Source organism: Helicobacter cetorum MIT 99-5656, assembly GCF_000259275.1.
Lineage (GTDB): Bacteria > Campylobacterota > Campylobacteria > Campylobacterales > Helicobacteraceae > Helicobacter > Helicobacter cetorum.
On record NC_017735.1, the window covers coordinates 230,685 to 288,355 of the forward strand.

Consider the following 57,671-nt stretch of genomic DNA (forward strand, 5'->3'; position numbering starts at 1 on the left):
TTGCTTACAAAGAAAGATGAGCTTGTGGGCTTTAACCCACTTTAAAACAACAATTCAAAGCGATAAGTTATTTTGAAGAAACTTTTTTATCAAAAAAAAGAAACGCAAATTCATGGCTGATAAATTTTATATCTCTAAGGTGGTAACCACGCTGTTGCTCTTGTCTTACTATACTATTGATGCGACTTTCAATCATTTGATACGCCATCGCACTGCGTATTTCCACAACACGAACAAAACTCTCCATCTACAACTATCCACTCTACTTTACATATCGAGTTAAGACTAATTATAGTATAAATTTATTTTTATTTTAAATTAATACCTAATTTTAACCCACTCAATAAGCCATTCCAAAGAATTATTTTTAGGGCTAATTATCACTAGGTCTAAGCATTTTTCTAAAATTTCGCCTATTTCTCTGTGGCAATAACCTAAGCTTTTAAGCGTATCGCCCTTAAGGGCTAGGTGTTCTTTTTTAAAAGGCTCGTTATATGTTAGCACTTCATTGAATAAACTTTTGATTTTTAAAGCATGTTTTGGGGTTTCTAGCGTATAAAATTCTAAGGCTAGATTGAAAGGCTCTAAATCATAATCCTTTAATAAGAGTTTTAACTCTGTTTTATTGCTAATACTCAAAAAGGCTTTATGGCATTCTTTAGCTTTAGCAAATAAAATGCAGGTTTTCTTAGGGTAGCGTAAATTTTCCAAACTTTGTTGGTGTTTAAAAAACCCTAATAATCTTAGTTCTAAACTCCATAATTTTAAATTTTTGGGGGCTATTTTTAAAAACTCTAAATTTTTTATTTTCTCTTCAATCACTAATTCAAAAATCTCTTTAAATTCTTTTGTAACTCCATAAGCATTTTTCCCTATAAGAAGTTTGTTTAATTCGCTTTGCAAGCGTTCTTTTGAAAGGTATTTTAACAAATCTTTGCATTTAAAAATCGCTATTTGAGTGTTTTTCTCTATTTTAAATCCTAAGCTCGCACTAAATCTCAACGCCCTTAAAATCCTTAAAGCATCTTCAAAAAACCTTAACTCAGGCTTACCCACACATTCAATCACTTGATTTTTAATCGCAACTTGTCCTTTAAAAGGGTCAATAAACCCTTTTGTAGGGCTATATGCTATGGCATTCATACTAAAATCACGCCGTTTTAAATCTTCTATTAAACTCGTGCTAAAAATTAATTCCTTAGGCTTTCTGTGTTTGATATGCCCCTTTTCAATCCTAAAAGTCGTAATCTCATAGCTTTTATTGTTTTTAAGGGCTGTAAGTGTGCCGTGCTTGATACCGGTTTCTAGCACTTTAAAATGGTGTTTTAATAAGATTTCTTTACTCTCACCAGGCTTGGCATTTGTCGTTAAATCATAATCTTTAGGTATAAAGCCCATTAAATTATCACGCACACACCCCCCTACCAAATAAAGCTCATAAGGGGATTTTTCATAAAGATTAAACAGCTCTTTTAATTCTTTGTCTAACTCAAACACGCTTAACTCTTCAATTTTCTTTGTGTTATTATATCTTTTTAGTTTTTTTAAGGAATTTTTATGAAACAAGAAATTTGCGTTTTAAGTTTTAGTGGTGGACAAGATAGCACTACCCTAGCTGTATGGGCAACAAAACACTTTAAAAAAGTCTATTTAGTAGGATTTGATTACGCTCAAAAACACTCTATAGAATTAGAATGCGCTACAAAAATCGCTTCTCTTTTACAACTTCCCTATGAAATCATCAAATTAGATTTTTTAGAAAGCATTACAAACTCCGCCCTTTTTAAAAACTCTAAGGATTTAATAAAAAATTCACACACACAGCATAAAAATTTACCCAGCTCTTTTGTGCCTAATCGTAATGCAATTTTTATCACGCTTTTACATTCTTATGCCCAAAAACTAGGAGCTAGTAACCTTGCCTTAGGGGTTTCACAAGCGGATTTTAGTGGCTACCCTGATTGTAAAGAAGATTTTATTAAAAGTATAGAAAATTCACTTAATCTAGGCTCAAATACCCATATCACTATTCATACCCCCCTAATGTTTTTGACTAAAGCACAAGAATTTCAAATGGCTAAAGATTTAGGAATCTTAGATTTAATCATTAAAGAAACGCACACTTGCTATCATGGCGAGCGAAAGACTTTGCATGCTTATGGTTATGGCTGTAATGAATGCCCTGCATGCCAATTAAGAAAAAAAGGTTATGAAGAGTTTCAGTCGCAAATGATTCTTTGATTATTTCTTAAAACAAAGGAATTTCAATGGGTAATCTTGAAGAAATGCTGCGAGCATCTTGACTATTTAAGATGATTTCTTGGTTATCTTTGTCTAATAACTTCCCTAATATGTAAAGGGCTTCCTTTTTAGTGATGGGGCTAAATTCTTGCTTTTTAGTTGTGTTTTTCATGGGGCGTTCGCTAATGTAACTGATATGATTGTCAAATAAGGGCGTTATCTCTGTATCCCAGTGCGTTTTTATGGTGCTAATGTAATTTGGAGCCAGTTTGGTATTGTCTCTAATACACACAAAATGATTAGCATACACATAAGAACCTATGCGTAAAATCCCATAATTTTCTTTAAAATTTTGCACTCTTGAATTAAAGTTACTCCCCTTATTAAGAAACTCATCTATATCATCTAAATATTTATAAACAAAAGGAGCTAGAACTTTAAGTTTTTCTTTTTCTAATGGTTTTTTAGCCCCATTAAGATAAGGAAAAATGGCATAAGAATTAGCCCATTCTAATCCTGCACTTCTAAGCATAGGAGCTGTGATAAAGGGCTTGATAAAATCTAATTCTAAAGTAATTTGTTTGGTTTTATCTACCTTTAAACGATTATTGACTTTAGCATAAGGGTAAAACACCCCACAATTTGGGTTATCTTTAGAAATTTCTATAAATTCTAAACGCATAAGATAATTGACATTCACGCCTTTTCTAAAGGCATATTCACACACGCCTAACTTGGCTTTTAAGTCTTTAGCCCTATCTAAATTCTTAGTTACTAAGAAATTGTTGTTGAGTTCTGTTTTTAAAGCTACAGCATAATTTTCATTACATTTAAAACTTTCTTTGACTTTATCCCACTCTAAATTAGCATTAAGACTTTGATTAGGCAAGCGAATATATTCTAATAGCGGCACTATATTTTTATCTTTTAAAGGCTTTTTAGTGATTTTAAACGCACAAAAATCTAACCCTACGCCCTCAAATATCTCGCCCCCTTTAGAAAAATCTATAATCTCATTAAAGTAAATTTGTTCATTAGTGTTGATTTTTAAATTCCTAAAGCCCTCAAAAGATTTGTTAAATAAAATAGATTTAGGCATTAGAAAACAAAATGCCCCATCATCTTTAAGCCATCTTTCTATGCTTTTATTAGCAATTAAAGCACAGATATTAAGATTATTTCCCCCTACATTTTTATCATTAGAAAAAAGTCCACAAGTGCTTATATTTTCTTTAACATTTTCTCTATAGGTCTCAGGTAGAACACTCCATTGCACCCATGCAGGATTGCCCACTATAAAATCAAATTTGTCATAGATGGCGACTTTAAAATAATTAGAAAAAATCTTAAGCCATATAGAGTTGAGTTGCTTTTTTTCAAATTCTATTAAATTATCAATGCTTTGTAAAATTCTCTCTTTTAAGGCAATGCTATTTTTAATATCAGCATTCTGTTTTTCTAAAATCTCTAAAGCCTTTTGTTTGTCTAATTTAATAATCGCTTTTTCTACTTCATTAATTATTTCTAAAAAATTAGGTTTTAAGACAAGCTCTTTAGGTAGGCTAATTTGTATAAAATTTGTATCAAAAGCTTGTTGAAGCCCCACTGTGTAAAGCTTATAGTCTAAGCATTCTATATTATCAATTATTATCATCTTAGGGACATACAAGCTATCAGCTAGATAAATAGGAATTTCATACTTGGTGTTTAAGTCAAATATACAATGTTTTAAGCCATAAATCAGCATGTTAGCTCTAGCCATTAAAACAGCTATAGGGTTAATATCAACCCCTACAATGCCTTGTGTCATAGCCTTAAAATCTATTTTTTGTTCTAAAATCTTGTGTTTATAATTGATAAAAGCACATAAAAAAGTCCCGCTCCCACAATTAGGGTCAATAAAGCTTTTGTCTTTTAAATTATCTTTATCCTTAATGGCACACATTAGAGTGCGTTCAGCCAAATAATAAGGCGTATAATACTCCCCAAAACTATGCCTAACTACTTTAGGAATAAAATTAAGGTAGAGTTCTTTAAACAAATCTAGCATAGCTTGATTTTCTAATAATTCTATATTCTCATAAGCGCAAACTTTAAAGAGTAGTTTTTGTAGGGCATTTTTTAAAGGAGTGTTAAACTCTTCTTTGATATACCATGCAAAAAAATCATTATCGGTTAGATTGATAATGCCAATTTTTTTAAAAAATTCCCCTAATTCTAACTTTTCAAAAAAGTTTTTTACTTCTAATAATTTATCTGTTTTATAGAGATTATCTAAATCAATATAATGATGCATTAGAGTAACTTTGTCATTGATAAAACGCGCTAAAAGAAGTTTAATGATAATGCTTAGTGCAGAATGCAAAGCAAAAAACGCTTTGTATTCATTGTCTTTGGTAATTAGGGTATCAAAGATTAAAGAAAAAACTTCTCGCCTATCTTTTATATCTTGATGCTTTCCATTATCATTTTCAGCTAATCTGAATAACTTTTCCCACTCCTTAAATAAAAGCAAAGTTCTAGCATTTAACTTCCTCTCATTTTGCAAAGTGTTAAAAAAAATCTTAGCTAAATTTCTCACTTCATCGTTGTCTAAAAGCTTGTTATTAAAAGCATCAACTATCCCAAAATCTTTTTTAAAATTTGTAGGGCTAATACTAATTAAACCGCTATTAAAAAGACTTTTAATGAGAAAATCTAAGTTTTTAGCATTGATAACCCCACTATATTCTTCTTTATAGACAATTTCATTATTTATTTCTTTGGTATAGGCATAAACACTGGCCCCATCAAATAAAAACCCAAACATTTTAAAACCATTAAATCGTTCGTCTTTTAGGTAGTTTTGAATTTGTTCTAATGCTTTATCTGTTTCTCTATCATTTTTTAAGCGGTTATATTTCTTGTATTCAATAATGGTATTTCCATATTGAAAATCCGTGCGACCATAGGCATTTTTATTTTCATGCCTAAAGTTTTCATAGCTTGAATCAATAAAACCTAACTCTCTTAAAAGGGTGTTTAATTCATTTTCAAAGATATGAGCTAAGTCATTTTCACTCCCTTGCTGATTTAAAGGCGTTGAATTAGAGCTTAATTTCAATAAAAAATCATTGTAGATTTTTGATTGCTCTTTAGTTAATTGTGAAAAATTATAGAGTGCATAAACCATCTTTTTATGTTCCTACTTACAAAAAGATTTGAATATTTCTAGCCCACTATTATATTTTGTTTATCTTAAGTTTTAAGAAAAATCATTTTAAAAACAATCCGCTTTAATTAAAATTAAATTAAAAATATGTTAGTCTTTAGGCTTAACTTTTGATTAGGAAATACAATGTATAAAAACCTTTCTTATAAGCATTTTTTATCAAGCAAACTCACTAATCTCTCTAAAACCATTCTATTTTTAAACACTTGCTTTTTAGCCTACCTATTAAGTGCTTGTGGGGCGAATGTGCCTGTAGAAGAAGTGGTTGTCAAAGACCCTAAAGAAACTAAAGCTCAAGAAGTCGCTAGAGAAGAAAAGGCAATAGAACAAGAAAATGCTACTATTGATGCACACACCACCCCTACCATTAATCATTTCAATAACTATGGCTCTTTAAATGGCTTTTACAATTCGCAAGACAATCTTAATTCCCCTATGCAAAATGGAATGTATGGGGGCTATTACATGCCCTATGGTCTCATGCCTTATGGTTATGGCATGATGCCTGGATATTTTCCTTATGCTTTCTATTGATGTTTTAGAATAGCGTGAAATAGTTATTAAAAGATTTTTGTTTGCTGAATATTGTATTTAATATGCTAGACTGTAGGCTATCAAAATAGGGGACAAGGTAATGGGATTTATTAAAATTCTACTTTTTATATCGCTTGTTTGTAGCAATCTCTTTGCAGTAAGCTTAGAGATAGGTTCTAATCTTAAAAGCAATAAAAAACTTTATAAACTCACTAAAAATCGTGGTTTAGAAAGGGTGAGTATACCCATCATCAAGTTTAACAACGCCTTGTCTTTTGGGTCTTATATTGAAATGCCTAAAACCACAAGAAGCCATTTTTTAGGGCGTGTGGATGGCGGACTGATGATGCGTATTCGTTTCTAAGCTCAAATTCGTTCGCCTTCAAAATCTAAGTAGACGGAGTTTTTGAGCGTAAGGGTTTTAGGAAAGTATTGCATAAACAAATCTAAAAACACTTTTTCACCAAAGAAATCTCCTACAATAGTTACTTCTTCTATACTAAAATTCTGCGAACTATCCCAAATGAAATTCCCTAAAAACTCCGCCAAAGAATCTAAAATACCAAAGCTCAAGGTTTCATTATCCACGCCAGCTAATCTAAAACTCATTGCACTATGAATAATCTTTGAAAAGTTTAAAGCCATTTTGAAAGAGTTATCGTTAATGATTTTATAATCAATCCTAGGACCTTTGGGGCGTAAAAACTCTTTAGCCAAAGACACAATACTATGCGAGTCTAAACTATCGCTATAGCCTAAAACAAACCCCAAGATTTGGAAAAAATCTAATAAGTTTGCGCCCACTAGCTGATGATTAGAAAGCTCTAGCAATCGTTTGTAAAGATTAGGGAATTTCATGGCGTAGTTTTGTAGCATTTTAGACGCTTTTTCATCTTCTTTGAGAGTATTAAAAATTTCATTTAAATCAAATCTAACATTTAAAAGTGTTTTTAAAGAATCATTAGCGTGTAATAATAATCTTGTAGGGTGCTTGAAACTAAGATAGATAACAATAGAATTTGAAGTCGTGCCTAAAAACTCCAGCTCATCTTTAAAATGAAGGGTTGCGGTTTTATTTTCTAGCACAAAATTTTTAGCGGGAGTGATTAAGCGATTAGGGGTGTTAAAAAGCACTTTGTAATCTAAAAGCACTTCTTTATAATGACATTTATGCACAAAGACAAATTCTATACCCTCATCTTGTAAAATTTGACACAACAAATTTAATATAGGGTCATAGGGTAGTTGAATCATCACCTCATTATTTTTAAAAGTATCTTTAAACACGCTTTTTAGAGAGGCTTTGATACAAGGCTTTTCTAAGCTTGCTAAATATTTAGCATTTTCTAAAATTAATTTGGTGTAGGTTAAAACGCTAGAGAGAGAATTAAAAACTACCTTTTGAGATGGCTTTTTTAAAGAAAGGCATAACTCTCCCCTAGAAGTGTGAATGGGGATAAAATCTTGTGTTTTAAGCTCTTCTTTTAATTGTGTCAAACCTTCTACAAGCTCTTTAGGATTATGAATGGCATTTTGATTAAAAGTGATGCTTTCAACTAAGCCTAAAGTATCGGCATAAAAAGATGAGTTCTTATCTAAAAAATCTTTATGCTCTTTAGCGTTCATAAATAAGGGCTTTGAAGGGCTAGTATTTTTAAAAAGATTCTCATCTAAGGTTTCTGTAACTTCATTTAAAGATAAAAAGCTAAAATCTAAAGAAAAGGGCAAGACTTCACTTAGTTTTTGAGCAAATTCTAAGGTAGTCTCAGCACTTGCTTGAATATAAAAAGAAGTTATTTTATCCCTGTAAGCGCTATAAAAACTCGCTTGTAAACTCAATGCCATTTGCTCTAAAAGGGGCGTAAAAATTAAGTTCGTTGTTTCATCAACACATTTAAAAAGAAAGACAAAACCCATTCAAAAACCCTTGTAAGAAAGTTCAGCAATATCCTCTAGGGCAATATTATCAATGCGTTGCATTGTTACCCCCCATGTTTTTAATTGTGTTTCTATGGCTTTTAAGACTGTGTTTAAAGCGTTTAAAATTTCTTTTGAAAGCTTGAAAGTCGTTTCACTTCCTATTACAAAAGGCACAAGCCCCACAATAAAAGTCTTAGGCAAATCCCCTAAAAACTCTGTAAGTCTTAGAGTGTGTAGCATTTCTACTTCATGTGCACTCCCAGCCCATGTGATTTCTCTAGGAGCGTGATTAAAATCAAAGGCATAGACTGAGCCAACTTCAACATCTTTTGCACTCACACAATCTAAAATCAAAACCTTTTCATACGAAGTGATTAAAGGAATGAGTTGTTGGGCCATAGTTCCCCCATCTACAATATCTATAGAAGGCGAAAAAGAAAAATTTCTTTTGAGATAGTGGGCTAAATGCACCCCAATACCCTCATCACCAAAAAGGATATTGCCAATGCCTAAAATTAAGATTTTTTGGTTCATTCTTTGGTATAAGTGTAGCCATTAATCATTGCGTCTGCTCCTGTGCTTTTATACCTAATGGAATGGAAAAATACCATATAAATATGCACTGGAACAAATAAGATAAATCCCCAAGTCGCTAAGTGGTGGATAAAACGCACATTAGCTAATCCCCCACAAAACACTTCAAACCACTTGAACGCACTTTCTAAAAACGCTCCAAGCCCAGCGTGATAGACATTATAATACAGCACCACTCCGCTCAAACTCATCAATACCATTAAGGCAATCAATGTAAAATAAGCTACAAATTGAATAGGGTTATAAGCCCCCTTAGCGGTAGGTCTATCACTAATAAGAAAATACGCCTTCATTTGATTTATCCAAGCTTTTAAGCTCAAAACTTGGCTAAAACTTTTGCGTTCTATGGAGCTTTCTTTGCTGAAAAAAAGATAGATTCTAAAAAACAACGCACTAATGAGTAAAAATCCAAACATAACATGAAAAGAGCGGATATAGGCTTGTAAAAAATACATCTCTTTATAAAAGCTAGATTTAGGTTGTAAAAAAGGGTAAGCGATGTAAAACCCCGTAGCAATCAAAATAAAAATACTTATTGCCCTAACCCAATGAAAAAACCGCACAAAACCCGAAAACTCTTTGTGTAAAACGACCTTATCCATGCGTATTCCTTTTTAGAATTTAGCAAAATTAGGCTCTACTTTAAATTCATTTAAAGACTGCCCCTTGAAATCCATAACATGCACTGAGCATGCAATACATGGGTCAAAAGAATGGATGGTTCTAATGATTTCTAAAGGCTGAGTTAAATCAGCAATTTTAGTGCCAATCAAGCTCATTTCATAAGCTCCCCTTTGACCTTTAGAATCTCTAGGCCCCGCATTCCAAGTAGAAGGCACAACCGCTTGATAATTTTCTACTACACCATTTTTAATACGCACCCAATGACTCAGCATGCCCCGTGGCACTTGACCGATATAACGCCCTTTATACTCTTTATTTTTATCCCAACAAAGCGAAAAACTCCGTCCTTTAGGGCGGAGATGTAAGCGTCAATAGCCGTTAGGCTATTTTTTAGTGTCATTTAACCTAAAAACAAAAGGTTAGCAAATCTAATGTGGTGTTTCTTGCTCTTGGATATATTGCTTAATGATTTCTAAAGGAGCACCCCCACAGCTTCCAGCAAAATAACTAGGCGACCATAAATGATTGCCCCACAAAGTAGCTTTAACATTTTTAAAATTTTGTTGTCTAACCAAACGACTACTAACACCCTTTAAAGAATTAACTAACCTACTAACACTAACTTTTGGTGGATAATTGATAAGTAAATGCACATGGTCGCTTTCCCCATCAAATTCTACTAACTCGCTTTCAAAGTCTTTGCATACCTTAGCAAATACAGAACCTAAAAAGTCTATAACTTCTTTGTTGAATGCTTTACGCCTATATTTAGTTACAAATACTAAATGCACATGCATTAAAAAAACACAATGTCTGCCATGTCTAATATTATCAATTTGTTTCATAGACCAAGTTTAACTAAATTATGCTAAAATCTTTCTATGAAAGTAAATAAGGGCTTTAAATTTCGTTTGTATCCTACCAAAGAGCAACAGACCAAATTACAACACTCTTTTTTTGTCTATAACCAAGCCTATAACATTTGCTTAAATCTACAACAAGAGCAATACGAAAAAAACAAAGATTTACCCACTAAACAAAGAAAATGGCAAAAATCAAGCGAATTAGATAGTGCGATTAAGCACCATTTAAAAGCTAGGAATTTAAGTTTTAGTAGTGTAGTCGCTCAACAATCACGCATGAATGCAGAAAGAGCCTTAAGAGATGCCTTTAAAGTCAAAAATAGGGGCTTTCCTAAATTTAAAAACTCTAAATTTGCTAAACAAAGTTTTACTTGGAATAATCAAGGCTTTTCTATCAAAGACTTTAACGAACGCTTTAAGATGTTTAACTTAATGAAAATGCCCTTAAAAATGCGTATGCATAGAGACTTACCCCTTAATGCTAAGATTAAACAAATCGTAGTCTCTTGCTCTCATCAAAAATATTTTGTTAGTTTTAGCATAGAATACGAAAAAGAGCTTAACACTATTAAAGAGCCTAGAAATTGTGTCGGTGTGGACTTAAATATCTATGATATAGCTTTAAGCGTTGATTTAAAAGAATATGAAAAACTAACCGACCTAGAACAATACCAAAAAGACATGAAAGAACTAGGTTTAAAAGTAGATGAAAATATCAATCTAAAACGACTTATTCCTACTTATTCTAAACTACATTCTTTTAAAAAATACTCTAAAGAATTTAAAAGACTACAAAGAAAACAAAGCCGTAGGGTTTTAAAATCTAAACAAAATAAAATCAAACTAGGAGGTAATTTTTACAAAACTCAAAAAAAATTAAACAAAGCCTTTGATAAATCAAGCTATCAAAAACTAGACAGATACCATAAAATCACAAGCGAACTTTCAAAGCAATTTGAATTGATAGTAGTTGAAGACTTACAAATTAAGAACATGACCAAAAGAGCCAAACTCAAAAATGTTAAACAAAAGAGTGGGCTTAATAAGTCTATACTAAATACTTCATTCTATCAAATCATCTCTTTTTTAGACTACAAACAACAGCATAATGGCAAATTGTTAGTGAAAGCTCCCCCACAATATACGAGTAAAACTTGTCATAGTTGTGGGCAAATCAACCACGAGCTTAAATTAAATCATAGAGAATATCTGTGTCAAAATTGCGGATATATAGAGCATAGAGATATAAACGCCGCAAGTAATATTTTAAGCAAAGGGTTAAGTCTTCTTGGGTTAGGAAATAGCCTTGCAGACTTTAAAGAGCAAAGCCTTTCGTATTAGCATTCAGTAGGGTGCTTTAGTTAGGAAGCTCCTCGCTTTAGCGAGGGGTGTTTCACCAATTTTATAAGGAGCACAAGTGCTTTTATCACTCTTTAGATTTTCTACTAAAGCCTTAAAGGCCAAGAGGCCATTATCAGCAATTGTTTTAGCCTCAATACATCTTGCCGCAGTTCTGCCAAGTGTAGAAAACAACGCCTCCAAAGGTAATTTGGTGTCTTTTAAAAATTTGGTTGCTACTTCACTAATATAAGGATTTTTTGCCGCTAAACCTACCACCACCGCACTCAAAGGACCCACTTCCATAGGCTTACTATCATATCTAGGCGATTTTATCCAAGAATATTTGTCCTTAGTGTCAAGCACTTTAGTAGGGATTAATTTATTTTCAATACCAATACTCTCTCCGTCTTTGAAGCCGGTATAATGCGGATTAGTTTGACCATCATAGGGGTGGAGCTGTGCCTCTTTAGTGTTTTCATATTGATACCAAGAATGCGTAACTTCTTCTTTAATCAAATTTTCATCAATAGGGTGCAATTTAGAAATATCGCCATCACGCACAATCCCACTACTCAAAAGATATTTATCTCTTCCAAGTAGCACTTCTTCATAAGCGATGAAATCTTTCAAGCCACAACCCTTTAAAACAGATGGCTCTTTTGCAAACATTTCACCGGCCATAACTAAATCAGGATAATAGGCATGATTGACAAAATGCGCTACTATCTCAAACTTACTCTTCCATTCAGCAAGTCTTGTAGGGTCTAGTATATCCATAACACTTGTTACGCCCCCAACCGTTAGGCTTTGTGGGTGGGGTTGTTTAGCTCCAAAAATAGCGGTCATTTTAGCCGCCTCTCGTTGGATTTCTAAAAGTTTGAGATAGTGGCTTAATACAATTAAGTTTTGCTCTGGGCTTAAATGATAAGTTTTATGCCCATAATAGCCATTATTAAAAGGCCCTAAAGAGCCACTTTTGGCAAAATCACTCAAGCGTTTTTGAACCGCCTTTAATTCGCCTTCGCCGGTATTGATAGGATAAGGGGTGTATTTAAAAGCAAGTTTTGAAGCTTTAGCTGGGTCAGCTTTCAAAGCGCTTAAAATATCGCACCAATCAAGCCCATGCAATGTGTAGAAATGCACTACATGGTCGTGTAAAAGAAGCGCCATATTCATTAAAGAACGCACTAGTTGTGCATTTAAAGGAGGTGTAATGCCTAAAGCGTTTTCTACTGCAGTAATACCAGCTTTATAGTGCGAATAGGTGCATACCCCACAAATCCTTTGAGCGATAAAGCCTGCATCTCGTGGGTCTCTACCCTTAATGATAGTTTCTAGCCCCCTAAAAAGTGTAGAAGAAGAAAATGCATCAGTAATTACATTATTATCATCTACGATAACTTCAATTCTTAAATGCCCCTCAATCCTAGTGATAGGGTCTACTACAATTCTTTTTGACATACCAATCCTTTATTGCTCTTTATTTTTGATAGCTTTAGATAGAAGTGCATGTGCAGCAATGCCAATAGCGGTTGCACTAAGTAAGGTCGTGCCAACTTTATCAGCAACCTTATCAGCCCCAGAACCATTAAAAGCGGTTTTTATAGAGCGATTAGCTAAAGGCTCTTCAAAAGGACTCATCGTATCCCAAAAATTTGGTTCAGAACACCCTATACAACCATGCCCTGCCCCTATAGGCCAAGAAGTGTGCGAGTTAAAGCGCAGTTTGGAGCAATTATTGAAAGTATAAGGCCCTTTACACCCCACTTTATACAAACAAAAGCCCTTCTCAGCATTCGCATCGCCAAAATGCTCTACAAACTCGCCTGCATCAAAATGCCCTCTTCTTTCGCATAAATCATGGATTCTATTTCCATAAGCCCAAGCAGGGCGATTATACGCATCAAGTTTAGGAAGAGTGCCAAACATCAAGTAGTAAAGCACATTACCCACGATATTTTTTTCACTAGGTGGGCAACCTGGCACATTAATAACGGGCTTATCAATGATTTTATGCAAAGGTTGTGCGTTAGAGGGGTTAGGATAGGCCGCTTGCACGCCCCCAAAGCTTGAGCATGTGCCTATGGCAAAAATGGCGGCGGCATATTTAGCTGCCTTTCTGCACTCCTCAGCCCCCGTGCTAGCGTTTGAGCCTTGAGTAAGAAAGTATTCCGTGCCTTGTGGGATACCACCTTCTACCATCAAAATATAATTATTTTTGTGCTTTTCTATGGCTTCATGCAAGCTTTTTTCAGCTTGAAAGCCACTTGCTACCATAATGGTCTCGTGGTATTCTAAGCTGATATAATCAAAGATAATGCTATCAATGGTTGGGTCAGCACTTCTTAATAAGCTTTCAGAACAGCCAGTGCATTCTGCCATGTGTAGCCAAATAACAGGCAATCTATTAGCTACTTCTACAGCCTTTAAAGTCAAGGGGGTAAAACTAGCTGGTAAAGCTAAAGTGGCACTCATCATGCCAGCCCATTTGAGCAAATCACGCCTAGAAATACCAGCCTGTTTAAACTCATCTTGTAAGTTTTTATGCTCGTTGTGAGCGTTAAACGAACTGATGATACCAAGGCGTTCTTCAATCTTTTGATAGGTTTTCTTTTCATCGTGCTTATTAGAGAACATAGTCGCTCCTTAACAAAAAGTTTCACTATCGTAACATAATAAGGTAAGCAAAAAGGGGTATAAAATAAGAAAAACATCTTAGGAAAGAGAATATTATTAAGCCTTTTTTAATAACACTCAACAATACCTCAAAAACAAGCTAACACAGCACTCTATTTGAAAATCTAGTTTGAAATGACTACTAATGGTTTGAAGCAAATATGACTAGTGAAGAAAACAAACCCAATCCGAATTATTTCTCCAACTTTGCAATTATCTCAATTTACCCCCCGCTAACTTATTTAAGTCTTTTTAACCAGCTCTGCCTGTGCCAAATCAAGCTGCTCTATCTTACAAAGCAATTGCTTTCATTTTTTTAGAAGCAGCAAATTTACATGCTTTATTTCTAATTTTAATTATCCATATTAACAAATTTTAGCTACTATGTAGGCATAGTGCTGGGTTTTAGCCCAACACTATGCACATTTCAAAAGGTGGCATAAACAACAGAATGACGCTGGGCTTGTAACCCAGAGCGAAGGTTATTTGCGTTTATGCTTTATTGTTCTTTTATAGCTATTTCCATTCTTATAATCACCTTTTTCTTTAAACATCGTTACAAGACTTAAGCCATTGTGCTTCTTGCTCACTTGCTCTACAACTACAAAATAGCCGTCAACTTGTTTATAGCTTGTTATCTTTTTTAAACCATTATCCTATGCAATTATTATAGTTTCATCAGCAGCTTTAACGATGTTTCTATAATTTGCTAAGTCATTGTAGGTTATAGGGAGTTGTGAATTGCTTTTAACAAGCTTTGAATCTTCCCCATGCCTGTTTAGTGAGTGCCTTATCGCACTAAAATCTATCATAGCTTTAGCATCGTTTGGATACTTCAATCCTAGCTCTTCAGATAGTTTTGGTTCTAGTATTTCAACAGCGACTTTCTTATTACTCTTTTCAATGTATTCAACCACTTCAGGCGTGAAATTCTGTTCGCCTAAAATAAGCATGTCTCTTCCTTTGCTTGGGCTTGTGTTAATACATTTTTTAATTTCATCAAGAGAGAGTTTTTCCATCATGTAGTCTTTAGGGTTTTTATCAAAACCTTGATTATACGATTTTTTCACTCGTTAATTTTTTGACCTTATTAAAAGATTTGGTTATAGCTCATTCTCATAGTCCACTTCTTGATTAAGTAAGGTTCAATCAGCTATTTCATATAGCAAAAGATTGAGCCTAACCACTTTCTCAAGCGAGCTGATAATGCCCCCCTCTTGGTGTTTTTATCTCTAATTTTAGTAATGCCTAACTAATTCAAAAGATTTTTTCATGCCCACAATCAATTATGGCGGTATTTATAGACCAATTAATTTTTTAATTCATTCTCAAAGCAAAATTAGAATGATTTTAAACTCTTTAATCAAAACAAATAGCTATAACTTGCCTGAACAAAAATACCATTCAAAAAACTAGAATGCTCAAAAGAATTTCTTATTTTTGAAAAGGGTATTTTTGCTCCAAACTCTATGCGATGATGGTTTGCAATCGTGCTACCAACCCCTACATTAAACAATCCATTATAACCCATAAACAAGCTATTTTCTATGCCTAAGCGGATATTTTGATAGAAATTTCCTATTCCAAGCCCCCCATACACTCCCAAACTGAATTTTTTATAGGTGTAAAAATTACTCAATACATCAACATTCACGCTCAATAAAGAAGTTACAATGGTGTTTAGTGCTGTGGGTTTTAGCACCATTAAATAAGAAAAATCAGTTCTTAAGGCTAAAAATTTCAAAAAAGCGAACTGATACCCCCCTTTGACCCCCCATAAAAACGCCGTATAATCGGTGTTAAAAGTTTTTTGTTGTGTTTGAATAGGGGCTAAACCCACCATAGCCCCCAAGAACAAATGGCTTCTTTTAGACTCAAACGCCCCTAACAAACTAAAGAGCAAACAAAGAATTAAGCAAATCTTTTTCATTTTAAGGTTTTTTGACTTTGATAGAACCGCTTAATCTTGTCATCTATAGGAGCCAGCAAACGATAAAAAACCGGCACAATGAGTAAGCTCAACACCATAGAAATCATCAAGCCCCCACTCATTGCAATTCCTATAGGAGATTTCATTGCCGCTCCATCCCCACTCGCTAGTGCCAAAGGCAACATGCCACAAACCATAGCAATGGTAGTCATTAAAATCGGTCTCAAACGAGTTTCCCCAGCAAATAAAATAGCTTCTTGAATACTACAACCTTTTTTACGCTCTTCATTAGCCACATCAATCAAAAGCGTGGCATTTTTACCCACCATACCTATGAGCAAAATCAACCCCATCATAGAAAACATGCTCAAAGGCTGGTGTGCTAAGGCTAAAGCAAAAAACGCTCCAGAGAAGCTTAAAGGCATGGTAACCATAATGATTAAGGGCTCTAAAATGGATTCATACAATGCCGCTAAAATCATATAAATCAACACAAACGCTGTAGCTAGAGCAATCATAAACTCCGCACCGGTTTCTTTAGTGTTATTAGCTTCACCTGTGAAGCTGTAATTCGCCCCTTCAACAAGCCATTCTTTGGAGTGTTTGCTCACTTGCTTTAAAATCTCACCTAAGGAAACGCCCGCACTCTTATTAGGCTCAGCAAACACCGTAACGCTGCGCTCACGATTATAACGAGTGATATTAGACGCACTCTTAGTTTCTTTGATTTCTACCAAAGCATCTAAAAACATCAATTTGTCGTATTTATTACGCACTTGTAAGCGTTTGATGTCTTCTATAGACACCCGCTTATTACTAGGCACTCTAATGACCATATCATATTCTTTTCCATCTTGTTTGAATACGCTTGCTTGAGAAGTCCCAGAAAATGCGGAACTTACCACCATACCGATTGCTTGAGCGCTAACGCCGTATTTATTAGCATTTTGTCTTAAAATTTTTAGTTGCAATTGCGGTTGCGATTCGCTAGTGCTGGTGTGATAGCTCTCAACCTTGCCTTTGAGTTCGTTGCTCTCTAATAAGAATTTCTTCAAATTTGCCACGCTCTTATCCACCACTTCTTGAGAATGTGCAAAAACAAAAGCTTGAAAAGGCGAACTATCCCCACCACCTAAAAGAGCGACTTCAGAAAAATTGATACTCTCTAAATCTTTAGCTTCAGGCATGCCATCTAGTTCCTTCTTCAAAGCCCGCATAAGAGCAAATTGCCCTAATTTCCGTTCTTTTAAAGGTTTGAGTTGCACAAAAATCCTAGCCTTAAAAGGGCTTTTGATGCTTCCATAGCCTACTTGTAAGGTTGTAAACTCCACTTCACTATGTTTTTCAATGGCTTTTTGAAAATTCTTAGTCTTTTGTGTCATGTAGTCTATACTCACACCAGGGCTTGCCTTAAGCCATACTTGAAACTTCCCCCTATCTTCTTTAAGCATAAAATCCATACCAAGCCTAGAAGCTACAAAAAGCGAACTAAAAAACACCAAAACCACTGCTAAAAACACAATGAGTTTATGCTCTAAAACCCATTTGAGTAAGCTTACATAACGAGACTCTAAGGCTCTAAAAAAAGGCTCGCTCCACACATAGAAGCGTGAATGTTTGGGGCTTACCACAATGGAACTTACCATAGGAATAATGGTAACGACCACCACATACGATAATGCAATCGCTAAAGCCACTGTAATCCCAAAACTCTCAAAAAAGCGTCCGATAATGCCCTTCATATTCCCTATAGGCACAAAAACTGAGAGCAACATCGCAGAAATTGCCACCAAAGCAAAGCCGATTTCTCTCACCCCTTCATAACTTGCTGTGCGTTTATCCATACCCATTTCCAGCTTTTTATGGATATTTTCAATCACCACAATTGCATCATCAATAATAATGCCTATCGCTAGAGTTAAGGCCACCATAGTGAGCATATTTAGAGAAAATCCCATCCATTGAATGAGAGCAAAAGTTCCCATAATAGAAATAGGAATAGAAATCGCTGAAACTAAAGTAATCGTGCCACTACGCAAGAATACAAACACGACTAAAACCGCTAAAATTCCCCCCAAGATTAAGTCAAATTTCACATCTTCAATAGAAGCACGAATATAAGTGGTAGAGTCCATAAAAGGTCTGATTTCATAATTAGAGCTGATTTCTTGAATGTGTTTTAATTCACGATACACCCTATCTACAATTTCAATTTCATTCGCCCCAGCAATCTTTTGAATCTCCAAAATCACACCGGGTTTCTCTTTGAAACTCGCAAAAGTATTGTTTTCTTCTAAGCCTATTTTAACTTTAGCAATATCACTCAGACGCACATGATTAGCCACCTGAATATTTTCCACATCTAAAACGCTATAACTATTAGCATTCACTAAAATATCTAGCTCTTTTTGGCTATTAACAATACGCCCCCCATCAATTTCTACATTCTCTGTTTTAAGGGCGTTAAAAAGGTCTGCATAAGTGATATTGTATTTATTCATCAAAGTAGGGTCAGCATAAATCCTGATTTGCTTTTCCCTAAAACCATTGAGTTGCACACCCCCTACCCCACTGATTTTTTGGAGCATGGGCTTAATGGTATTTTTAGCGTAGTCATTAATGGTCGCAATAGGCACGCTTGAACTACTTACAAATAACGAAATAATGGCTTGACCGCTGGTATCAAATTTATCAATAGATGGTTTTTGAATGTTAGGGTCATCAAAACGCACGGAAGAAATTTTATTCACCACATCATTTAGGGCTTCATCATTAGGTTTTTCTAGCTCAAACTCAATCGCAACAGAACTCACATTCCTAGCACTATTAGAAGTAACCTTCTTAATCCCATCAATTCCCATAACCGCTTCTTCAATTTTATCGGTTACTTTGCTTTCTATAATCTCAGCACTAGCCCCCGGATAGATAGTATTAACCACCACAATAGGAATATCAATATTAGGAAAAAGTGCCACACTAAGCTTCTTAAATCCCATTGTCCCAAAAAATACAATCGCAAGAGCAAACATCAAGGTTGTAATAGGACGACTAATCGCTACTTTATACATACTAATTCCCTACTACTCAAGCGTTTGGATAAATCCATCGCCAAAAAGTCCCACAGCCATGTGATTAGACACCAAGGCTTCAGCACTCACCTTTCTGGTATTTTCATCAATAGCTGGATAAATCTTAGTGATTTTAGCTTCGTGTTTATGAGAATCTCCATCTACAGAATAAGTGTAAATGTCCCCCACTTTCACTGAATCAATGTATTTGGAATCAAATTCTAACACTAATTTTTTTGAATGACTAATCAGTCTTAAAAGCACGGTGTTATTCGCATTCACCCCTTCGCCCACTTGAATATTCTTGCTTGCCACTATGCCATCAAAAGGGGCTCTTAGAATCGTTTTATTCAATACAGAAATAGAGTAGGCATAATCAGATTCTAAGCGTTTGTAATCAGTTTTATAACGCTCTAAGGTGTTTTTATCCACAGCACTACCTATTTTATTGTAGCGTTCGTATTGTTTTTTAGCAAAAATGAGTTGTTGCTCAATAGAATTGCTTTGAGCTTGTTTATCTTGATTATATAAGAGCAACAAAACATCGCCCTTTTTTACCACACTCCCTTCAGTAACTTTAATGCTATCTACAATACCATAGCTATCTAAAGTGAGCTTAGAATCTTGTGTGGCTTTCACATTAAAAATAGCATATACTCTTTCACTCGCTTCTATGCTCAAAAAACTAAAACATAATCCCATTAAAATTTTTTGTATCATTTTGATTCCCCTTAATGCACATAATCTTGTATTTTATGCCCGCTATAAAAAATATAATTAGCTTTTTGCATTTCATAATTATTTAACGCTAGGTTATAAGCCACTTCCGCATCAAAACGAGTGCTTAACCCCCTTAAATAAGTGGTAAAATCCACTAAATTTGCATCGTATTTCTTCTTAATACTCATAAAAGAAAGATTAGCTGATTCTAAACTTGCCTTAGAAGATTGAATCTTAGCCTTAGCAATTTCTAGCGATTTTCTATAAAGTTGTTCATCTTTAGCTTGTTCTAACTTCTTGTAAGCTAAATTCTTTTCGCTCGCTAATTTACCTAATACAATAGATTGTTTTTGTAAGCTCAAACCTATACCATCAAAAACTTTCATGCTCACGGTAACTCCAGCAGTATTTTGCTGACCTGGATAGAAATTTCCTGCAAAACCTTGTGCATAAGCAGGCTTTTGAATCCAATATTGCCATGAGTCAAACACATCTACACTAGGGTAATAGTTAAGTTGCTTGTTTTGGTATTTGAGTGCGACAATTTTCTCCCTTAAAGAAACTAAATCTTGGCGTTCTCTTAGCTGTAAATTAGGCACATCAATGGCTGTCTTTTTTAGATTTTCCACATTTAAATTCGTTAAATATTCCAAAGTCAAGCGGTTTTGTTCTAGTGCAAACTGAATATCTAAAATATCGTATTCGCTCAAGCTCCCTTGCGCTTTCAAGCTTTGCAAATCATCAATGGTCGTTAACCCTTCGTCATAAAGTTTAGAAACTCTTTTAATATCTATTTTGATTTGCTCTAATTTTTTTTGATAAGCAATCAAGCGAGCAAGATTATTAAAATACTGGTAATATTGTTGCACCACTTGTAGATATACACTTTGCTTAGCATATTCTAAGTTTGCTACGCTAGAGCGATAGGTTGCAGATTTTTCTTTAACATTATTCACACTGCTAAACCCATTAAACACATTTAATTTGACTTGCGCTGTCAATTGTTGTGTGTTATAGCGTTTAAACGCTGGCGTGTCTCTGTTTTCATTTTTAAAATTATAATGCATATCAAAAGTAGGTAAAAACATCGCTTTTGAAATGGTATGGTTTTTCATCGCTTGCTTGACATTCAGTTCTTGAGCTTGTAGGCTAAGATTAGTCGTTGCACCTTTTAGCAATTCATAAAGTCCTAGAGCAGCTTTATCGCTTTTTTCATGGTATTTAGAAATTTCCTTAGTAATGCTAAAGTCCGTTTGAGCAGACTCTGAAGCGATAAAACTAGGGGTAACTTCTAACGAATTTGTTAAAGGTTTGAGAAGTTTTAGGTCTTTATGGTTGTATTGATTGAGAATTTGCTTAATTTCTGTCGGAGTTTTAGAAAAATTTTCTGCTAAAGCTAATACCCCACACAGCCCCCACAAACTAACATACCGCATAATAGTATTCATAAAGCCCCCCTATCGCTTAGACCTGCTACGCACCAATTGCACTAAATACTTAGCGTTCTCTCTAGGTAAATCAGGTAGCATTCCATGCCCTAGGTTAAAAATATGCCCTTTATTACCCATAACTTTTAAAATCCTTTCAACACCTTCTTCTAAGGCCTTTTTACTATAAAGGCGAGCAGGCTCTAAATTTCCTTGTAAAACATATTTATCTTGAAAAACCTTCTTTGCATTTTCTAAAGGAACACTCCAATCAATCCCTAGCACATCAAACTCCCCATCTATGCTATCTAAAAAGCCACCAATTCCTTTAGGAAATAAAATTATAGGAACATGTGAATAACGCTTTTTAATCTCTTTAGAAATCATTTTCATATAATGCCAGCTAAAATCTAAATAAGCTTCTTTTTCTAACGCATTCGCCCATGAGTCAAAAACCATAACCGCATTAACCCCTGCTTGAATTTGGAGACTCAAATACTCTATAAGCTCTATAGTAAGCTTTTCTAATAAGGCATGCAAAATCTTAGGCTCGCTATAGAGCATTTTCTTGCTTTTAGCATAAGTCTTGCTCCCTTCACCTTCTATCATATAAGTGGCTAAAGTCCAAGGCGAACCACAAAAGCCTATTAACGCCTTATCCTTTGCTAGTTTCTTACGAGTTTGAGAAATCGTAGCATAGACATATTCTAAATTTTTAGCCGCCCCACTCTTCAAGCTTTCTACACTTTTTAAATCCGTAATGGTTTGTAAAAAATGCGGCCCCTTTGTGGGAATAAATTCCAAATCCAAGCCCATTTCTAAAGGCACGACCAAAATATCACTGAATAAAATAGCCGCATCCACATCTAAAATCTCTACAGGCTGTAAAGTAACTTCTGTAGCTAAATCGCTGTTTTTACACAATTCTAGGAAACTTCCAGCCTTTTTGCGCGTCTCTTGATATTCACTGAGATAACGCCCAGCTTGACGCATCATCCAAATAGGTGTGTAGGGTGTTTCTTTTTTAAAACATGCATCAATAAAAATCATTGTAAATCCTTAAATATTTATCTATTATTTATTTTTGGTTAATTCTAAATTCTACAATAAGTATTTTATCCTAAAAATTTAGTAAAATCATAAAATGTAAAAGTGATACCAATAGAATAAATGTTTAATCGTGGCGTGCCAAAAGCTTTGGAAAACTTGCTTTCAATAAAATAAAAAGGAATGCCACCCCTTGCTTCTACGCTCAAACCAAAATTTTTAGCCACATTAAAGAATATTCCTATACTACCCACAGCAGATTGAATATTGAATTGATATTTATCTATCTTAGCCCCTAAGATTTGGAGTTGATACCCTAATGAGATTTTAGGAACTACCCACCCCCTAAAAAGTCTCACACCCGCCATAAACCCCGCACTCATAAAATAAGACCTACCCATTGCACCATCCAAGTAGCCCCCTAATAAAAACTTATCTTTCACTATTTTACCCGCTTCAAGAGCTAAAATGGCGTCATGGTATTTTTTATTGATTAAAATAGGGGGACGATTCTTGGGGCGAATGGGAGATTTTTTGGTCGTTTGCATGTGCTGGTAAAGATAGCCGATTTTAAAGGAGCCGAAATATTTTTTTGTCGGCTCTAAAGGCTTAAAGAAATGATTCTTAGCACACAAACCCCTTCCAAAAAGACCTAGTGCCAAGCCAAAAAGAGATACAAGAAGCATAAGAGATGCAAGGAATCTAAAAAATCTAAGAAGCAAACACAAGCTTTAACTCCAATTTTTGCTTAGAAAATTCTACAATTTTTCCATGAAATCTCGCATAAAGTTGTGCCAAAGAAATAGGATTTTCATAAAGCGCTAAAGCATGGCTTAAATTCTCTTTAATGCCTTTTTCAAAAAAGCTTTGCAATGTGTCATAATCTTCTATTTCTATGCCTAATTTTTTTAAAAAAAGATAGCTGTATTTATCCACTACCATCACTTCTTTAGCACACACATAGCATAAAATTGCATCCGCACTTTCTTTACCAATACCCTTTTGTTTTAAAAGCCACTCTCTAGTTGCTTCATTTTTAAAATTTTCAAAACTTCCAAAGTCGTTTAAAATATTTCCACTCAAACTAATGAGTCGTTTTGCTTTTTGGTTATAAAACCCGCTAGGACGAATGCATTCTATAAGCACTATAGGCTCAATATTAGCGAATTTCTTAAGATTAATTTCATCATCACTCTCTAAGAAAAGAGCGTTTTTTAAATTTTCTAAAGACTTCAAAACGGCTTCAAATTTTGTATTCTGCGTCAAAATCGCTCCTAATAAAGCTTCAAAACGAAACGCTTCAGGCCACCACCAAGCGGGGGCATTTTTTAATAAGTCCAAGCTCCTTAAAGCCTTTAGAATCTCTAAACTATCTAACATCAAAAACCTTGCAAATTAAAGAAATTAAAAGAATATTTTAGAAAAAGAAGTTAAATCTAGCTACCATGATGTTAAATCAAAGCTCCCTGACTAGCATAAAAGCTAATGCCTTAAAAAGCACTAGCTCCATACAAATATCCTCTAAACTATGTCAAAAGCCTTAAGATATTTTGCTGAACGGTATTAGCCTGACTCATTGCATAGCTACCTGATTGTGCCAAAATGTTATTCTTGTTGAAGTTAGCACTCTCTTCAGCAAAATCTACATCTCTAATTTGAGATTCAGCGGCTTTCACATTCACCTGAGTGATACTGATATTATTCACGGTGCTAACCATTTGATTTTGCACAGAGCCTAAATCAGAACGCACCTTATCTAGCATTTTCATAGCAGATTCAGCAATATCCATAACGACCATTGCACCCCTTAAGGTTGTAACCCCAGCTCCCAAGCTATGATTACCACTAGCAATAACAGCGTTATAGTTTGCACCGCTTGCTGATTTGACATCGGCGTTAAAATTTCCTGTAACATCACGCAAATTCACGGTGGTTTCTGCTACTTGAGAGTCTCCAAAACCAATCGCACTAAAGCCCATATTTTGTGAATCAGAAGCTGATACCACATTAATGCTCTTAGCGTCTAATCGTGAGAGAGAGAGTCTTCCATAGTTAGTAGAACCTTGCGTTAAATCCTGTCCGCCATTAACGGTGGTTAAAGCACTAGGCACACCATCAGCTTTATCGGCTTTTAAATCAATCCCACGCCCATCAATGCTACGCAAATTCAAGCGACCGTCTTGGTCAGTGTAAGCTTCTACGCCCGTTTCACTGGTAACTGCATTAATCGCTGCAACCAACCTTCCATCAGTGTCGTTTTTCTTAACGGCTACAATGTTGCCTAAATGGATTCCATTTAAAGTCAAATTACTCACATTACCTGATTGCACAGAAGTATCACTGGTAGTAATAACATTAGCAGTCGCCCTAATACCGGTTCGGTTAGAGTTTTTGTTAATCACTTCCGCTAATACGCCAATTCCAGTGCCTGCTGAACTAGAAATTTTCACACTCTCTAAGGTTACATCATTCACGCCATCCACTTGTCTGAAAGTCAAACTAATGTCTCCAGAAGCTGTAATCAACGAACCTGTAGCGATTCTTACTTGACCGATTTTATCTGAAGTGGTAGAACCAATAGAAGCCTTGATGCTTTGGTTAGAATAAGCGCCCACTTGGAACTCTTTGTTAGTAAATTGACCAGACAACAACGCTTGCCCATTATAAGTAGTCGTATTACCAATATTATCCAAACCTTGAATCAAACGAACAATATCAGACTGAATCGCTTTACGAGATTCTGTAGTTTGCCCATCTTGAGCCGCTTGAGTGGCTTTAACCTTAACGGTATCTAGAATTTTTAACTGCTCATCCATAGCCTTATCTGCAATTTGGATAATCCCCATGCCATCATTAGTGTTAGCAATCGCTTGACCTAAGCTACTCGCTTGCGAACGCAAAGAATCTGCAATAGTCATGCCTGATGCGTCATCAGCCGCCTTGTTGATTCTCAAACCTGAACTCAATCGCTCTAATGAAGTCTTAAGCGCGTTTTGAGTAAGAGTAGATTGCACATGCGCATTTAACGCATTAATATTTGTATTGACCTGAAAAGCCATTGTTGAACTCCTTGTTGTTAAACCCAAAGGCATCCTTGCTTTTGGTTAAAGCTACAATCGGTTAGAATTTAAAATTTTAAAGAGCAAAGTGAATATTTTATTTTTGGATTTAGCATCCAAACCAAGTAACGCTCATCTCTGTTATTAGATACGCTTTTAAACATCTCATAACAAACGATACTTCCAAAGAACTTCAAAGGAATGTTTTATTATTTTTAGGTATAATCACAAAGGATAGGCTTACCCCTAGAGACCTTTAATTATTGTATATCATAAGAATTGAAGGAAATTTTTGCATATTTAACTTAATTTTAAGGAATACTATAATGTTTGGAAATAAACAGCTACAGCTTCAAATCAATCAGAAAAATTCTGAGATTATGGCACTAAAAAAAGAAGTCAATCTCTACCATAACCTTTTGGATTTGTGCTTGCATGAAGGTTTTATAGGTATCAAAAACAATAAAATAGTCTTTAAAAGTGGGAATCTTGCAGACTTAAATAATCTAGAAGAGCAAAGCATTCATTTTAAAGAAAATGCAGAGAGCATTGATTTGCAAGGTGTTTCTTATTCTTCAAAAAGCCAAAATATTGATGGCGTGCAGTATTTTTCACTCGCTAAAAAAACAAGTTGTGTGGGGGAATACCATAAAAATGATTTGTTTAGAACTTTTTATGCGAGCCTTAAGGAAGGTTTGGAAGGGGCTCAAGAAAGCATGCAACATCTCCATCAAGAGACTGGCGAACTTCTAAGTGCGAGTAAGAACGGCGAAGAGCATTCTATTGAAGGGCTAAAAACCGTTAATAAAGCAAGCCAAAACATTGAATCTCTTTATGAAAAAATGCAAAATGCCACTTCATTAGCTGACTCACTCAATCAACGCAGCAATGAAATCACTCAGGTAATTTCTCTTATTGATGATATTGCAGAACAAACCAATCTCTTAGCCCTAAATGCCGCCATTGAAGCCGCACGAGCAGGTGAGCATGGCAGAGGCTTTGCAGTGGTAGCTGATGAGGTTAGAAAACTAGCTGAAAAAACCCAAAAAGCCACTAAAGAAATCGCTGTCGTAGTTAAAAGCATGCAACAAGAAGCTAATGATATTCAAACTAATACTCATGATGTCAACTCTATTGTAGGCTCCATTAAGGGCGATGTAGAAGAACTTCAGGCGGGTGTAGAAAATAACAGAATTGTCGCCAAGGCAGCAAAATATACAATCTACAACATTAATAACCGAGTATTTTGTGGTCTAGCTAAACTTGACCATGTAGTCTTTAAAAACAATCTTTATGGCATGGTCTTTGGTCTCAACTCATTCAATACCACCAGCCATAAAAGCTGTCGCTTAGGCAAGTGGTATTATGAAGGTGCTGGCAAAGAGAATTTTGCTAATACCTCAGGCTATAGAGCTCTTGAGAGCCACCATGCAAGCGTGCATACTGAAGCTAACGAGCTGGTTAAAGCGGTTCAAGAAGAGCATACTACAGATTTGAAATATCTAGAGCATAAAGTGCATTTAATAGAAGATAGTGCTAAGCATGTTAAGGAAAACATTGATAAAATGTTTGTTGAAAAACGAGACGAATTACATAAGATTATTGAAGAAGTTCAAAAAGGTAACTGATTTTTTGTATCTCAAACAAAAGGTCAAACTCCCATGTTCTCTAAGCAATTAGAAGCTTTACGCCGCACTAAACGCTACCGCAAGAGGGAGTTGTTTAGCCCTTTATTAAAAGACTATGCTTCTAATGACTATTTGGGTTTGAGTGTTAAAAAAGACTTGCTTGAAAAAGCCTTTAAAAAACTTCAATCTTATGATACTCATGCTCCAAAAGCTTCTATGCTAGTTAATGGCTACCACCCCTTGCATGCTGAATTAGAAGAGCAACTAGCCCGTTTGCTAGGTTTTGAAAACGCCCTTTTAGTAGGAAGTGGCTTTTTGGGTAATTTAGCTTTAATAGACACTCTCTTAGTTAAAAACGCTCTGTTATTTATAGATGAGCATTACCATGCAAGTGGTGTTTTTAGCACTAAAATTAAACCTAATCAAGTTATTTTTTTCTCACACAATAATGCTAAGGATTTAAGACAAAAGCTCTTAAAAGCCCCTAAAGACAAGCTCAAATTTGTGGCTATTGAAGGGGTCTATTCAATGGATGCAAGCATTGCTCCTTATGCCATTTACGAAAGCACTAAGGAAAGTCCTAACACCTTTTTGATTGTTGATGAAGCCCATAGTTTTGGCACTATCGGAGATAATTTGCTAGGCTTTTTAGAATACTACCATATCCAAGAAAAAGAGCGTATTATTAAACTCAGCACTTTTTCTAAGGCACTTGCAAGCTATGGGGCTTGTATTTTGGCTTCTTCAAAAATAATAGATTTTTTAGTCAATCGTGCAAAAAGCGTGATTTATACCACCGCCTTAAGCCTACTAGACACAGCATTAAGTTTAGCCCATCTAGAATACTTTATTGCACAAAAAAAAGAGTTGAAAAAGAAGCTTAAAGAACACCAGCAAATCATTTTTGAAAGCTTAGGTATTTCTACCCCTACAGGATTTTTTACCTTAGAGTTTGAAAATAATTCCACTCTTCTAAACACCCATCATTTTTTGAAAGAAAAAGGATTTTTAGTGGGAGCTATTCGCCCTCCTACGGTTTCTAAACCCCTTTTACGCATTTCTTTGTCTCTCAAAAATAGCTTAGAAGACACCAAAGAACTTGCCACAATTATTCGCAATTTATCCTACAATAAAGTTTCTAAAGATTTTTCTACCAAGAGTTATTGATGACAAAAAAGATTTTTTATGGTTTTGGCATTTTTGTTTTGATTGTTGTAGGAGTTTGTGCGGTGCTTATTGTTCAAGTTTGGGTTAATACCGACAAAGATGTTGCAAAAATCAAGGATTATCGCCCCAGCATTGCTTCACAGATTTTAGATAGAAAGGGGCGTTTGATTGCTAATATCTATGATAAAGAATTTCGTTTTTATGCCCATTTTGAAGAAATTCCCCCCAAAATCATTGAAAGCTTGCTAGCTGTAGAAGACACACTCTTTTTTGAGCATGGAGGAATCAACCTAGATGCCATTATGCGTGCCATCATTAAAAACGCTAAAAATGGGCGTTACACCGAAGGGGGTAGCACACTCACACAACAGCTTGTTAAGAACATGGTGCTTACACGAGAAAAAACCCTTATAAGAAAGCTCAAAGAAGCCATCATTTCTTTACGCATTGAAAAAGTCTTAAGCAAAGAAGAAATCTTAGAGCGTTATTTAAACCAAACTTTTTTTGGGCATGGGTATTATGGTGTCAAAACTGCAAGCCTAGGGTATTTTAAAAAACCCCTTGATAAACTCAGCCTTAAAGAAATTGCCATGCTAGTTGCTCTACCTAGAGCTCCAAGTTTTTATGACCCTACAAAGAATTTAGAATTTTCGCTTTCTAGGGCTAATGACATTCTAAGGCGATTATATTCTTTAGGGTGGATTTCTTCTAGTGAGCTAAAACCCGCTCTGAATGAAGTGCCTATTGTTTATAACCAGACTTCTACTCAAAACATCGCTCCTTATGTCGTAGATGAAGTCCTTAAACAACTAGACCACTTAGATGGCTTAAAAACTAAAGGCTACACCATTAAATTGACTTTGGATTTAGACTATCAACGCTTGGCCTTGGAGTCTTTGCGTTTTGGGCGTCAAAAAATCTTAGAAAAAATTGCTAAAGAGCAAGTCGTAATTGATAAAGATACACCACCTAATGAAAACGAGGATAATTTGAATGCTAGCATGGTAGTTACAGACACTAAAACAGGTAAAATCCTTGCTCTAGTGGGCGGAGTTGATTATAAAAAAAGTGCTTTTAATCGTGCCACACAAACTAAACGACAATTTGGAAGTGCTATCAAACCTTTTGTGTATCAAATTGCCTTTGACAATGGCTATTCCACCACTTCTAAAATCCCTGATACTGCACGGAATTTTGAAAATAGCAACTACAATAAAAATCATGAACAAAACCATGCTTGGCATCCTAGCAACTATTCTCGCAAATTTTTAGGGCTTGTAACCTTACAAGATGCCTTAAGCCATTCTTTAAATCTAGCTATCATTAACTTAAGCGACCAGCTTGGCTTTGAAAAAGTTTATCATTCTTTAAACGATATGGGTTTTAAAAATCTCCCTAAGGACTTGTCTATTGTGCTAGGAAGTTTTGCTATTTCACCTATTGAGGCGGCTGAAAAGTATTCTCTATTCTCCAACTATGGCTCAATGCTTAAGCCCATGCTCATTGAAAGTATCACCAACCAGCAAAATGAAGTTAAGACTTTCACCCCTATTGAAACCAGACAGATTACTTCTAAAGAACAAGCTTTTTTAACCCTTTCGGTGCTAATGAATGCCGTAGAAAATGGCACAGGCCGTCCAGCACGCATCAGTGGTTTAGAAATTGCAGGCAAAACAGGAACTTCCAATAATAATGTTGATGCTTGGTTTATCGGCTTTACCCCCACTTTACAAAGTGTGATTTGGTTTGGACGAGATGATAACACACCTATTGGCAAAAAAGCGACTGGAGGCGTTGTGAGTGCACCTGTATATTCTCACTTTATGCGCAATATTCTAGCCATTGAACCTTCTTTGAAAAGAAAGTTTGATGTCCCAAAAAACATGCATAAAGAAATCGTAGATAAAATCCCCTACTACTCTAGCCCAAATTCTGTTATGCCAGCTCCCAAAAAGGGGAATGACACCGAAGAGAACTTATTGTTTTAAATATCTTTTAAAGCAAGAAAACTTATCTCTCCCCCCTACTTGTTCTTACCCAAACTACATTCCCACAGGAACTTTGATGTCTCCATAATTCACAGAATCTTTAAAAATCTCATCAACCTTAGCCACAAGGCTTTTAATCGTCTGATTATCTAGAGATAACTTATGCAACCCTTGAACCAACACATCTTTATCAAAGGAGCGTGCACGCACTAATGCAAACACTTCCTCATTATTAGGATTAATATAAATTCCCAAACGATTGACATTGCTTAAACTATCATAAATAGCTTGTGTCATTTGGATAAACATTTCATTAGTAAGCTTCTGTTTAATATTGTTATGCTTTGAGAGATAAGACTCTTTGAGCTTATGCACAATGTTTTGAGCCACTCTAATCGTAGCTCGCTGTGTGGCGGTTTTTTCTACCTCTTCAGTTTTCTTGCCGTCCACAATATGTGAACTATCCACCCCTTGTGTAACATACTGGCTACGATTTTGCAACATCCAATATGGCACATCTTGCAAAAAGGAATTTTTTTGCGAAGTGTTTACACAAGTGCAAGCCTGCAATATTAAAACACCTAGTCCACACAAAGCCAATTGCTTCCCTTTAGAGAAAGTTTGTTTCAACATTTTAAATCCCCTTTATCTTTAATTTTACGAAGTGTAACACAAATCTTTAAAGTTTTAAGTAATGATTAGATAAAAATACAAGAAAAATAAAATGATTAAATATTTGTTAAAAAAATTAACACTTAGTGAACAAGCATTAGAATAAGCCGGGTTCTGTCAACGGATGGTCATTTATCTAGGAAATATTTTACAATATTTCTCAAGCGAAGCGTGTATTAATTTAGACTTACCATGCACTTCTTGCTACAAATTGGGTTTACCCAAACAAGCTAAATCGCTCTAGCTTTGGTGGGCTCTTACCCCACCCTTTCACCCTTACCTTAAAAAGGCGGTTTGCTTTCTGTGGCACTCTCCCTTAGCTCACGCTAGCCATCTGTTAGATGGAATTTTGTCTAATGTAGCCCGGACTTTCCTCTATTGTTAAAAATAGCGACCATCTTCTAATGCTTCAGCATATTAGAAAAAAATAGCTTTAAAAGAGTTTAAAATGAAAGGGTATAAAGAATATTTTTATCCCCTTCATAGCTAATAACTACAAGCTGTTTATCTCTAAACCCACCAGCACTAATATTTTTAATTTCTTTAGGCAGGCCATAAACTTTAACAATCTCTTCTTTTTTGGGGTCTAATACTAAAAGAGTGTTAAATTCTTTACTGATAGCATAAAGCTTATCGTCTTTTAAAGCTAACGCACTTATATGCAACTCGCCTAATTTTCTCTTTTCTTTAAGTTTTATACCACCAAGTCCAAGAATATACTCCGCATGCACTTGCTTATCGCTATTAAGCATAGATACGATAATCAAATCATTATAACGCTTATTTGGAGCCGTAACAAGATAAGTGTATTTTGAATCTCTTCTTGCACCACTAATATAATAGTTTTTTGCCCTAGAAGTTTTTAAGCGGTTACGCTCTACTTCATCAAAAGAGTTAGCCCCCTCTAAAAAATAAGGGTAATTTTTAAGGGCGTTAGCGTTTTTATTAGGAGTAATTTCTACGCTAGTTTTATTATTACCCATAATCACAATATTTTCATCTTCGTTAAAATCCGCTCCCACAAACGAACCTACCGTAGCACTATAATAGCTATCCAAAACCATATGGCTATGAATGGTTTTCAAATCGTTACTCACAAGATAGAGACCTTGGTTTTCTGTGGTAAGAATCGCATTTTCTTCGTTAAAACTTAAATCCGTAATCGCTCCATTAAGTTTTAAAGAAAGCGCTTCTTTTTTTTCAATCTCTAAAGTTTTGGTGATTTCTAAAGGCGAATGTTGATAATCATTATCCTTAGGTAGGGTGCTTAATTTAATAGGCTCGCCCACATCTCTTCTGCCTAAAACACTTCTTGGGAATTTCAAATCGCCCCAATTTTCCATAGACCAAACAGCCTCTTTTAAATTCCAAGAAAAACGCACTGGGTCACTTTGCCCTATATAAGGAAAAGGTCCTGTAGAAAAAAATGCTTGCACCACATTAGAGCCTACTACCACAAAGAAAACCCAAAAAGCGCTTTTATTGAGCGTATTTAGTGAGCGTTCTTTAAAATTTTGAATGCTAGGGGCAAAAAAGAGCATAAGGCTCAAAAGTACCACCACGCTAAAAAAAACAAAAAACGCCCAAAATTGCGTGTGTAAACCTAAAATGGCTAACGCAAAGCCCTGACCCACATCTTCTAAGGCATGACTACCGGTATGATAAAAACTCTCATATAACCCACTACTAGCAATCAATAATAGCAAGGCAATATATCTAGGCTTAAAACCAAAACGCACCACTAAAAGCGCTACCGCTCCTACAAAAATCATGTTCATGCGTTGTGCCCAGCAAAAAATACAGGGCGAATCTTTCAAAACATAGCCAAAATAGAAATTCGCTAAGCCAACAGGAAAAATCAAAATCCCTAAAATGGCTAAAGAAAAAAGGGTATAAAACTTATGGTTTTCTTTATTCATGTTATCCCCCTATAGATTGATATTAGGTAAAACACTAGAGCTGTGGGCTATAAAAATAACCAACTCTACTAACCATACCACAATCAAAATCCCAAACGCCAAATTCTCTTTTTCAGGCTTTTTAAACGCTATAAAAATAGCGATTAGACTTAAGAGTAATCCTAAAAACTCCATGCTATTCCTTAAAATTTTCGTAGGATTATACTTAAAAACAGACCATTAATAAACAAAACCAAAAAATTTATCTAGCTTTCAAAACACCCACCCATAATTCATAAACACATTAAAATGCCCCATGCCTATTGTGAGAATAGTTTCATAACTTGTATTTTGAACCCTTAAATTTTGCTTGATAAGGGGCAAAGAAATCCCAATAGAATATTTAGAATGTTTGTAGCGGTAGTTCAAACCTGTTGCAACATTTAAATTAGTCCGATTAAACCCTTGATGATAGACATAAAAATGGCTATAAATCCCCCTAACTGAACCAAAAATCCCAAAACTAGAAACAAAACTTTTCTTACTGCTATAAGTTGTTATAAAATCAAACAACGCATCTATACCCATACCTAAGCCCATGTGTTTTATATTATTTAATGAAGCGTATGAATTTGAAGCGTAGTCATATTTCAAGAGTCCATAATAGGCTAAACCCACATAATCATTAAAATATTTTTGATACCCCACTTTCATATCCATACCTACTTGAGAATTAGCATAATGAGAGCGGTTGGAAGAAGAATTTTGATAAGAAGAATGAGCGTTTGAAATATTAGTTAAAACATAATTTAGGTTTTGTATAAGCAACGCATAGCTACTTACCGTTACACTCCCATCATCATAGTGACAAGTATATTGACGCGACACTAAATGGCAGTTAGCACCTTGAGGTCCATAAGATGAACCACCTTGATAAGGATTAACGCCATAAGGGTTACCTTGTAAATTAGCATTAGGATTAGTGTAAGGACCACTTGTAGCATTACCCTCTAAAGGTTGCCATATGTCTCCTTTCATCCAACCGCCATCTCGGTCGTTATCATTCCAATAAGATGGAAATTGTGGTTGAGTAAAAGGCACTTTAGGGTCAGGCAAACCATTATCCACCTTGCCATTATTATAAAGCACAGGCAAGGCTCGCTTTAATACCAAGTCTCCCCACACGGTTGCCACAACCCCACCAAAGCTCTGTGGGTCGTATTTGGTAAAGTTGCCCCAATGACTATACCCCTTAGTATGAGCGTATTCATGCACCAAGGTGTTAAACATTCTGCGGCTTGCATCATTATTATTCAAACCACCTGGCTTATTGACTAGCCCTTCTTTTAGAATAGGGCTAAAATCAGGGTTTAAAAAGGCTGGGTTAACATCTAGGCTACGAGGGGTTGACCACCCATATGCATTTGTTCGCTCTCTAACCAAACCTATATTTAACTCATTGCTAGGTGCACGAAATTGCTTAATCACCTCTTCAGCAGGAATGTTATCATATTGAGTCTGACTAATATTGCCTTGAAATTTAAAATACTTGCCCGCATCCATAATTTTGTCTGCCCATTCTTTGGAATCAAACACAGCCGCCAAATCCAATAAATCATTCACAAAAAGTTGTGCAGTCTCTGGGGTAAAAGAAGTGTAGTATTTAGGGTCTCTTCCATAGTAATCTTTGTGCTGATAAAAGACACCATGAATGTTAGTCGTAATTTTATCCACATTATCTAAAACACGCTTGGTTACTTCATCAGAGCTACTTGATGCTTTAAATACAAAGCTTTCTGTAGGGATACTTTGAGATTGAAAATGCTCTAAATTTTTAAACAGATTTTTATCTATAGTAATGTCTGCACTCTTAGGAATATCTTCCATATGGGCTATATGGACTTCTTTGAGCTTACCATTATCATTGACCCTTACATACACATCAACCTGATGTAAATCATAGGGTAAGAAGTTTTTCATATCAATTTGACTATCTTTAATAGTTGTTGCAATAGGATTGGTCGTAGAAAAATGGATACCATTAATTTTACCTTGCTCAAAAACAGGGTGCTGATTTTTAATTTCACTTTTAGTAATTTTATCAAGCATATTTGTCTCAATAGAGTGTTTCAATATGGGATAATCAATCGGTTTTTGCGGTCTGCCATAGACATTCACATTAGGTAAGGGGGTTGTATTTAAAGTTTTACCATTGACAACATTAGTCTTAGGGGCAGAAGCATCAGTAGAGTCTAGACATGCAATATCCGGACTGGCACTATAAGGACAAGGATTAGAAGAATCAACTATAATAGTCTTAGAATTATGCGACTCACTAGGGCTTGCATGTTGCTCTTGGGATTTAGTAGAACTTGGCAAATTAGATTGGGAGTCAACGGAATGTGCTTGGGGGGGGGTTACAGGCTCTTGGGTTTGAGTGGATTCTTGTGAATTTTTGGGGTGTTTTGGGGAACTACTAGAAACAACAGCAGATGGTTTTTCAACAGATGGTTTTTCTAACTTAGGACTCTTAGAATGATTGCTTTTTAAAACATTAGGGTTTTGTTTAACGCCTTGATAAGCTATTCCATTATAATCCATTGAAGTGGGCGTGATATTTTGAGAAATAGGCTCTTTAGTTGCATTAATTACGCCGGCTTCAAAACCAGCTTCTAAGAAAAACCCATCCTTAGGGTGTGCATCTAAGCTTAAAATAATTAATGGCAAATATTTTGAATAATTTTTCATTAGATTTGATTCCTTTTATTTAATAATTTTGATAGTCATACTTGAATTTAATATCAGCAAGAAACACGGCTTGATTGACAATGCAACAATTAGCCTAGAAAGAAAATGAAGCGTATTGAGAATTAAGATTTTTAAATCCCTAGAGGATAAAACAGCAAAATACTGAACCCCCCCCTCCCCAAAAAATCCAACAAGGAAAACACTCATTATCTCCTTACTTTTAGGGCTTCTAAAGCATGCTTTTTGCCAATTTCAAAGGCTTTTTTATTTGTCTCAGCGACTTTTGCGGGAACTTTTTTGAGCATGGTATCTAGCACAATATTTTCTTCTACACATTTAGTAAGCTCCACCGTAATAGCCAATGCCACTACAGATTGCGTGATGATATTACCCACTTCATCTTTAGCGATACTAATAATGGGGATTTTATAAATTTGGTATTTTTCTTCATCTTCTTTGGTAGGCGTTACCAAATTAGGGTCAATAACAACGATACCGCCTTCTTTAATATCACTTTTAAATTGATTGTAGCTTGTTTGAGCGACTGAAAGCATAAAATCAATCTCGCCTTCTTTAGCATAAGGAAAAATAATTTCGTCTCTATCTAACAAAATATCTACCTTAGTAGGCCCCCCACGCACTTGCGAAGTGTAAGTGGAAGTCTTAGTGCCATAGCCCCCACTCACAATCTTAGCTTCAGCTAAAATCTCTCCAGCTAACAAAACACCTTGCCCCCCAACGCCTGTAAATCGTAATTGTGCTTCCATTATTGTTTTCCTTGTGCTTTTTCAATGATTTCTTGATAGGCTTCGCAATATTCTTTTCTATTAGTGTCATGCTTTAAAATACCAGTAGGAAACTTATCAACCCTTTCTTCAGGACTCATTTCTTCAAATTGGCGTTTGCTAACTAATCGGCTTTCAATCCATTTCAACATTTGAGACGCTTCGCCCATTTTATTCTTACGCCCTAAGTTAATATGGCAATTACTATGAATATCAAAGAAGCTAAAGCCCTTGTGTGAAAAGCCTTCTTTAAGCACCTTTTCTAATTTCTGAGGGTCTAAAACACTCTCTCTAGCTACAAAACTAGCCCCTGCAGCTGTGGTTAAAGCACATGGGTCAAATTGATTATCAATATTTCCCCATTGAGCCGTAACTGTCCACATGCCATTTGGAGTGGTGGGCGAAGTTTGAGAGTTAGTCAAACCATAAATAAAATTATCTACTAAAATAAAGTTCAAATCAATGTTTCTTCTGCATGCATGCATGGTGTGATTACCCCCAATAGCAAAGCCATCACCATCGCCAGAAACCACAATCACATGCTTATCTGGATTGGCTAGCTTAATTCCTGTTGCATACGCTACGGCTCTACCATGCGTAGTATGAACAGTGTTGCAATTCACATACGAGCTCATACGACCACTACAACCAATCCCACTCACCAAGCACACATCATCCATTTTCCAGCCTAGTGCATCAATAGTGCGAATAATGGATTTTAAAATCACGCCATCGCCACAGCCCCAGCACCATAAAGTGGGCATTTTATCCACACGCAAATATTCATCATAATTAAACGCCATTTTAAAGCTCCTTCAACTTTGCGATGATTTGTTTAGGCGAAATCGTGCGCCCATTTGCTTGACCAAAGAAATGCACTTTTCTTTGCATAACTCTTTCAATTTCTTCTAAATATTGCCCTTTATTCAATTCAATCACAAGGATTTTCTCGTATTTATCCCCTATTTCTTTCAAGCGTTTGTCTGGGCTTGGCCATAAGGTCTTAGGTCTAAAAAATCCGATTTTTTGATGGCTTTCTTTTTGATAATCTTTTAAAGCTTCTTTGACCGCTAAAGAAACAGAACCATAGGCAATAATCACAATTTCAGCACCTTCTAAATCCATTTCTTCATTTTCGTTGATAATGTCTTGTTTAGACTCAATCTTATTAAATAACCTATCCATCAAATCCCCACCGATTTTGGCATCTTCAGTAGGGAAACCAATAGGTCCGTGATGAAGCCCAGAAACATGGTAGCGATAGCCCTTAAAGAAAGGATTTAAAACGGCTGGCTCATCTTGTGCTACTCCATAAGGCTTATAGTCTTTTCTATCGCCCATAAATTCCTTGCGATTGATAGTCATTTTTTGCACTTCTTCTAAAGTAGGAATTTGCACCTTACCATACATATGTCCCACGGTTTCATCCATAAGCAAGAATACCGGAGTCATAAGCATTTCAGCTAAATTAAACGCACGAATCGTCTCTGTATAAGCCTCTTGTAAACTAGCAGGAGCGAGTGCAACTGATTTAAAATCTCCATGGATTGGGTGCTTTAAGAAATTCACATCACCTTGTGCAACACGAGTAGGCATTCCAGTTGATGGACCTGAACGCATTACATCAACGATGACTAAAGGAATTTCTGCCATAAAACCATAGCCGATTTGCTCTACCTTTAATGAAATACCAGGACCGCTACTTGCTGTCATAGACTTAGTTCCGCTCATGCTTGCCCCTAAAGACACGCTAATCCCACTAATTTCATCTTCCATTTGGATAAAATGCCCCCCATGTTTAGGTAAAGCTGTGCTCATCGCATGCATAATATCCGAACTTGGCGTAATAGGATAACCCCCAAAAAATCTACACCCCACTTCAATAGCAGCCTTAGCTACTAACTCATTTCCATCAGAAATAATCTCACGCATGAATTGCCTCTCTTTTAAATAGTTTCTTCTAAGAGCATGTAGTTATTCGCCTTAACTCTCTCACTACGCTCTTTAGCTTCTTTTGAAACCTTAGCGAATTTAAAGTCTTTCCTATCGGCTACATAAATCGCAAAATCAGGGCAGTGTAACTCGCATTGCGTGCAACCTATACAGCTCTCTGGGTGAGCTACTTTTGCCACTTTTCCAAGCACCCTTTCCTTCTCAACTCCCATGCCAAGAACCCCAGCAGGACACACAGAGACGCAAATATCACAACCCTTACATCTATCTTCATTTACCCAAACAGGAATCCCATCTGGAGCGTTCATTTTAGCCATGTATTCTCCCTTTATGCTAAAAGTCTATGTTTTATAAAGCCTTAGCAATCAAAATTTGCTTAAAATTGTAGCAAGGCTTGTTAAATAAATTCTAAAATTATTCAATAATAAGAACAGAAAATTAAAGTGAGAAAATACTTAACACTTTTTCACTAAAACCCAACATATAAAGCATTTTTTAACCTTAATTTCAAAATCAAAAATGATTATTAGAAATCTTAATATTACTCAAATGTTCTTTGTAAGTCGTACTAAAAGCATGCTTTTTGCTAGGCATTTTTACAAAATACAAAAAATTAGTCTTTTTAGGAAAAACAACGGCTTTGATAGCTTCTACACTCACGCTTCCTACAGGATTTTTAGGCAATCCCTTAAATTTATAAGTATTGTATGGAGTGTTATCTGTTCTAATACGCTCTTTAGTGATTTTGGTGTGCGAAAACTCTTGATAATTCAAAGACCCATCCATTTGTAAAGGCATATTTTTTTTCAAGCGATTAAGAATGACGCTCGCAACAATAGGCATTTCTTCAATATTAGCGGCTTCTTTTTGCACAATGGAAGCTAAAATAATCTTTTCAAACCACTCTTCTTTATGATAGTATCCAAGCCATTGTTTGCTTAAGGCTTCGTGCTTTTTCAAGGATTGATTGATTAAAACTTGCATGATTTTAAAAGCACTCTCTCCTAAGGGCAAATGATAAGTGTCTGGTAGTATCACGCCATCTTCTATCACAGAGCCATTTAATCGTGGGGCAATGCTTTCATAAGCCTGATTTAAAGCGTTTACTTCTAATTGATAGGTCTCACTCAAAATTTGAGTGAAAAAATAACGGGTTTCTCCTGGAATCAAAGTGGCACTTCTACTAGCGGTTTTTCCCTTGATTAAACGCACTAAAAAATCCCCCTTTCTCAAAGCTCCATCGCCCATATCAATATAGCCTTTTTTAGGCATACCTATAAGGCGTAAAAAAAGCATGTCAAAAGAATTAATATCTACGCCCTGTTCTTTTAAGGCTAAGAACACTTTTTTGAGCGAACCTTGCGGAACAATCACCACTTTATTAGGATAAATTGGTATACTTAGGTAAAAAAGAACGCAAATGAAGAAAAGAAAGCACGCATCTAAGAAAGTATTTAATGTCATTATTTTTTTTGTAGCGGTGTTCACTCTTTTTTTTGTCATACACAAAACTCTCTCTAATGGCATTCACATACGAAGTTTGAATATCGGCAAACTTAATATCTCTGAATTATACTTAAAACTTGATAACAAGCTCTCCTTAAATATTGAACGCATTAACCTATCTTCTCTATTCCATCAAAAACAAACCAAAGGGCATTTAGAAGTTTCTGATCTGATCAAAAATATCCGTTATGGCATTTGGGCAATCTCTTATTTTGAGAAGCTGAAAGTTAAAGAAATTATTTTAGACGCTAAGAATAAGGCTCATATCTTCTTTGATGGCAACACTTATGAGCTAGAATTTCCGGGCGTTAAAGGAGAATTTTCGTTAGAAGATAGTAAAAATATCAAACTAAAAATTATCAATTTGCTTTTTAAGGATATTAAGGTTCAAGTAGATGGCGACGCTCACTACTCGCCAAAAGCTAGAAAAATGGTGTTTAATCTAATCGTTAAACCCCTACAAGAACCAAGTGCCACACTCTATTTACAGGGTTTAACAGATTTAAAAACCATAGAATTAAGAGCTACCACTTCTAAAATAAAAAGCATTGCTTTTTTGAAACCCCTTTTCCAGCAACAATCACAAAAAGCCCTAAAAACATGGGTTTTTGATAACATTCAATTTTCTAGCCTTAAAATTGACAACGCCTTGATTAAGGCTAATTTTACCCCTAGTAAATTCCTTCCTTCCTTGCTAGAAAAATCCGTTATCAGAGCAACTTTAATAAACCCATCAGTGCTTTTTAATAGTGGGTTATCGCCCATTAAAATGGACAAAACAGAAATCACTCTCAAAAACCAACAACTCTCTATCAACCCTGAAAAAATCATTTATGAAACCATGAATTTAGAAGGCACAAACGCCCTATTATCTAACCTACTAGAAGCCCCCAAATTAGAAATCTTTTTAAAAACTGCCCCTAATTATTATGGCGATAGCATTAAGGATTTATTAAGTGCCTACAAAGTTACTCTACCTTTGGATAAAATCAGCACGCCAGCTAGTGCTAACCTAAAACTCACTTTACAATTTTTGAAAAACACAGCCCCCCTATTTAGTATTCAAGGCAATGTGGATTTACAAGAAGGCACTCTTTTACTCTATGATATTCCCCTTTACACCCAAAGTGCTAATGTAAACCTAGACATTACCCCAGAATATCAATATATTTATATAGACACTATCCACACTCGCTATGAAAACATGCTGGATTTAGACACTAAAATGACTTTAGATTTACACAAAAAAAATCTTTCCTTAGATTCTCAAGTCCATAAAATACAGCTCAACACTAATAGCAATATCAATATGCGTTCTTATGGTTTGGATAATACAGAAAATAACCCACAACCTAGCTTTGCTTTGGATTTGAAAAGCTTACGCCCCATTATTCAAGCAGGCGAAAATTCTGAAATTTTTAGAAGAAAAATTATAGACACCATTAAAGCTCAAAACGAAGATAAGTTCAGTAAGAATGTCTTCTATGCTACAGAAGATTCTCTCAAAAGCCTTTCTTTGAATTTTGATTTTTCTGACCCCAAACATATGCAATGGAGTGTTCCTAAATTGTCATTAGAAGGCGAGCTTAAAGACGATGCTTATGTTTTTAGACTCAAGGATTTAAAAAAGATTAAACCTTACTCCCCCATTATGAATTATTTCACTTTAGAAGATGGCTCTTTAGAAGTCTCTACAAGCGATTTTTTAAATATTGACTTTTTGGCAAAGGATTTGAAAGTCAATTTACCAGCCTATCGTAGCGATGGCACACATTTTAATTCCCTTTCCTTGCTTGGCTCTATCAACAAAGATGAGATTTTTGTCTATACCCCTAGCAAAAATGTTTCCATAAGCATTAAAGGAGACAAGAAAGATATTATCCTTAATAATATTGATTTAGATATTGACGCTTTTTTGGATAGTAAAATGCCAGCCATTGTTAAACTGCTCTCAAAAGAAAACACCAAAAAACCTACCCCCAAAGAAATCCATGATGAAGACATTTTTATCAACGCTAAACAACGCTATGAAAAAGCCCATAAAATCACTCCCATAGCCACACATATCCATGCAAAAGATATGGTATTAGTGTATAAGAAAATGCCTATTCCTTTAGAAAATCTTGATGTAATCGCTCAAGATAATAGAGTAAAAATAGATGGCAATTACAAAAATGGCATGATTTTTGCGGATTTAGTGCATGGGGCTTTGTATTTTAAGGCTCATAATTTTAGTGGCGATTATATCAACACTATGCTACAAAAAGATTTTGTAGAAGGGGGTTTATACACACTTGTTGGGGCTTTTAAAGACCAAGTCTTTAATGGCGAATTAAAACTCCAAAATACAAGCTTGAAGAATTTTGCCCTCATGCAAAATATGGTTAATCTCATCAACACCATCCCTTCTCTTATCGTTTTTAGAAACCCCCATTTAGGGGCTAATGGCTATCAAATCAAAAAGGGTTCTGTGGTATTTGGTATGACCAAACAATATTTAGGGCTAGAACAAATCAATCTTATCGGTAAAACGCTAGACATTGCTGGTAATGGCATTATAGAATTAGATACTAATAAAATAGATTTGAATTTAGAAGTGTCTACTATCAAAGCCTTGAGTAATGTTTTGAATAAAATTCCTATCGTAGGCTATCTTATCTTAGGAAAAGAAGGTAAAATCACCACTAATGTGAATGTGAAAGGCACGCTTGATAAACCTAAAACTCAAGTAACTTTAGCGGCTGATATTATCCAAGCACCTTTTAAAATTTTACGCCGCATTTTCACACCCATTGATATTATAGTAGATGAAATCAAAAAAAATATTGAATCAAAAAGGAAGTAAAATGACACTTAATGAAGCTGTTAAAAACCACAATTATGAAATTATAGATATTACTCGTTGTGATGAAGCCCTTAAAAAACGCTTTTTATCCTTTGGCATTCATCAAGGGGTTCAATGCACTCTTTTACACCACTCTATAAAAAAGGCTACACTTTCAATTAGAATTAATCACATTCAAGTGGCTTTAAGAACCCATGAAGCTCAATATCTTGTTGTAAAACCCTTAGAAAGCTTGTAAGAAATGAGTTTGAAACGCACTAAACACTACCAAAAAGCCTTAAAAATCAAAGAATTACTTCTAGGGCATTATCCTAATCTCACTACAGAATTACACCATAAAAACCCCTATGAACTGCTAGTGGCTACCATTTTAAGTGCACAATGCACAGACGCTAGGGTCAATAGCGTAACGCCTAAGTTGTTTGAAAAATACCCTAGCGTTTATGATTTAGCTCTTGCTCCTTTAGAAGAAGTCAAAGAAATCATTCAATCTATTTCTTATTTCAACAATAAAAGCAAACATTTAATTAATATGGCACAAAAAGTGGTGAGAGATTTTAAGGGCATTATTCCATCTACGCAAAAAGAATTGATGAGCCTAGATGGCGTGGGGCAAAAAACCGCTAATGTGGTGCTATCGGTGTGTTTTAATGCCAACTATATGGCAGTAGATACCCATGTATTTCGCACAACACATCGCTTAGGATTAAGCAATGCTAACACCCCCATAAAAACTGAAAATGAGTTAAGCGAGCTTTTTGAAACTAATCTATCTGAACTCCACCATGCATTAATTTTATTTGGGCGTTATACCTGCAAGGCTAAAAACCCCCTATGTGATGCATGTTTTTTAAAAGAATTTTGTGTTTCTAAGGCTAGTTTTAAGGCGTAGTGGCTTTATTTATTATAAAAATTATAGTAATATTAGGGTTTTAGAGTCCAAATCAAAACCATATTTTCTTGAAAGAGCAAAGTTCCATGTTAGAAATATTAGAGTCTAATAAACTAAAAACAACAGAAAAAGAAAAAAGCAATAAAGAAAGAGAACTGGAGCTTTCTACTTATTTAGAAGAACTTATTTGCGATTATAAAAATCTTTTAGACATGGAAGTGGTTTTTAGTGCAGAACTTGGCTCTACGCAAATTCCCTTGCTACAAATTTTGCGTTTTGAAAAAGGCTCTGTGATTGATTTGCAAAAACCAGCTGGAGAGAGCGTGGATACCTTTGTGAATGGGCGAGTTATCGGTAAGGGCGAAGTCATGGTTTTTGAAAGGAATTTAGCCATTCGCTTGAATGAAGTCCTTGATTCTAACGCCATTGTATATTATCTTGCTAAAAATTCATGAGATTATTATTCTTTCTAATGAATGCTTTTTTGATATTATTTGCTAATGATGTAGTGCTTCCAAGTAATAGTAATGCCCCCATTAAGCTCACTCGTTGGCATAACATGCTCTTAGAGATTCAGCCTGATTCAAACACCACTTTGCAAGAAAATCCCTTAAAAGCGGTGCAAACCACACTCACTTTTGAAGCCCCCTTTGAGTCAATGCCTAGGGCTATTGAAATTGAAGGGCAAAGGGCGTTTGTGCTGAAAAATGCTTCCATGGATTCTAAAAAAACAATGGATTTTAAAGAAGCTTCTTTAAATTCTTTAGAAGTTTTTTCCTACCAAAATGATTTGTATCTCTTGTCTAAAAAAGCTCAAACAAATTTAGAAATTAGAGTTTCAAGAAGTAAAGACAAAAAGACACTTCGTTTCGTTTTTTTACCTAAGGGATTTCATTTGACTTCCACCAATGATTTATCTGAGTCTCAACATGCTAATATTGAGACTCAAAATGCAAAAAACCATACAGAAAACCCCTTGAACGCTTTAGAACTAAAATCTCCACTGGATTTAAGTCATGCTTACAAAGTATTAGGTGTTATTGCTGTTTTACTTCTCATTTTATATATAGTCAAAAAAAAATTTGCCCCCAAACAAAGGGCTTTTTCTAAAAAAGGTTTTAAACTAGATATTAATATCTTAAGCCATATTGACACACACTATAAAATTATCTCAATAGAAACGCAAAAGGAGCGTTACTTGGTTTTACTCAACGACAAACACAGCTTGCTTTTGGAAAAAGTCAGCTTAAAAGCGTCTAAAGAAGACCTTATTAAAGAAGCCGAAAATAATATTAAGAATTCAAAATTAGGAAATTTATATGCCAGAAACTTCTAAGCTACAACCAACTAAATTAGGACGCAATTTTGACCCTATTGACTATTCTAATAGGAATTTTTTCTTTTCTCTCATTTTATCCATATTATTGCATCTATTAATTTATTTTTTATTTGAGCATAGAGAAGACTTTTTTCCTTCAAAACCAAAGCTTGTCAAAGTTGACCCTAGCAATTTATTGATTTTAAAAAGGGGGCATTCACAAGACCCTAGCAAAAATCAACCCGGTGCCCCAAAACCCACACTAGCTGGCCCCAAACAACCCCCCACTCCACCCACGCCCCCTACCCCACCAAAACCCAAAGAAAAACCTAAGCCAAAGCCTAAACCCAAACCAAAGCCAAAGAAAAAACCAGACCATAAGCATAAAGCCCTTAAAAAGGTGGAGAAGGTAGAAGAGAAGAAACCTGTCAAAGAAAAAGAGAAATTTGACCCTAACCAGCTTTCTTTCTTACCTCAAGAAGTTACACCTCCAACGCCTCCTAGGACAGAAAATAATAAAGGTTTGGATAACCAAACTAGAAAAGATATTGATGAATTATACGGCGAAGAATTTGGAGATTTAGGCACAGCTGAAAAGGATTTCATTAAGAGTAATTTAAGAAATATTGGACGCATCACGCAAAAGTATTTAGAATACCCTCAAGCCGCTGCTTATCTAGGACAAGATGGAACCAATGCGGTAGAATTTTACTTACACCCTAATGGCGATATTACAGACCTTAAAATCATTATTGGCTCTGAATACAAAATGTTAGATGATAACACCTTAAAGACCATTCAAATTGCCTATAAGGATTATCCACGCCCACAAACCAAAACTTTGATTCGTATTAGAGTGCGTTATTTCTTAGGTGGAAACTAAAGGCAAGCTTATGGAAATCACTCTTTTTGACCCTATAGACACACATTTGCATGTGCGAGAGAATGAGCTTTTAAAAGCGGTATTGAATTATTCTAGCGAGCCTTTTAGTGCGGCAGTAGTTATGCCCAATCTTAGTAAGCCCCTTATTAACACACAAATCGTGCTGGAGTATGAAGAAGAAATTTTAAAAAATTCTTCAAATTTCAAGCCCCTAATGAGTTTGTATTTTAATGATAATTTAACCTTAGAAGAATTGCAACTAGCCAAACACAAAGGCATTAAACTTTTGAAACTCTACCCCAAGGGCATGACAACAAACGCACAAAATGGCACTTCTGATTTATTAAGCGAAAAGACCTTAGAGATTTTAGAAAACGCTCAAAATTTAGGCTTTATTTTATGTGTTCATGCAGAACAAGAGGGTTTTTGTTTGGATAAAGAATTTTTATGCCATAGCGTTATAGAAACTTTTGCCCTTTTATTTCCTAAACTGAAAATCATTATAGAGCATTTGAGCGATTGGCGTAGTATTGCTTTACTTGAAAAGCATGCAAATCTCTATGCTACTTTGACCTTACACCATATTAGCATGACCTTAGATGACTTGTTAGGGGGTAGTTTAAATCCGCATTGTTTTTGTAAGCCCCTAATCAAAACACAAGAAGACCAAGAAAGGCTTTTATCCATTGCCTTAAAAGCCCATCCAAAAGTTTCTTTTGGCTCTGATAGTGCTCCGCATTTTATCTCTAAAAAGCATAGCGATAACATTCCAGCAGGAATATTTTCTGCCCCTATCTTACTACCTGCATTATGCGAACTCTTTGAAAAACATAATGCTTTAGAAAATTTGCAAGCCTTTGTGAGCGATAACGCTAAAAAAATCTATGCATTAGACAACTTACCTAGCAAGAAAGTTCGTTTGTCTAAAAAACCCTTTATAGTCCCTACACACACGCTTTGTGCTGATGAAAAAATTACTATCTTAAAAGGGGGCGAAACACTATCTTGGAACATTCAAGAAATCGCCTAAAAAATACCGCCTTTTTTGTAGGGCTTGCTTTTGTGTTATTTTTAATTCTTATAACGCATAAATCTCCCCCCTATGCCTTCACTCATAATAATACCCTTTCAAATGAAAGCCCCCCCTACTTCACACAGCTAAATATTCCTAAGCCAAGTAACGCCTTAAGCGTGCATGCAAGCTCTTTAATTAGCCTGCCTAATGGCAATCTCTTGAGTGCTTATTTTAGCGGTAGCAAAGAAGGGGCAAGAGATGTGAAAATTAGTGCTAATCTTTTTGACAGCAAAACTAATCGTTGGAGTGAAGCTTTTATTCTTTTAACCAAAGAAAATCTTTTCAAAAACTCGCATGAATTTATCAAAAAACTAGGCAATCCCCTACTTTTTTTACATAAAGATAAAATTTTGTTGTTTGTAGTGGGAGTTAGCATGGGCGGATGGGCAACTTCTAAAATCTATCAGTTTGAAAGCCCTTTAACGCCTATTGATTTTAAGTTTGTGCGTAAACTTTCTTTAAGCCCTTTCTTAAACCTAAGCCATTTAGTAAGGACTAAGCCCTTAAACACTACTGATGGCGGATTTATGCTACCACTCTATCACGAATTAGCCACCCAATACCCCTTGTTGCTAAAATTTGATGCAAATAATAACCCTAGAGAACTCTTAAGACCTAATTTATTGAATCATCAGCTCCAGCCAAGCCTTACACCCTTTAAAGATTGTGCCATAATGGCGTTTAGAAATTATTCTTTAAAAGATAATCTCATGCTACAAACTTGTAAAACCCCCACCGCTTGGCAAAAACCCATTGCAACGAATTTAAAAAATCTGAATGATTCTTTGAATTTACTCAATTTAAATGAAGCGTTGTATTTAGTCCATAATCCTAGCGATTTATTGTTACGCCGAAAAGAACTCTTGCTTTCTAAACTAGAAGATTCAAACACCTTTCAAATCTTAAAAGTTTTAGACAAAGCTAATGAAGTGAGTTATCCAAGCTCTAGTGTTAGCTCAGATTTTATAGATATTGTCTATACCTATAACCGCTCAAACATCAAACATATCCGTTTTAATATGGCTTATTTAAAATCTCTTCTCAAGTAACATAATGATTGTGTCTTCTTATACGCTTAGCTTTTTATGGCTTTTTTTAATTTTCTTTTTCTTCAAACACAAAGCCTTGAGCTTTAGATTTTCACTCTCCTTTGTGAGCGTGATTTTAAGCAATGTAGCTTTTAAAAACTCTTTATCGCTCAACGAATTTTTAATGAGCTTTATAGCCCCCTTAAGCCCCTTTAGCTGTCTTTTAATCCTTGCGTATGCAGGTTTTTCTTGTAAAATACTCAAAAAGCCCCCCTTAGAAACCTTGCTATCCTATTTTATAATGCTATTTTTTAATCTGTTACTCCTTATAGATATTCTAGGGTTTTTACCTTTTTCAATTTATCATCATTTTGTTGCATCTATTATTTTTAGTGCGATTTTTTGTAGTAGCTTATTTTTTAGTAGCCCTTTACTAGGCGTAATCGCACTTATTTCTTTAGCGAGTTCGCTCTTAATCAACTCTAACTTTCAAATTTTGGATTCTTTATTTGATGTTCCCCTACTTCTTTTTGTCTTTTTTAAGACCTTAAATCTTATTAAAAAAAGGTTATAATACCACCTATGAAATCGTTATCTTATGCCTTATTTTCACTCTTTTTAAAAGGTTTTTATTTTACCTTTTTTATGAGTTTATTGTTTGTAATCAATCGTATTGGCTTTATTCTTTACACAGGCTATTATAAGCATGCCTTAGAAAATGCTAGCTTAAATAATATTGTCAAAGCCTTGCTAGATGGGGCAAAATACGATAATCGTGTTGTCTTTGCTATGGCAATTCTTTTTATCACCACAGGGTTATTAGGGTTGTCTGCTCCTAAACGCCAAATAAAAATGCTTAATGCTGTGGCGTATTTGTCTATCGCTATTGCCTTATTTTTTAACATTGCTAACATCGTTTATTATGGCATTTATGGAAATGTATTTGATGAAAATTTGCTGGAATTTTTATACGAAGACAAACTCACTATTTTACACATGGGTTTATTTGGAGAATACCCTATTATTTCTAGTTTTCTACTCTTTTTAATGCTTAGCATTTTTGTTTCCTTTATCTATTTTAAGCTTCAAAACACCCTTTTTAAACCCCAAAATATTTATCAAACCACTTACGCCAATCCCCTTAAAACTTTCACTCTCTTCATTCTTTTTTCACTCACACAGATGTTGTATGTTAACGCACAATTTAGTTTTATCGGCGCATCTTTGGATTTGCATTTAGAGCCATCCAAAGACCCTTTTTTAAGAAAAATCACTCCAGGGGCATTGCGTAATCTCTACCTTGTAGTGCGTAATTATAGGCATAGCCACAATCTCAAATTCAGCGATTTTGCTAAAGAATCGCCCTTAGAAGTAGCCCAAAACTATTTCAATCTTAAAGAAGTTCCCACACACAATCTCTATGAGTTGCTAACTCAGACAAGCCATAATAATTCTAATCAAAAAATTGAGCATGTTTTTTACATCATTTCAGAATCTCTAAGCTCGTGGCATTTTGATAAAAAATTTGATAGTCTGGGTTTAACAAGTGCCTTACAAAATCTCGCCAAAGAAGAGCATGCTCAACAGCTCCCTGTTTTTATTGAAAACGCCCCACGAACCGTTAAAAGCCTAGATGTCCAAATCACAGGCTTACCCTATATCAATGACACTAACCTAGTCAATTCTGGAGTGATTCTACCTAGCTTTCCTATGGCAATCGCTAATATCATGAAAACTCTAGGCTATAAGAACAACTTTTATTATGCTGGCAGTGGCATTTGGAATAAACTAGATAGCTTCACTAAAAAACAAGGCTTTGACACGCTCTATTTTAACAGCCATGTCTTAGAATTTGCCAAAAACAAGCCCTACCCAAAGCCCATAGAGAGCAACTGGGGCGTGCATGATAATATTTTGTTTGACTATATTTTAGAAAACACAAACCCTAATGAAAAAACTTTCAGCATGGTAATGACCTTAAGTAATCATCCGACAAGAAATGTGAATCTCAAAGCCTTTAATGTGCCTTTAGAAAAAATACAAAATTTTGTAGAAAAAACCCCTAAATCAGAAAATTTACCTAACGCTAATTTTTTGGGGCATATTTACTGGTATGACAAAGTAGTGGTAAGTTTTATCAAAAAAGCTAGTCAAAAATTCCCTAATTCGCTTTTTATCATTACAGGAGACCACTTTGATAGAAGCTATGAATACGCTAAAAACAATTTATACACCACAAGGTCTGTGCCACTCATTCTGTATGCCCCCACCCTAAAACCCAAAAGGATTAGTGAAGTTGGCTCACATTTAGACATCGCCCCTACCATTATAGAATTAGTCGCCCCTAAAGATTTTAAGTTTGTGAGTTTTGGAAAGCCTTTATTTTCTAATAACACTACAAACCCCCCAAGAAGCCACCCTAATTACGCTTTGGGCTATGAAGCCATTGCTACAAAAGATTACTTCTATAACCCAAGCGTAGGTTTTTGCTATCTTAATGAAGACCACAAAGAACAAGAAGCAAGCAAAACAACCGCCTTTAAACTTTACAAGCAATTAGAGTCTTTAAAAGCCCTTAGTTACTACTTGCTCTATCATGGGGCTAATCTTAAGTAATGAAACTTACAAACAAGCTAGAGCCTTTTGATGCCATATTAGATGCCCGAACGCCTAAAGAATTTGAAGAAGCCCATATCCCTAACGCATTGAATTTTGCAGTTTTTAATGATGAAGAACACGCTCTAGTAGGCACCACCTACAAACAAGAATCCCCTTTTAAAGCAAAAATTTTAGGCTCAAGTCTAGCGTGCAAAAACATCGCTTCTTTTTTAGAAAAAAGTTTAAAGGATAAAACAACCCCCTTACACCCCAAAAACAAACTATTAGTCTATTGTGCTAGGGGGGGCAAAAGAAGCTCTAGCTTAGGCATTATTTTAGAAGAAGTGGGCTTTCAAGTTCAAAAGCTTGAAGGGGGTTTCAAAGCCTATCGCAACATGGTTTTAAACGCATTAAAAGAACCTTTCAATAAGCCCTTAATCGTTTTAGATGGACTGACAGGTTGTGGCAAAACAGAATTGATTAAGCATTTCTCTTCTTGGAGCATTGATTTAGAAAATTTAGCCAAACACTATGGCTCTAGCTTTGGTAACCCCACAAACGCTAAACGCCCCACACAAAAAATGTTTGAAAACTTGCTTTTTGATGCATTAAAAAAGAAAAATAGCGAGCCACTTTTACTCATAGAAAAAGAGCCAAAATCTCTTGGGGGTTTAATTATTCCAAACCCACTCTTTAATGCCTATCAAAACTCACCCTACAGCATTTTGATTGTTGCCCCCTTAGAACATCGTATCAAACGATTAGTGGATATATATTCTAACCTTAAAGAAAGCGTTTTTAAAGAAGCTTTGCATACCATTAAGCCCTATACCACAAGAACTATCATCAAAGAGTTAGAACGCCTTTATGAGCACAGAGATTTAGAAAAAATCGCTGAAATTTTAACCACCAAATACTATGATTTAGTTTATAAAAAGTCTTCTCACTCACACACTATTTGCTTCAATACCCTAGAGCAATGTGCTGAAATGATTATGGATTTTAGAGAAAGTGTTTTAAAAAAGCACTTAGAATAAGAGTTTTTTGTTTAAACACATAATTTTTGCTACAATAAGGCGATTTCAATTCCACAAAGGACAATAGGCATGCCAAATAGGGGCGTTGTTTTACTAGATGGGCAAGCGTTAGCTTGTAGTCTAGAAGAAGATTTAAAAAATAAAATCCAAGCTATGAGTACACACACTCATAAACGCCCCAAACTAGCCGTGATTTTAGTTGGAAAAGACCCTGCAAGCGTTACTTATGTCAATATGAAAGTTAAGGCATGCGAAAGGGTCGGCATGGATTTTGATTTAAAAACCCTTAAAGAGACTATTACTGAAGCTGAATTGTTATCCTTGATTAGAGACTACAATGCTGATGAAAATATTTCAGGAATCTTAGTCCAGCTTCCTTTACCCAGACACATTGATACTAAAATGATTTTAGAAGCCATTGACCCAAAAAAAGATGTAGATGGTTTCCACCCCCTTAATATCGGTAAACTTTGCACCCAAAAAGAGTCATTTCTGCCAGCCACTCCTATGGGAGTTATGCGTCTTTTAGAGCATTATCATATTGAAGTCAAGGGTAAAGATGTAGCCATTATCGGGGCAAGCAATATCATTGGAAAACCCTTAAGCATGCTTATGTTAAACGCTGGAGCTAGTGTTAGCGTGTGCCATATCCTAACCAAAGATATTAGTTTTTACACTCAAAATGCTGATATTGTATGCGTAGGCGTGGGTAAACCTAATTTGATTAAAGCAAGCATGCTTAAAAAAGGGGCTGTAGTAGTAGATATCGGTATCAACCGCTTGAATGATGGACGCATTGTGGGTGATGTGGATTTTGAAAACGCTCAAAAAGTGGCTGGTTTTATTACCCCTGTTCCTAGGGGTGTAGGCCCTATGACTATTGTCTCGCTTTTAGAGAATACTTTGCTCGCTTTTGAAAACAATAAACCATAAAAGGAATGAAACTTACATGAAATTTTTACGCTCTGTTTATGCATTTTGCTCTAGTTGGGTGGGAACGATTATTATTGTGCTTTTGGCAATCTTTTTTGTCGCACAAGCTTTTATCATTCCATCTCGCTCTATGGTTGGCACGCTCTATGAAGGCGATATGCTCTTTGTCAAAAAGTTTTCTTATGGCATACCCATTCCTAAAATCCCATGGATTGAGCTTCCTATTATGCCGGATTTTAAGAACAATGGGCATTTAATAGAAGGCACTCGCCCTAAGCGTGGCGAAGTGGTTGTCTTTGTTCCCCCCCATGAAAAAAAGTCTTACTATGTCAAAAGGAATTTTGCTGTTGGGGGTGATGAAGTATTATTCACTAATGAAGGGTTTTACTTACACCCCTTTGAGAGCGATACTGATGAAAATTATATTGCCAAGCATTATCCTAATGCTACTACTAAAGAATTTATGGGTAAAATTTTTGTCTTAAACCCTTATATGGGTGAGCATCTAGGTATCCACTACCAAAAAGATAATGAAACCTTTCATTTAATGGAACAACTAGCCACTCAAAGCACAAGCCCTAACATTAGCATGCAACTTATTCAAATGGAAGGCGAAAGTGTGTTCTATAAGAAAATCAATGCTGATGAATTTTTTATGGTAGGCGATAACAGAGATAATTCTAGTGACTCACGCTTTTGGGGAAGTGTAGCTTATAAAAACATTGTGGGTTCGCCATGGTTTGTTTATTTTAGTCTCAGCCTGAAAAACAGCGTAGAATCTGATGCAGAAAATAACCCAAAAAAACGCTATTTGGTACGATGGAAGCGTATGTTTAAAAGCGTTGAAGGCTTAGAAAAAATCATTAAAGACAAACAAGAAAAAGCACCGTATTAAGGTTTTTTGTGCAATTTTTTGATGTTTCATTAGAAGGCTTTGTTGCAGCTTCAATGAAAATCCTTGCCCTTTTAGTAGCGATTATAGGGCATGAGATTATGCATGGCTATAGTGCATTTTTATTTGGCGATAGAAGTGCAAAAGACACTCATCGTTTGAGCTTAAATCCTATCAGACATTTAGACATGATGGGTTCAGTGCTTTTACCAGCCATTCTTTTAATTTTTCAAGCTCCCTTTTTATTTGGATGGGCAAAACCAGTGCCAATAGATATGCGTTACATTGTTTCTCAAAAAGGCTCTCTAGCATGCGTAATAGTGAGTTTAGCCGGAGTCTTTTATAATTTCAGTTTAGCACTTATATTAGCCTTAATCACCCATTTTAGCTTTCATCATTTTGAAATCAACGCTCTAGATTTCAACCACTTAAATCTTTACCAGCTTGCATTAATGACCTTTTTGATTCAGGGCATACTCTATAATCTTGTTTTAGGCATTTTTAATAGCCTTCCTATTCCACCCTTAGATGGCTCAAAAGCACTGGGCTTTTTGGCTTTATATTTTAAAAGCACGCTTTTATTAGAATGGTTTTCTAAAATGGAACGCTATGGCTTATTGATTGTGTTTGTATTCTTGTTCATTCCACCCTTATCAGAGTTTTTTATCCATGCACCTACAAGATTTTTATTCTCTTTGCTACTCTCTTAATCAAGTGATATTCAAATAAGGATTATAATGGCGACTTCTTCAACGATTTTTATTGCTAGCGACCATGCGGGGCATAAGCTCGCACAATTTGTCCAACGCTTCTTAGAAGAAAAAGGCTTTAAAACTCAAGCTTTTTTACCTACCACTAGAGTTGACTATCCTGATTATGCTAAATTAGTGTGTGAAAAGGTCTTGGAAAATAAGCAAAGCTATGGTATTTTAGTGTGTGCTACAGGAATAGGCATGAGCATGTGTGCTAATCGTTTTAAAGGCATTAGAGCCGCCTTATGCGTTAATTCTCACATGGCTAAAATGACTCGCTTACACAATAACGCCAACATCTTATGCTTGGGAGAAAAAATCAGTGGCGTAGGCGTAGTAGAAAGCATTTTAGAAGCGTTTTTTTCTACGGAATTTGAAGGCGAACGCCACATACAACGCATTCAAAAATTAGACACTTAAACCGATAGAATACAGCATAAATTGTGCTACAATTTCTCTCTATTCTTCATCAAAAGGATATTTGTAGGCATGTTCACACAATGGTTTATCATCACTATTGTTATTGTTTTTGTTTTTTATATGGGCGTTCGCACTTTCTTTTTTAAAACCGTTGCCAAGCGTCAAGAACGCACGAGTGCTTCCATGAAGCTTACCTTACAAGAAGCTGAAATTCTAATCCAAAAACATCAATTACAACTCCAAAGAGCCTTGGGCAATATTGATATTCTTACCCAAGAGATGAGTTCTTTAAAAACAGAACTAAAAGCCCTTAAGCAACGAAACTCTGAATATAAAGGCGAATCAGATAAGTATAAAAATCGCATCAAAGAATTAGAGCAAAAGATAGAAGCCCTTCTCTAAAAACGCTATAATAAATAAGCTATATTTAAGGATATTAGAATGAATGAAGCATTTAAAAAAGAACTTTTAGCACATATTAGAGAAATCAAAGACTATCCTAGAAAGGGCATTTTATTCAAAGATATTACAACTTTACTCAATTATCCTATGCTGTTTAACAAACTCATTGATACACTTAGAAAACGCTATATGGCTCTTAACATAGATTTCATTGTGGGTATTGAAGCTAGGGGATTTATTTTAGGCTCTGCTTTGGCTTACGCACTTGGTGTAGGCTTTGTGCCTATTAGGAAAAAGGGCAAACTCCCAGCTCACACTATTTCTCAGAGCTATAGCCTAGAATATGGAAATGATAGTATAGAAATCCATTCGGATGCATTTAGGGGGGTTAAGGGGGTAAGGGTCGTTCTAATTGATGATTTATTAGCAACCGGAGGCACAGCCCTAGCAAGCCTACAACTCATAAAACTCCTACAAGCTGAATGTATAGAAGCATGCTTTTTGCTGGGTCTTAAAGAACTATCTGGCATTCAACTCTTAGAAGAGCAAGTGAAGACTTTTTGTGTGTTAGAGTGCTAGAATAAGGGCAAATAGTATGGAAGAATACATCATTAGCTTATGGAATCAGCACGCACCCACTTGGGGGTATCTCATCTTATTTGGATGGAGCATTTTAGAAGGTGAGATTGGATTAATCTTAGCAGGAATTGCAAGCTATACCGGTCATATGCATTTGGGATTAGCGATTTTAGTTGCGGGACTTGGGGGATTTATGGGCGATCAATTTTATTTTTACATCGGTCGCACTAATAAAACTTATATTCAAAAAAAGCTAGAAAAACAACGCCGAAAACTAGCTCTAGCTCACTTATTGTTACAAAAATACGGCTGGTTTATCATTTTTATTCAGCGTTACATGTATGGCATGCGAACTATTATTCCTATCAGCATTGGTTTGACTCGCTATAGTGCTTTGAAATTTGCCCTCATTAATCTCATTAGTGCTGTAGTGTGGGCAAGTATTACCATTATTTTGGCGTGGTATTTGGGAGAAGAATTATTGCATTCATTAGGATGGCTCAAAAAACACCCCTATGTGCTAATATTACTGCTGGTATCTTTCTTGACCTTAGTCGTATGGTATTTTCAATACTATAGTAAGAAAAGCCGATAGAATATAATAAAATTCCATAACTATATTAAGTTTTAACCAAAATTAAGAAAGGAATTCTCATGTTAGAAATCAAATTAGAAAACACAGCCTTTGAAAACACACAAGCTGAAAGCAGCTTGGTTTTTGTTATCAATAAGGATTTTAATCACACTTGGATAAAAAATAAAGAGTTGCTAGAAACCTTTAAATACGAAGGCGAAGGCTCATTCTTAGACCAAGAGAATAAAATTCTGTATGTAGGTATTAAAGAGAATGATGTGCATTTGCTACGAGAAGGTGCTTGTTTGGCTATACGCACTCTTAAAAAACTTTCTTTTAAAAGCGTTAAGGTAGGTGTCTATGCTTGCGACACTCATTCAAAAGATAAGGCGCTTTTAGAAAGTTTGAAAGCACTCTTTTTGGGCTTGAAATTAGGCATGTATGAATATGATACTTATAAATCTAACAAAAAAGAGAGTGTTTTAAAAGAGGCAATCATTACTTTAGAGTTGCATAAACCTTGTGAAAAAACCTGTGCTAACTCTTTAGAAAAAAACGCTAAAGAAGCTCTAAAATACGCTAACATTATGACAGAAAGCTTAACTATCGCTAAAGATTTAATCAATACTCCTCCTATGATTGCTACCCCAATCTATATGGCTGAAGTGGCGCAAAAAGTGGCTAAAGAAAATGCTTTAGAATTTCATGCTTATGATGAAAAATTCTTAGAAGAAAAGAAGATGAATGCCTTTTTGGCCGTTAATAAAGCATCTCTTTCTACTAATCCCCCACGCCTAATCCATCTAGTCTATAAGCCTAAAAATGCTAAGAAAAAAATCGTGTTAGTGGGTAAGGGCTTGACTTATGATTGTGGGGGTTTGAGCTTAAAACCAGCCGATTACATGGTTACTATGAAAGCTGATAAGGGCGGTGGCTGTGCAGTTATTGGTCTTTTAAACGCGCTTGCTAAATTAGAAGTAGAAGCTGAAGTGCATGGCATTATTGGAGCTACAGAAAATATGATAGGTAAAGATGCCTATAAGCCTGATGATATTTTAATCTCTAAAGAAGGTAAGAGTATAGAAGTGCGTAATACCGATGCTGAAGGGCGTTTGGTTTTAGCAGATTGCTTGAGTTACGCCCAGGACTTAAACCCTGATGTATTAGTGGATTTTGCTACGCTCACTGGGGCATGCGTTGTAGGCTTAGGTGAATTTACTTCAGCGATTATGGGACATAATGAAGAGTTGAAAAATCTCTTTGAAACTTCAGGTCTAGAATCAGGCGAGTTACTAGCTAAACTCCCCTTTAACCGCCATTTAAAGAAATTGATTGAGTCTAAGATTGCTGATGTGTGCAATATTTCTACTTCACGCTATGGTGGCGCGATTACAGCGGGCTTGTTTCTAAGTGAATTTATCAGAGATGAATTTAAGGACAAATGGCTACACATTGATATTGCAGGTCCTGCTTATGTAGAGAAAGAATGGGATGTGAATAGTTTTGGAGCTAGTGGGGCGGGTATTAGAGCATGCACAGCCTTTGTAGAAGAGTTTTTGAAAAAGGCTTAAAATGGGCTTATCTGTAGGCATTGTGGGTTTACCTAATGTGGGTAAATCCAGCACCTTTAACGCACTCACTAAAACTCAAAACGCTCAGAGTGCAAACTACCCCTTTTGCACCATTGAGCCAAATAAAGCCATTGTAAATGTGCCTGATAAACGGCTTGATGAGTTAGCCAAAATTGTAAAACCTGAACGCATTTTATATTCTGTAGTAGAATTTGTAGATATTGCAGGACTGATTAAAGGAGCTAGTAAAGGCGAAGGCTTAGGCAATCAGT

The 57,671-nt window shown here is 35.5% G+C and carries 53 protein-coding genes, 1 other RNA gene and 2 pseudogenes (1 of these 56 only partly in view); 28 read left to right on the plus strand and 28 right to left on the minus strand.

Annotated features, from left to right (window positions below):
• Window positions 1–112 precede the first annotated feature (112 nt).
• Entirely contained in the window at window positions 113–283 is a 171-nt protein-coding gene (locus tag HCD_RS09280) for a hypothetical protein (RefSeq protein ID WP_158308544.1), read from the plus strand.
• Between the two features lie 35 nt (window positions 284–318).
• On the opposite strand, the gene HCD_RS01145 is transcribed toward HCD_RS09280, so the two are convergent.
• Window positions 319–1,497 carry a CCA tRNA nucleotidyltransferase gene (locus HCD_RS01145; protein WP_014658789.1) on the minus strand — a complete coding sequence of 393 codons (1,179 nt, stop codon included), beginning with the start codon at window positions 1,495–1,497 and terminating at the stop codon, window positions 319–321.
• 60 nt (window positions 1,498–1,557) lie between these two features.
• Between HCD_RS01145 and queC the strand changes: the two genes are divergently transcribed.
• Window positions 1,558–2,241: a 7-cyano-7-deazaguanine synthase QueC gene (gene queC, locus HCD_RS01150; protein ID WP_014658790.1), complete on the plus strand. Its 684-nt coding sequence runs from the start codon at window positions 1,558–1,560 to the stop codon at window positions 2,239–2,241.
• Window positions 2,242–2,248: 7 nt separating this feature from the next.
• Here queC and HCD_RS01155 read toward each other — a convergent pair whose 3' ends face one another.
• Window positions 2,249–5,413 carry an Eco57I restriction-modification methylase domain-containing protein gene (locus HCD_RS01155; RefSeq protein ID WP_014658791.1) on the minus strand — a complete coding sequence of 1,055 codons (3,165 nt, stop codon included), beginning with the start codon at window positions 5,411–5,413 and terminating at the stop codon, window positions 2,249–2,251.
• Window positions 5,414–5,578: 165 nt separating this feature from the next.
• On the opposite strand from HCD_RS01155, the gene HCD_RS01160 reads away from it, so the two are divergent.
• Together HCD_RS01160 and HCD_RS01165 are read left to right on the plus strand one after the other, a co-directional pair.
• A complete protein-coding gene (locus HCD_RS01160; protein ID WP_014658792.1) occupies window positions 5,579–5,986 on the plus strand; it encodes a hypothetical protein in 408 nt (135 codons plus the stop codon).
• Window positions 5,987–6,086: 100 nt separating this feature from the next.
• Window positions 6,087–6,350: a hypothetical protein gene (locus HCD_RS01165; protein WP_014658793.1), complete on the plus strand. Its 264-nt coding sequence runs from the start codon at window positions 6,087–6,089 to the stop codon at window positions 6,348–6,350.
• Between the two features lie 2 nt (window positions 6,351–6,352).
• On the opposite strand, the gene HCD_RS01170 is transcribed toward HCD_RS01165, so the two are convergent.
• The 5 genes and pseudogenes from HCD_RS01170 to tnpA form a co-directional block, all read right to left on the minus strand.
• A complete protein-coding gene (locus tag HCD_RS01170; protein WP_014658794.1) occupies window positions 6,353–7,903 on the minus strand; it encodes a hypothetical protein in 1,551 nt (516 codons plus the stop codon).
• A complete protein-coding gene (gene hydD / locus HCD_RS01175) occupies window positions 7,904–8,440 on the minus strand; it encodes a hydrogenase biosynthesis protein HydD (RefSeq protein WP_014658795.1) in 537 nt (178 codons plus the stop codon).
• Entirely contained in the window at window positions 8,437–9,102 is a 666-nt protein-coding gene (gene cybH, locus HCD_RS01180; RefSeq protein ID WP_014658796.1) for a Ni/Fe-hydrogenase, b-type cytochrome subunit, read from the minus strand. The genes hydD and cybH overlap by 4 nt, the downstream gene beginning before the upstream one ends.
• A gap of 12 nt (window positions 9,103–9,114) precedes the next feature.
• Window positions 9,115–9,447: pseudogene (locus HCD_RS01185) on the minus strand (nickel-dependent hydrogenase large subunit); the annotation flags it as partial.
• Between the two features lie 105 nt (window positions 9,448–9,552).
• Entirely contained in the window at window positions 9,553–9,969 is a 417-nt protein-coding gene (tnpA, locus tag HCD_RS01190; protein WP_014658764.1) for an IS200/IS605 family transposase, read from the minus strand.
• 36 nt (window positions 9,970–10,005) lie between these two features.
• Here tnpA and HCD_RS01195 point away from each other — a divergent pair, with 36 nt between their 5' ends.
• Window positions 10,006–11,328, plus strand: a complete 1,323-nt coding sequence (locus HCD_RS01195) for an RNA-guided endonuclease InsQ/TnpB family protein (protein WP_014658798.1) — start codon at window positions 10,006–10,008, stop codon at window positions 11,326–11,328.
• A gap of 30 nt (window positions 11,329–11,358) precedes the next feature.
• On the opposite strand, the pseudogene HCD_RS01200 reads toward HCD_RS01195, so the two are convergent.
• The 11 genes and pseudogenes from HCD_RS01200 to HCD_RS01250 all read right to left on the minus strand — a co-directional run.
• A pseudogene (locus tag HCD_RS01200) lies at window positions 11,359–12,789 on the minus strand (nickel-dependent hydrogenase large subunit); the annotation flags it as partial.
• A 9-nt stretch (window positions 12,790–12,798) separates the two neighbouring features.
• Window positions 12,799–13,965 carry a hydrogenase 1 small subunit gene (locus HCD_RS01205; protein WP_014658800.1) on the minus strand — a complete coding sequence of 389 codons (1,167 nt, stop codon included), beginning with the start codon at window positions 13,963–13,965 and terminating at the stop codon, window positions 12,799–12,801.
• Between the two features lie 695 nt (window positions 13,966–14,660).
• Complete coding sequence (locus HCD_RS09285; RefSeq protein WP_014658801.1) at window positions 14,661–15,074, minus strand: PBECR3 domain-containing polyvalent protein; 414 nt, start codon at window positions 15,072–15,074, stop codon at window positions 14,661–14,663.
• Between the two features lie 293 nt (window positions 15,075–15,367).
• Entirely contained in the window at window positions 15,368–15,934 is a 567-nt protein-coding gene (locus HCD_RS01215; protein WP_014658802.1) for an outer membrane beta-barrel protein, read from the minus strand.
• Window positions 15,931–19,002: an efflux RND transporter permease subunit gene (locus tag HCD_RS01220; RefSeq protein WP_014658803.1), complete on the minus strand. Its 3,072-nt coding sequence runs from the start codon at window positions 19,000–19,002 to the stop codon at window positions 15,931–15,933. Before HCD_RS01220 ends, HCD_RS01215 begins: the two co-directional genes overlap by 4 nt.
• A 12-nt stretch (window positions 19,003–19,014) precedes the next feature.
• Window positions 19,015–19,722, minus strand: a complete 708-nt coding sequence (locus HCD_RS01225; protein WP_014658804.1) for an efflux RND transporter periplasmic adaptor subunit — start codon at window positions 19,720–19,722, stop codon at window positions 19,015–19,017.
• A gap of 11 nt (window positions 19,723–19,733) precedes the next feature.
• On the minus strand, window positions 19,734–21,170 hold the full coding sequence (locus HCD_RS01230; protein ID WP_014658805.1) for a TolC family protein: 1,437 nt from the start codon (window positions 21,168–21,170) through the stop codon (window positions 19,734–19,736).
• A 9-nt stretch (window positions 21,171–21,179) separates the two neighbouring features.
• Window positions 21,180–22,199 carry a uroporphyrinogen decarboxylase gene (gene hemE, locus HCD_RS01235; protein WP_014658806.1) on the minus strand — a complete coding sequence of 340 codons (1,020 nt, stop codon included), beginning with the start codon at window positions 22,197–22,199 and terminating at the stop codon, window positions 21,180–21,182.
• Between the two features lie 65 nt (window positions 22,200–22,264).
• Window positions 22,265–22,882, minus strand: coding sequence for a hypothetical protein (locus tag HCD_RS01240; protein ID WP_041594869.1), 618 nt, complete (start codon window positions 22,880–22,882; stop codon window positions 22,265–22,267).
• A 25-nt stretch (window positions 22,883–22,907) separates the two neighbouring features.
• Entirely contained in the window at window positions 22,908–23,576 is a 669-nt protein-coding gene (locus HCD_RS01245) for a 3-methyladenine DNA glycosylase (RefSeq protein ID WP_014658808.1), read from the minus strand.
• Between the two features lie 146 nt (window positions 23,577–23,722).
• Complete coding sequence (locus HCD_RS01250; protein WP_014658809.1) at window positions 23,723–25,255, minus strand: flagellin A; 1,533 nt, start codon at window positions 25,253–25,255, stop codon at window positions 23,723–23,725.
• A 326-nt stretch (window positions 25,256–25,581) separates the two neighbouring features.
• On the opposite strand from HCD_RS01250, the gene HCD_RS01255 reads away from it, so the two are divergent.
• The 3 genes from HCD_RS01255 to HCD_RS01265 are packed head-to-tail and all read left to right on the plus strand — an operon-like array spanning window position 25,582 to window position 30,038.
• Entirely contained in the window at window positions 25,582–26,883 is a 1,302-nt protein-coding gene (locus HCD_RS01255) for a methyl-accepting chemotaxis protein (protein ID WP_014658810.1), read from the plus strand.
• A gap of 33 nt (window positions 26,884–26,916) precedes the next feature.
• Window positions 26,917–28,050: an aminotransferase class I/II-fold pyridoxal phosphate-dependent enzyme gene (locus tag HCD_RS01260; RefSeq protein WP_014658811.1), complete on the plus strand. Its 1,134-nt coding sequence runs from the start codon at window positions 26,917–26,919 to the stop codon at window positions 28,048–28,050.
• Complete coding sequence (locus tag HCD_RS01265; RefSeq protein WP_014658812.1) at window positions 28,050–30,038, plus strand: transglycosylase domain-containing protein; 1,989 nt, start codon at window positions 28,050–28,052, stop codon at window positions 30,036–30,038. Before HCD_RS01260 ends, HCD_RS01265 begins: the two co-directional genes overlap by 1 nt.
• Window positions 30,039–30,092: 54 nt before the next feature.
• Here the strand turns inward: HCD_RS01265 and HCD_RS01270 are convergent, their stop codons facing one another.
• From HCD_RS01270 to mltG, 10 genes are all read right to left on the minus strand, one after another.
• On the minus strand, window positions 30,093–30,671 hold the full coding sequence (locus tag HCD_RS01270; RefSeq protein ID WP_014658813.1) for a tumor necrosis factor alpha-inducing protein: 579 nt from the start codon (window positions 30,669–30,671) through the stop codon (window positions 30,093–30,095).
• A 127-nt stretch (window positions 30,672–30,798) separates the two neighbouring features.
• Window positions 30,799–31,120: RNase P RNA component class A (gene rnpB, locus HCD_RS08820), an RNA gene on the minus strand.
• Window positions 31,121–31,153: 33 nt separating this feature from the next.
• On the minus strand, window positions 31,154–32,629 hold the full coding sequence (locus tag HCD_RS01275) for a disulfide bond formation protein B (RefSeq protein WP_014658814.1): 1,476 nt from the start codon (window positions 32,627–32,629) through the stop codon (window positions 31,154–31,156).
• 9 nt (window positions 32,630–32,638) lie between these two features.
• Window positions 32,639–32,803 carry a hypothetical protein gene (locus HCD_RS09415; protein ID WP_014658815.1) on the minus strand — a complete coding sequence of 55 codons (165 nt, stop codon included), beginning with the start codon at window positions 32,801–32,803 and terminating at the stop codon, window positions 32,639–32,641.
• Window positions 32,804–32,881: 78 nt separating this feature from the next.
• A complete protein-coding gene (locus HCD_RS01280) occupies window positions 32,882–35,356 on the minus strand; it encodes a porin family protein (protein ID WP_014658816.1) in 2,475 nt (824 codons plus the stop codon).
• A 206-nt stretch (window positions 35,357–35,562) separates the two neighbouring features.
• Complete coding sequence (locus HCD_RS01290) at window positions 35,563–36,123, minus strand: 2-oxoacid:acceptor oxidoreductase family protein (protein WP_014658818.1); 561 nt, start codon at window positions 36,121–36,123, stop codon at window positions 35,563–35,565.
• Window positions 36,123–36,944, minus strand: a complete 822-nt coding sequence (locus tag HCD_RS01295) for a 2-oxoglutarate ferredoxin oxidoreductase subunit beta (protein WP_014658819.1) — start codon at window positions 36,942–36,944, stop codon at window positions 36,123–36,125. Before HCD_RS01295 ends, HCD_RS01290 begins: the two co-directional genes overlap by 1 nt.
• Window position 36,945: 1 nt before the next feature.
• Window positions 36,946–38,073, minus strand: coding sequence for a 2-oxoglutarate synthase subunit alpha (locus HCD_RS01300; protein WP_014658820.1), 1,128 nt, complete (start codon window positions 38,071–38,073; stop codon window positions 36,946–36,948).
• 14 nt (window positions 38,074–38,087) lie between these two features.
• Window positions 38,088–38,411: a 4Fe-4S binding protein gene (locus HCD_RS01305; protein ID WP_014658821.1), complete on the minus strand. Its 324-nt coding sequence runs from the start codon at window positions 38,409–38,411 to the stop codon at window positions 38,088–38,090.
• Window positions 38,412–38,607: 196 nt separating this feature from the next.
• A complete protein-coding gene (mltG, locus tag HCD_RS01310) occupies window positions 38,608–39,597 on the minus strand; it encodes an endolytic transglycosylase MltG (RefSeq protein WP_014658822.1) in 990 nt (329 codons plus the stop codon).
• On the opposite strand from mltG, the gene HCD_RS01315 reads away from it, so the two are divergent.
• The 20 genes from HCD_RS01315 to ychF all read left to right on the plus strand — a co-directional run.
• The gene (locus HCD_RS01315; RefSeq protein ID WP_014658823.1) at window positions 39,515–42,445 is read left to right on the plus strand and encodes a DUF3971 domain-containing protein; all 2,931 of its coding nucleotides are present in this window, start codon (window positions 39,515–39,517) and stop codon (window positions 42,443–42,445) included. The genes mltG and HCD_RS01315 overlap by 83 nt on opposite strands.
• Window position 42,446: 1 nt before the next feature.
• The gene (locus HCD_RS01320; RefSeq protein WP_014658824.1) at window positions 42,447–42,683 is read left to right on the plus strand and encodes a FeoA family protein; all 237 of its coding nucleotides are present in this window, start codon (window positions 42,447–42,449) and stop codon (window positions 42,681–42,683) included.
• A gap of 3 nt (window positions 42,684–42,686) precedes the next feature.
• Window positions 42,687–43,337, plus strand: a complete 651-nt coding sequence (gene nth / locus HCD_RS01325; RefSeq protein WP_014658825.1) for an endonuclease III — start codon at window positions 42,687–42,689, stop codon at window positions 43,335–43,337.
• A gap of 86 nt (window positions 43,338–43,423) precedes the next feature.
• The gene (gene fliN, locus HCD_RS01330; protein WP_014658826.1) at window positions 43,424–43,792 is read left to right on the plus strand and encodes a flagellar motor switch protein FliN; all 369 of its coding nucleotides are present in this window, start codon (window positions 43,424–43,426) and stop codon (window positions 43,790–43,792) included.
• On the plus strand, window positions 43,789–44,673 hold the full coding sequence (locus HCD_RS01335; protein WP_041594807.1) for a hypothetical protein: 885 nt from the start codon (window positions 43,789–43,791) through the stop codon (window positions 44,671–44,673). Before fliN ends, HCD_RS01335 begins: the two co-directional genes overlap by 4 nt.
• A complete protein-coding gene (locus HCD_RS01340) occupies window positions 44,657–45,538 on the plus strand; it encodes an energy transducer TonB (RefSeq protein ID WP_014658828.1) in 882 nt (293 codons plus the stop codon). The genes HCD_RS01335 and HCD_RS01340 overlap by 17 nt, the downstream gene beginning before the upstream one ends.
• A gap of 10 nt (window positions 45,539–45,548) precedes the next feature.
• Window positions 45,549–46,568, plus strand: coding sequence for a dihydroorotase (gene pyrC / locus HCD_RS01345; RefSeq protein WP_014658829.1), 1,020 nt, complete (start codon window positions 45,549–45,551; stop codon window positions 46,566–46,568).
• Complete coding sequence (locus tag HCD_RS01350; protein WP_014658830.1) at window positions 46,544–47,662, plus strand: 3-deoxy-d-manno-octulosonic acid hydrolase subunit 2; 1,119 nt, start codon at window positions 46,544–46,546, stop codon at window positions 47,660–47,662. The genes pyrC and HCD_RS01350 overlap by 25 nt, the downstream gene beginning before the upstream one ends.
• 1 nt (window position 47,663) lies before the next feature.
• Window positions 47,664–48,215, plus strand: a complete 552-nt coding sequence (locus HCD_RS01355; RefSeq protein ID WP_041594808.1) for a 3-deoxy-d-manno-octulosonic acid hydrolase subunit 1 — start codon at window positions 47,664–47,666, stop codon at window positions 48,213–48,215.
• Window positions 48,216–48,223: 8 nt separating this feature from the next.
• Window positions 48,224–50,257 carry an LTA synthase family protein gene (locus tag HCD_RS01360; protein ID WP_014658832.1) on the plus strand — a complete coding sequence of 678 codons (2,034 nt, stop codon included), beginning with the start codon at window positions 48,224–48,226 and terminating at the stop codon, window positions 50,255–50,257.
• Window positions 50,257–51,276 (plus strand): tRNA 2-selenouridine(34) synthase MnmH, encoded by a 1,020-nt coding sequence (gene mnmH, locus HCD_RS01365; protein WP_014658833.1) that lies wholly within the window; start codon window positions 50,257–50,259, stop codon window positions 51,274–51,276. Before HCD_RS01360 ends, mnmH begins: the two co-directional genes overlap by 1 nt.
• A 69-nt stretch (window positions 51,277–51,345) precedes the next feature.
• A complete protein-coding gene (gene folD, locus HCD_RS01370; RefSeq protein WP_014658834.1) occupies window positions 51,346–52,209 on the plus strand; it encodes a bifunctional methylenetetrahydrofolate dehydrogenase/methenyltetrahydrofolate cyclohydrolase FolD in 864 nt (287 codons plus the stop codon).
• 16 nt (window positions 52,210–52,225) lie between these two features.
• Window positions 52,226–53,104 (plus strand): signal peptidase I, encoded by an 879-nt coding sequence (gene lepB / locus HCD_RS01375; RefSeq protein WP_014658835.1) that lies wholly within the window; start codon window positions 52,226–52,228, stop codon window positions 53,102–53,104.
• 8 nt (window positions 53,105–53,112) lie between these two features.
• Complete coding sequence (locus tag HCD_RS01380) at window positions 53,113–53,811, plus strand: site-2 protease family protein (protein ID WP_014658836.1); 699 nt, start codon at window positions 53,113–53,115, stop codon at window positions 53,809–53,811.
• A gap of 27 nt (window positions 53,812–53,838) precedes the next feature.
• Window positions 53,839–54,273: a ribose 5-phosphate isomerase B gene (rpiB, locus tag HCD_RS01385; protein WP_014658837.1), complete on the plus strand. Its 435-nt coding sequence runs from the start codon at window positions 53,839–53,841 to the stop codon at window positions 54,271–54,273.
• 69 nt (window positions 54,274–54,342) lie between these two features.
• Window positions 54,343–54,675, plus strand: coding sequence for a hypothetical protein (locus HCD_RS01390; protein ID WP_014658838.1), 333 nt, complete (start codon window positions 54,343–54,345; stop codon window positions 54,673–54,675).
• 39 nt (window positions 54,676–54,714) lie between these two features.
• Window positions 54,715–55,254, plus strand: a complete 540-nt coding sequence (gene apt, locus HCD_RS01395) for an adenine phosphoribosyltransferase (protein WP_014658839.1) — start codon at window positions 54,715–54,717, stop codon at window positions 55,252–55,254.
• Between the two features lie 16 nt (window positions 55,255–55,270).
• Entirely contained in the window at window positions 55,271–55,849 is a 579-nt protein-coding gene (locus tag HCD_RS01400) for a DedA family protein (protein ID WP_014658840.1), read from the plus strand.
• A 59-nt stretch (window positions 55,850–55,908) separates the two neighbouring features.
• Window positions 55,909–57,399 carry a leucyl aminopeptidase gene (locus HCD_RS01405; RefSeq protein WP_014658841.1) on the plus strand — a complete coding sequence of 497 codons (1,491 nt, stop codon included), beginning with the start codon at window positions 55,909–55,911 and terminating at the stop codon, window positions 57,397–57,399.
• 1 nt (window position 57,400) lies between these two features.
• Window positions 57,401–57,671, plus strand: the start of a protein-coding gene (gene ychF, locus HCD_RS01410) for a redox-regulated ATPase YchF (protein WP_014658842.1). The gene runs 830 nt beyond the window's last position; only the first 271 of its 1,101 coding nucleotides appear in the window; its start codon is at window positions 57,401–57,403; its stop codon lies beyond the right edge, outside the window.

Bases quoted from the DNA above. Each gene is read 5' to 3' on its own strand.
- HCD_RS01315 (WP_014658823.1), top strand. From the start codon at position 39,515: ATGAAGAAAAGAAAGCACGCATCTAAGAAAGTATTTAATGTCATTATT.
- HCD_RS01220 (WP_014658803.1), bottom strand. From the start codon at position 19,002: ATGTATAAAGTAGCGATTAGTCGTCCTATTACAACCTTGATGTTTGCT.
- HCD_RS01335 (WP_041594807.1), top strand. From the start codon at position 43,789: ATGAGATTATTATTCTTTCTAATGAATGCTTTTTTGATATTATTTGCT.
- mnmH (WP_014658833.1), top strand. From the start codon at position 50,257: ATGAAACTTACAAACAAGCTAGAGCCTTTTGATGCCATATTAGATGCC.
- apt (WP_014658839.1), top strand. From the start codon at position 54,715: ATGAATGAAGCATTTAAAAAAGAACTTTTAGCACATATTAGAGAAATC.
- folD (WP_014658834.1), top strand. From the start codon at position 51,346: ATGCCAAATAGGGGCGTTGTTTTACTAGATGGGCAAGCGTTAGCTTGT.
- HCD_RS01280 (WP_014658816.1), bottom strand. From the start codon at position 35,356: ATGAAAAATTATTCAAAATATTTGCCATTAATTATTTTAAGCTTAGAT.
- fliN (WP_014658826.1), top strand. From the start codon at position 43,424: ATGTTAGAAATATTAGAGTCTAATAAACTAAAAACAACAGAAAAAGAA.
- HCD_RS01295 (WP_014658819.1), bottom strand. From the start codon at position 36,944: ATGGCGTTTAATTATGATGAATATTTGCGTGTGGATAAAATGCCCACT.
- HCD_RS01260 (WP_014658811.1), top strand. From the start codon at position 26,917: ATGTTCTCTAAGCAATTAGAAGCTTTACGCCGCACTAAACGCTACCGC.
- queC (WP_014658790.1), top strand. From the start codon at position 1,558: ATGAAACAAGAAATTTGCGTTTTAAGTTTTAGTGGTGGACAAGATAGC.
- rpiB (WP_014658837.1), top strand. From the start codon at position 53,839: ATGGCGACTTCTTCAACGATTTTTATTGCTAGCGACCATGCGGGGCAT.
- HCD_RS01265 (WP_014658812.1), top strand. From the start codon at position 28,050: ATGACAAAAAAGATTTTTTATGGTTTTGGCATTTTTGTTTTGATTGTT.
- HCD_RS01225 (WP_014658804.1), bottom strand. From the start codon at position 19,722: ATGATACAAAAAATTTTAATGGGATTATGTTTTAGTTTTTTGAGCATA.
- HCD_RS01195 (WP_014658798.1), top strand. From the start codon at position 10,006: ATGAAAGTAAATAAGGGCTTTAAATTTCGTTTGTATCCTACCAAAGAG.
- HCD_RS09415 (WP_014658815.1), bottom strand. From the start codon at position 32,803: ATGGAGTTTTTAGGATTACTCTTAAGTCTAATCGCTATTTTTATAGCG.
- mltG (WP_014658822.1), bottom strand. From the start codon at position 39,597: ATGACAAAAAAAAGAGTGAACACCGCTACAAAAAAAATAATGACATTA.
- HCD_RS01205 (WP_014658800.1), bottom strand. From the start codon at position 13,965: ATGTTCTCTAATAAGCACGATGAAAAGAAAACCTATCAAAAGATTGAA.
- HCD_RS01405 (WP_014658841.1), top strand. From the start codon at position 55,909: ATGTTAGAAATCAAATTAGAAAACACAGCCTTTGAAAACACACAAGCT.
- HCD_RS01230 (WP_014658805.1), bottom strand. From the start codon at position 21,170: ATGAATACTATTATGCGGTATGTTAGTTTGTGGGGGCTGTGTGGGGTA.
- HCD_RS01155 (WP_014658791.1), bottom strand. From the start codon at position 5,413: ATGGTTTATGCACTCTATAATTTTTCACAATTAACTAAAGAGCAATCA.
- pyrC (WP_014658829.1), top strand. From the start codon at position 45,549: ATGGAAATCACTCTTTTTGACCCTATAGACACACATTTGCATGTGCGA.
- HCD_RS01170 (WP_014658794.1), bottom strand. From the start codon at position 7,903: ATGGGTTTTGTCTTTCTTTTTAAATGTGTTGATGAAACAACGAACTTA.
- HCD_RS01215 (WP_014658802.1), bottom strand. From the start codon at position 15,934: ATGAAAAAGATTTGCTTAATTCTTTGTTTGCTCTTTAGTTTGTTAGGG.
- HCD_RS01250 (WP_014658809.1), bottom strand. From the start codon at position 25,255: ATGGCTTTTCAGGTCAATACAAATATTAATGCGTTAAATGCGCATGTG.
- HCD_RS01320 (WP_014658824.1), top strand. From the start codon at position 42,447: ATGACACTTAATGAAGCTGTTAAAAACCACAATTATGAAATTATAGAT.
- HCD_RS01340 (WP_014658828.1), top strand. From the start codon at position 44,657: ATGCCAGAAACTTCTAAGCTACAACCAACTAAATTAGGACGCAATTTT.
- hemE (WP_014658806.1), bottom strand. From the start codon at position 22,199: ATGATTTTTATTGATGCATGTTTTAAAAAAGAAACACCCTACACACCT.
- HCD_RS01160 (WP_014658792.1), top strand. From the start codon at position 5,579: ATGTATAAAAACCTTTCTTATAAGCATTTTTTATCAAGCAAACTCACT.
- cybH (WP_014658796.1), bottom strand. From the start codon at position 9,102: ATGGATAAGGTCGTTTTACACAAAGAGTTTTCGGGTTTTGTGCGGTTT.
- HCD_RS01165 (WP_014658793.1), top strand. From the start codon at position 6,087: ATGGGATTTATTAAAATTCTACTTTTTATATCGCTTGTTTGTAGCAAT.
- lepB (WP_014658835.1), top strand. From the start codon at position 52,226: ATGAAATTTTTACGCTCTGTTTATGCATTTTGCTCTAGTTGGGTGGGA.
- HCD_RS01275 (WP_014658814.1), bottom strand. From the start codon at position 32,629: ATGAATAAAGAAAACCATAAGTTTTATACCCTTTTTTCTTTAGCCATT.
- HCD_RS09280 (WP_158308544.1), top strand. From the start codon at position 113: ATGGCTGATAAATTTTATATCTCTAAGGTGGTAACCACGCTGTTGCTC.
- HCD_RS01300 (WP_014658820.1), bottom strand. From the start codon at position 38,073: ATGCGTGAGATTATTTCTGATGGAAATGAGTTAGTAGCTAAGGCTGCT.
- HCD_RS01245 (WP_014658808.1), bottom strand. From the start codon at position 23,576: ATGTTAGATAGTTTAGAGATTCTAAAGGCTTTAAGGAGCTTGGACTTA.
- HCD_RS01360 (WP_014658832.1), top strand. From the start codon at position 48,224: ATGAAATCGTTATCTTATGCCTTATTTTCACTCTTTTTAAAAGGTTTT.
- tnpA (WP_014658764.1), bottom strand. From the start codon at position 9,969: ATGAAACAAATTGATAATATTAGACATGGCAGACATTGTGTTTTTTTA.
- HCD_RS01270 (WP_014658813.1), bottom strand. From the start codon at position 30,671: ATGTTGAAACAAACTTTCTCTAAAGGGAAGCAATTGGCTTTGTGTGGA.
- HCD_RS01400 (WP_014658840.1), top strand. From the start codon at position 55,271: ATGGAAGAATACATCATTAGCTTATGGAATCAGCACGCACCCACTTGG.
- HCD_RS01290 (WP_014658818.1), bottom strand. From the start codon at position 36,123: ATGGAAGCACAATTACGATTTACAGGCGTTGGGGGGCAAGGTGTTTTG.
- nth (WP_014658825.1), top strand. From the start codon at position 42,687: ATGAGTTTGAAACGCACTAAACACTACCAAAAAGCCTTAAAAATCAAA.
- HCD_RS01255 (WP_014658810.1), top strand. From the start codon at position 25,582: ATGTTTGGAAATAAACAGCTACAGCTTCAAATCAATCAGAAAAATTCT.
- HCD_RS01240 (WP_041594869.1), bottom strand. From the start codon at position 22,882: ATGCTTCTTGTATCTCTTTTTGGCTTGGCACTAGGTCTTTTTGGAAGG.
- HCD_RS01390 (WP_014658838.1), top strand. From the start codon at position 54,343: ATGTTCACACAATGGTTTATCATCACTATTGTTATTGTTTTTGTTTTT.
- hydD (WP_014658795.1), bottom strand. From the start codon at position 8,440: ATGAACCAAAAAATCTTAATTTTAGGCATTGGCAATATCCTTTTTGGT.
- HCD_RS01305 (WP_014658821.1), bottom strand. From the start codon at position 38,411: ATGGCTAAAATGAACGCTCCAGATGGGATTCCTGTTTGGGTAAATGAA.